This window comes from Sphingopyxis sp. L1A2A (assembly GCF_005502465.1).
Taxonomy (GTDB): Bacteria; Pseudomonadota; Alphaproteobacteria; order Sphingomonadales; family Sphingomonadaceae; genus Sphingopyxis.
This window is the reverse complement of the sequence record NZ_SCOT01000010.1, coordinates 56,814-108,804: the sequence shown is the minus strand read 5'-3', so window position 1 is coordinate 108,804 and position 51,991 is coordinate 56,814. Positions and strand designations below refer to the sequence as shown.

Here is a 51,991-nt window from a genome sequence, read left to right as displayed (position 1 = left end):
AGAACACTCGCTCCCGACGCTCCGATATCCTCGCTCATCACCGCTCCTCGCAAAGAGCGGCTATCAGCACCCCGCAGCAGCTTCCCGCAAGGTGGCCTTCAGGACACGGTTACGCTTCGCACGCACCATGTTCATGAGATCCCAGTACATGGTCTTCGCAAGCGGGGCCTCGATCCCTGCGGGATAATGAAAGGCATAGATCGGCAGTTCCATGGCAACGCCCGTTTCATGATAGGCGCGCCCATATTCGGGCCGAAGATATGCGTAGATCGCCCATCGAATATTGTTCAGATACTCCGCGATCGTGCTCATGTGATACGCGAAGAGGTGGTCGTGGAACCACTCCCAGAACTCTGGAAGCACCGTGTACCCCATCCCTTCGTCGATCGACTTTCCGTGCCGCTCAAGGATTTCCACGATCTTCTTCACATTGCCCTCAAGGCGCGCAAAACTGTGCTTGCCGATGTCGGCGCAGATTTTGATCCAGGTCATTCGCGCGATATCGAGGTCCACCTCAACTTGGATTGAGGGAAGCCAGACGCGCTCAATATGTGTATCCTGCTCGAGCCACGCTGAGAACGCTTCGACGGTCTCCACCAGCTTTCGGGCGTCGCGCCCCAGTTGCGGATTGGCGGCGATCTGGCGCAAGTAGAACAGGAAGCTGAAATCGCTCTGGCGCGATCCCGGCGTCGGCTTCGCCAGGCTAAATGGCAGGTCAGATCGTCCGCGCGATACGAGCGGGGACAAAAAGTCGCCAAGCAAGATGTGGGATATTCGCCGGGTTTCCTCTGTTCGAGGCATCAGCACCAGATCATCGGTCTTAGGGCCGATCGGCATGAAAATGGCGAAATTGACCATCTCGTCGATCATCGACCAGACAGCATTTAGAATAATTGCTTCCTGCTCGACTGGACTGAAGCTCACGACGACTCCCTGTTCGGACTATTGGGGTTTCCATTGCTATGAAAGCGTTGGGAAAGCGAACTTGATTGTAAGGTTGCGGCCGTTAGGGGATAGCGGACTTGATGATGGATCAGCACGAATTGATGGTTGAGGTGCTGCGCCTTGCCGGAGGCCAAGCCGTCGAAGATCACTTGGCATCCGGCTATGGCGGCAAGAAGGCCGACATCGTCTTCAAAGATGCCAATATTGTCGTCGAAGTGAAGTCAATTGCAACCGATCGCGCCGCGAGCCCAGAAGTGGCCGACGCGATCGTGATGATGTTTCAAAAGAACGTCGCGGAAGGCGCGCCTATTATCTTCGGGCAAGTGACGATCGGAATGCACGATTTGCCCGTGCCGATCGCGCACAAAGCGTTGCGGATCATGGGGAAGCGCGTCCAGCGTGAGGCGACAGAGGCTAACAAGCAGATCAAGGCCACCGCGGCTGCGCTCGGCATGGAAAATCCTTACGGCCTTCTCGTAATCATTACGCCGCCTTTCCGATTGGATCGCGAGACGATCGTCTGGCTTTTCGGCGATGCCGTGAAGGGAGGCACCTGCCGGGCCGTCAATGGCCTACTCGTGGTCGAGAGCATGGCGGGGACGGCCGGGGCCGACCCGCTCCAATCCAACTCCTTCATTTCCTTCCACAGCAGGGACGGGCGAGAATGCCCGCTGGTCGTGCGAGAGGCGATTGGGGCCGCGTGGGGTACGGTCACCGGGCAGCGCATGAACCGCGCCGACGCCGATGATTTCAGCGCGCTAGGCGCCCGGTCCTGAGCCGTCGGCCGCGTTTCGGGATGCGCGACGCCTATCGGTGCCTGCTTCTGGCTTAAGTGGTCTCGGGCGAGTTAATCGAGATGGGGTACGACTCCAAAGCTTCGGCGTATGGGTCTGGCGCTAGTATCGGCCAAGGTCGGCCGGAGGTAATGTCGGGGTGTCGGCGTTCTTGCTCGGAGACGCCGATCTTGTCTCGCAACTTGTCTATTTCGTTGAGACAGTGTGCGGCACGGTCAGTCGCGCCGCCGTCCGTTGTGAGGGCAAGGAGTCCACGGCGGAGCTCGTTCGCCGGCAACGGCACCCGGTGGTACGCCCCCTGCCAATGGTCGGACGGGATCGTCAGGGTGGTAGCATTTTCGACCGACTGCCAATCAAGCAAGGCGCGGCTCGACGTCTTCTCGGCGTCGATCAGAAGCTTGATATCCTCGACCGCCGGATTCTCGGCCAGCGCGCGCGCGAGCAGGAGCAACGGGGCGCTGGTGGCCCCGTCCCCCAACAATTCCCGCACATCGATCCGAAGTTCTGGATGCTTTGAAATCAATGCGGCAAGCTCCCGTTGCGCGCGCCAAGCATCACTCGCTGATCTCTTCAGTTTGTCGGCAATCGTCAAATCGATGAGGCGCCGCGCCGAACTCAGCGTTTCCAGCTCAAGAGCGGAGGCGTGCCACTGATGGTCGGCGTAAAATGCAGGGTCATTCTCGGCGAGGGCGAATAGCGCCTCTTCGGCGCCCGGCTCCGGCGTTCGGCCAAGGCATCGCGTCATTTCTTCCAGCATGCGAGGGTTTCGTTGCTGTTCGGGCAAGTTGGCAATGATTTTCGGGATTTCCGAGACCGGGGTCGCGAACGGAAGCAGGCGAAGCCATTCTTTGAGCTCGTAGGAATCGTCTCGCAGGATCCAACTTTCCGTTTTGGCGGCCTCGAAGACATCGGCAATTCCCGTCTCGATAGTCCCGATCTGAATGGTCTCCCCGGATAAGATGAGTGAAAGGAGTAGCCGCGCGCGGGCGCGCCGTGGTGCGGTCGCAAGCAGCCGGTCGATGGTTTCGCGCCGTTCCCCGTGCGGCATAGTCGTGCCGACGGCCGCGAGCGCAAGCGCTAGCTGCTTCTGCTCGTCTTGCTCCAGCCCCCGCGCCGTAAGCGTATCGATCGCATCGAAAATCCTGTCTGCCTCGGCCGCGCTGAATTCGGGCTGCGCTGCTTTCTCCTGACGGCGTCCAACCACGTTTGAGAAGTCCACGCCGCCAAAGAACATCTTGTCGGACTTCGGCAAAGTTGCTCGGGTCCAATGATCGCGGAGGATTTGGGCGGCTAGTTCACCGAAATGAACATTGGTGAGATAGGTGGCGACCAGATCGTCGCATTCGGTCCCTTCGATCGCGCGCAGGGCTCGATAATATTCGGTCAGGAACGGATGTTGGGCCTGCTGTATAGCATCTCTGTCGGCCCGCCCGCTCTGCCGAACTCGCTCGCGAAAACCTGCGTACAGATTAAGATTGTCGTCGAGCAGTCGTTTGAGAATCGGGAGCCGGCGCGCAGAAGGTGCGCGGCCTATCATTTCGGCGATCGAGGCCTTTTGTACGCGCGAGATATTCTCCGTTGCGAGGAGCCTTTCGCCCCATTTCTCGGCCAAATCCCCGATCTTTGCCTGATCGGAACGACTGAAGGGGCGGCCTCGACCTTCTTCGTCAGAGGTGTCGCGAGCAAAAAGATGGCTGAGATCGCCAATGCTCTCGTCGGGAAGATCGTCGGCCTTGCTCAGCATGGCGGCCACAAGGCTCGATCCCGGCGTGTGGGCGATACGGCTTCTGAGCGCCGAGGCATACTTGGTCGCTGCCTCGTCATAGCGACCGTCGACTCGCGATGCCGCCCTTGCCGTAAGATACGCATCGATGAGTTTGCCGACCGAAGCGGGGCCCAGGACCGAAGCGGCAGCTTCTGCTCGATCATCGACCCTGTCCGTGCCGGAAAGGGCGATCCCGAGCAGTTCCTCATCGTCGAATATGTAACCGGCCAGTGCAAGCGCGTCGTCGGCGCGATAGAAGAGGTCACTGCCCGAACGCAGGCGAAGCATCAGCGCGTCTGTAAACGCCTTCGGATAGCGCTGTTGCACGTCATACAGCAAGGCCGACTGAGCCGAGTTTGCCCGGTCGATATCGAGGCGTGCAACCAGGTCGGTCACTTCCTCAACAGCGGCGGGGTCTTCGCCATGTACCAGGTCATAGAGCCGCTCGCGCGGCGACGTGCGCGTCGCGGCACGACGGGCTCTGGCTGCTGTAATCCTCTCGGCGACGGCAGCATCATGAATCTGGCCTACATGAAGGCGATCGACCAATATGTCATAGGTCGCGTCATCCGCGGTTTCGAGAATCTCTAAGACATGGCGGTCTGCACGCCTGTAGTCGAGCGTCGAGACGACCGTGGCCTTCACTTCAGCATCGATATCTTCCTTTGCCAGTTTCGTCGCAAGGTCTAGACCATCCATGCCGCTGTTCGACGCGATCTCACGAAGCACGTTTGCGCGGATAGGTTGTGGAAGCTCCTTGATTTTGGCTTCGGCGTTCGGGCCCAGCACCGCCGGTCGAAAGCGCGATCCGGCCGACAGTGCCGCAAGGTGCACATGGTCGTTTTCGTGGGAGAATAGGGGCCACAAAATGTCTGCAAACTCAGGGCGCCCCGAGGTGATCATGAACCTCACCGCGCGATCGATTTTGCCGGCTGCATGCCATCGGTCGAGATTGGCCTTGATAGAGCAGGAAACGATGTCCCACACCTCGTCCGTCGCGCGATAGATCAGCTCAGCAGCGAGGATCGGATCGACCTCGAATCCGGCCAATATAAGCTTGCCGCAGGCCGCCTTGAGACTTTCGTCGCCGCGAGACATTCGTTCGATGGCGAACAGGACCGCTTCGGTCCAGGGACGAAGGTCCAGAATGTCGCGCTTTAGATGATCTCTGGCGATATCATCCGATCCGGCCTCGACGATCAGCCGCGCGGCCGAGTGCGACGCGAACCATTCCTGGAACTGCTGGTGCTGAAATGTGTAGCCTGAATCGTCGGCCATTCGGACGAGGACATGATGGCTCGCGAGCGCGTTCAATATGTCGTTCGGCTGCGCAATCGCGCTGGAGAGTTGTCCGGCCTCTATCAAATCCCGAGTGACAGCGGCGACGGATTGCCGAGCGGTCGGGGCACTCAGGGAGGTGTTTCCCGAGTCTGTCAAAACGACTGCGAGCCGCTCGAGATATTCTGCTTGGAAGCCGTCGACGACGGCGCGGAGGCTCGGCTTGTGCGCCTCGTCATTCTCCTGCGCTGCAACGAATCGCCTCAGCACCTCTTCCTTTGTCCGCGGAAAAGCGGTGCCCGGCGGAAGGTCGAGCAACGCGGTCAGGTAAAGAGGGACGGCGACCAGATCGCTCACTCCGGGCGTACGCCAGGCCTGGTCGACCAGCCGTTCTCCATCGGCACCCCGAAGGGCACGGGCTATGTTAATTTGCTGCTCGTCGCCGAGCGGCAATATTTCAACCGCTTTGCCGGCGAGCGGAACGTCAAGCGCCTCCTGCCGTGTCGCCACCACCAGGCCGACTTCCGGTAGCTCGAGCTTGAGCCGAGCGATCTGAATTCCGGCCCTCTGCCTTGATAAAGCGTCGAGTTCGTTCCACCCGTCGAGGAGCAGCACAATGCCCGGATTGTCGGCAGCTGTCCGGAAATCTGACTCGGAGACATGGAGAAAAGCCGGTCGCTTCAGGATCGAGCCGAGGATATTCTCGGTCCCCGTCGCCCATTCCCCCAAAGGGAGGACCAAGGGGATGCCGTTGCCGATGTCCGAGACACTGCGCGCAAGGTGGAACAGGGTCGCCGTCTTGCCCATCCCTGGTGGGGCGACGAGGAGCAGGTCGTCGAACGTTGTCACCGCTTCGGCTAGCGCCTTGATCGTGAGCGGCGCTTCGATGCCCTCGATCATCAGCGTCGGCGATATATCCGAACGTGGCCATTTGGCCATTTTCTGCATGCTGTCGAGGTCCGCTTTCGCCGCCGCCTCGAGCCGCCTTCGGATATCATTTGGCGTTGGTGCCATTCGCGGACCGTATGGAATTTTCTCCATGACGCTCCGCCAGCTGTCCTCGTTTGACCGGCGTTTCCATCCGCGAAGCTCATCGACGGTGAATTTGGAATCCTTAGAATCTACTGCTTTGCCGCACACTTGGCAGAGCCAAATCCCATTGTCGGCGGACCGGCGCTCCTCGGTCGTCATCTCGGCGCGGTATCGGGGCCCGCCTTCGGCCGCCGCTTCGATGTGCGATGCGACGCCAACCCGGATTTCGTCGGTACCGTCCGAGGTGGCAGCGCTAGTCAAGTCGCGGCATTCGGGATTGGAGCAATGGCCGCGCGCCTGTCGTTCCAGCGCCTTCTTTGTGGCTGGTGTGAACTCGTCTCTATTGTTGCTCCTAGACATCGCTGCACAGGGCATAGGACGAAACATGCAATCGACAAAGCAGTTCCGGCGGCATATATTTCTGCGTTACTTGTTACTCCGGTTCCGATTGGCCTGCGACTGATCAAGCGTACACGCGAGAGAGGCAGGGCGCGGCAGCTGGTGACCGCACTCTGACCTCGCAGGCTCGGCCAGGGGTCGCGCTGATGTTGGGCCGCGCGGCGCACTCGGCTCGCTTTCCTTGCGGGGCGGCGGCTAGGCACTGGCGCGCATCGCACGCCGCCACGCTGCGGGCTTCCCAAGAGCGCGTTTTTCGGGCCCTACGGGCCGGCGACTTCGATGTGTGGGTGGGGGATGCGGTAAGCCCCGCTCCATCGCTGCAGCGGGGCTTACCTAGATTGCATCCGAAGATACGATCAAATTCTGCCATTTCTTTCGTCTGGACAGGTATGTGAAACGTACCGGTGAGCCCATTGACTCCCGGCATCGATCAACCTTCTCGTAGACCGTGCCGATGGTCGCTTCGTCCCAGACATAGCAGCGGTGCCTCTCTTGCCGGCAGGGCGTGAGGAAGACCGGTTCGGAGGCAGCGACGCACTCGCCGCTTTCATGGCTGATGCTCTGGTGCAACTTGCCGTCGCGCCAATTGCCGCGCGGCTCAGTTGCGAGTCCATGCGATTCGACATAGCTGTCGGCGGCGTACAGGTGGGCGTAGAGAGCACCTGGGCGAGGGGGATGCGATGGAAGAGGATGAGATCAAGGAAAAGGTGTCGGCGGCGCTTGAGGCGCTCTACGTCGAGGAGGGGCAGATTATCGGTTTTGATATCGGTGAGCGGACCATCTCCTCATGCCTCGCGTGGCTCCTGAAGCCGTATTTCCCGGACCATGCGGTGCATGTCGAATATAACCGCCATGGGGTCTATCCGAAGGAGATCGAGCTGCCCGACGCCGAAGGCGAGCTAACCGATAACAAGGTTTTCCCAGACATTATCGTGCACGTCCCGGGTACGGACGATCACAATCTGCTCGCGATCGAGATCAAGAAATCGACGAGCAATCGAAGCGACGAGCGCGACCTGATGAAGCTTGCCAAGCTCAAGCAGGAGATCGGCTATGCGCACGCTCTCTTCATACGACTGAAGATGGGGAACGACGCATCACACGAGGCCTGCATCCTCGACTGGGTGTGATCATTTGTCGCGTCTCTCGCTTTTATCCGTATCTTCGGGAAGCAGGTAAGGGTTCGGATTGCAGAAGAAATAGCCCGCGCTGCCTACGATGATTTATTGTGCCAATCCGTCATGAATAGGTCGACCCAGCGCGTCAGACGGCCAGAATTGTCGTCGGCGGCGACATCTCGCCCGTCAGGCAACATCACCATCTTGAGCTGCAACGTCGTGAGCACGAGATCATCGCCGTCGCGCGCAACCAACGTGGTGTCTACTAGCGACCGGAAAAATTGCTCGGGATCGCGGTCCTCCTTCTGAAGGAATTTGATCAACTCCTGATCCTTGGTGCTGATGTCCACCTTGCAGAGTTGCCGGACCACCACCGCCTGAATTGGGTCGAGCTCGACCGGTTGCCATGGCCGGTGTTCGGGACCCGCAGCCAAGTCTGCCGGGCTCGCGTTCAGAACCTGATATTGCCAGCTCCACCTATCTGATTCGGCAAGCTTCAGAGGCTTTGCGCTGATCAGCAGCGAGAGCTTTTCGACCTCGAGATCGTCACCGAACAGTTCGGGAGCCGGGCTGAGATAAGAAATGCGCGTCCAAAGATGTTCGAGGATAAGCAGGGTCGGGTTCACATGCGAACTGGCCACGATCGGCCACCAGCCGTCCGAGTAGATCGGGGAACAATAAGGATGGCCGCTCAGCTTCACCAACGCGGCACCTTTCGTGACGATCAAGTTTGGAAGCGACGGAGGGCCATGTCCCTGTTGCTGCACGCGCTCCGCGAGGAACTGCTCGAACCCCCGGCGCAGTCCGCCTTCAGTCGCATATCCGCCATAACCGATCATGATCCGAACAGGGGCGATCTGGTCGATCATGATGCTGTGCCAGATCATGTGCTTCGCACGATCCATCCCCATCCAGTCGTCGGGGAGAAGCTCGCCGACACATTCGGCATAACGGCGCATTGACGCGTCCAGACTGAAATCGGCCGGGCCGGTTGCGCCTTTCAGCCAGGAGCTGGTTACCGCGGCAACTCCCTTCAACTGATCATAGGCGTCGGCGAGTTCGCCTCCGAACAGCGTCTTCTTCACCTCGATCACCGCGAGCACATCGCGGACGTTCCACTCGAACATGCCATCCACAAACGGAACGGGCTTTCCGGTGCCGCGGACCAGCATGCAGTCGATTTCGCCGCTGCGTCCCCCAAAGCCATCGACGGCGAACCCCCGCACGATCTGGAGTTCGAGGTGGGAAGGGATCGCTACTTCGAGCAATTTGCGCGTCAGCCCTTCGTACATCGCACCGATTGTCGGCGGATGCGTGATATCGCTCATGTCGAGCTGCTTGGCCTCCGCAGTACGCAATGCTTCAAGAAGGTCGCCTAGTGATCGGATCATGGGAGGATGATGACATATGCCTACCAGTCAGCGCCATATTTATGTCGCGCATTGGTGCCTTCCCGGGAGCCAACGGCGGGCTGCCTAATTCGTCAGCGAAGGCTCCGCAATGTGATCGACCAGCGCGGCCTGTCCATCGCGGCGATGCCATGTTCCCAGTCGTTACGCACCTCTCCGTCCATATGATAGATGGAACGCGCCGCAAGAGCCGCGCTCGTGCGATCAAACCTGATGCCGTTCCGGCGCCGAAAGCGCATGGTGGCATGGGCGCCGAGCGAAATGCCAATGACATGCTCGAATACCGGCCGGTCCTTGTGCCACCCGATCCCGGCGCCTGCACCATATTCGATGAGAAGCGCCTGTTCGAGCGCGCACTCATCGAGGCCGGCGAAGGCTGCGGCGCGAGCACGCACCGGTTCGAGCCATTTTGGCAACGGATCGCCGGGGGCAAATCGGCCGGTCTGGAAATCATAGGTCCAGCCGAATGAGCGCGTCAGCCTCTTTCCTTCCCATTGCTGGAACTGGAACGGCGTCAGGTTGGAGGCTGCAATGTTGGCAATCAGCTCAGCCTCTTCGGCGGGCGTGACGACATCGTCGCGGTAAGCGAGGCCGGGAAGCGAGGGTGTGCCAAAAAGGTCGGCTTGGGGCGCGGGCCGCAGTGCCCGCGCGGCTGCGGCGCGCGTCATAACGGGAGCGTGGCTTGCGCCCGCAGCGGTTCGACGAAGAGCGTGTGGCGCGGCGGCTCCTCGAATAGTATTTCGTTGGGGAGCGTGCCGTCGAGCCAGTGCATGACATTGCGCCGTTCGATGATCACGCCGTGGCGTGACTGATAGGGAATGACGTCGGCGCCGGCGGGGATGGTGAGGATGCGGTACGACAGCGGCCAGTCGGCGAGCGGCGGGTCCCAGACGGCCGCGAGATAGAAGAAATTTCCGCTGTCGAGTGTGACCCGGTAGCGGTGCTCGCCGGTGCCCATGCGGAACTCGGACGCCGGGATCAGGCAGCGGCGCTTGGGGAACGCACGGCCTTCGGAGCGCACGAAACGAAAATTGATGCCGTCCGAGAACCGCGGATCGGAACCCCATACCGCTTTGACCATTTCGACTTCGCCCATATTGTCGGGGTCGCGGCGGACGAGCGCCGCCACGCCGCCGCCCGGGGCATCGGGATCAAAAGGTGTTGGCGCGATGGTCACATGTGGAACATAATAGGAACGAAGATGAGTCGCAAGAGCCAGGGGGCAGAGGCGAATGTGCAATGACTACAGGTTGGAAGTCGATATCGCCTCGATCGCCGAAGATTTCGACGATCTCAAGATCAAGATCGAGATGCCCGAGGGCGCGCCGAACGTGCCAGCGCGCGAAGACGTCCGCATCACCGACATGGGGCCAATCGTGAAGGCGAGCGATGGCTCGGCGATGGGCGAGCTCGTCAACCGGCGCTGGAGCTGGCCGGGACAGGGCGGGAAGCCGGTTTATAATGTCCGCTCGGAGGGCCGCGATCTTGGCACCCAGCGCTGCCTTGTCCTGTGCGACGGTTTCTACGAATTCACCGATCCGACCGACAAGACGCAAAAGCGCCTCGATAAATGGCTGTTCACGATGAAGAATCATCGCTGGTTCTGCATGGCGGGCATATGGCGCGACGCCCATGTCGGCGAAGCCTTCAGCCTGCTTACGATGGACGCGGGGCCGGATATTGCACCCTATCACCATCGCCAGATCATTCCGCTGCCGCGCGATCAATGGGCGGCCTGGCTCGATCCGCGCGTGCCCGCCGCCGATGTCCTCAAATGGCTGCCAACGGGCAGCCTCGAGGCCACCCAGGTCTACGGCAAGCCGCCGGCGCAGGGCGCGCTGGCGCTATGAGCGAAGCACAGGGGCTGGAGCGGTTCGTCGTCGCGCAGGAGCAGATTTACGCCCGCGCGCTTGATGAGATTCGGCGCGGCAAGAAGCGCTCGCATTGGATGTGGTTCATTTTTCCGCAGCTCGCGGGGCTTGGGCGAAGCGCAATGGCGCAGCGCTATGCGATTGCCGATGAAGCCGAGGCACGCGCCTATCTCGCGCATCCGCTTCTTGGCGCGCGCTATGTCGAATGCGTGTCGGCGCTCCAGGATTTGATCGGCAGTGACGCGGTGGCGGTGTTCGGCGATGTCGATGCCGTAAAGCTCAGATCGTCGTTGACGCTGTTCGAAACGGCTGGCGGGGGCGCGCTCCTCGGGGCGGCGCTCGATCGCTGGTTCGGCGGTCGGCGCGACGAGCGGACGGCTGAGCTTCTGGGTCTTGCCGAAAGTAGCTGACTGCCGCTTGCCAGGCCGGAGGGGATTGATGGACTTCAACAATCGCGAGATTGCGACGCTGGTCTGGAGCGGAATTGTGGTAGCGGCGGTGTTCGTCAACGCGCCGGTCCGGTCGGCTTTTCGCGCGATGCTAAGGGCCATGGCGCATCGTGCGCTATTGCTCATTTTCGCGGTTGCTGCGCTCTATGTTGCTGCGTGCGTCGCGTTCCTTGCCTGGTGGGGGATTTGGACCGTCGATAACATCAAGTCGACGGCCGCATGGTTGCTGGCTTTTGTGCCGGCGACGCTTTTCAATGCGAACCGGATCGACGAGGACCGGACCTATTTTGGCCGGACCATTCGGGATACGCTCAGCCTCACCGGGTTGCTGGTGTTTATCGGGGGACTGCAAAGCTTCAGCCTCCCCGTTGAGCTGGTGATCATACCTCTGATGACCTTTCTGGCGCTTATGCATCAGGTCAGCGAACGCGATGTGGCCCATGCCCCGGCCAAGCGCTGTCTTGGCACCTTTCTCGCGATCGTCGGCTTCGCAGTTCTGGCTTACAGCATTTACGCGACATTCCTCGAATGGCCGAAGTTCGACGTGCGGAAGAATGTGAGCGAGCTGCTCGTGCCGATCTTGCTGTCGCTCCTCTTTCTGCCGTTCCTTTACTGCGTGTCGGTCGTCATCGTTTATGACCGGAACTTCGGAAACATTGCCTATGGCTTGCCCGACAAGGGTCTGGCTCGCTTCGCGCGGCAACGGGCTTTTTTTGCCTTCCGGGGAGATCTGGGTCTGCTCAAGCGGTGGCGTCACATCATCATGCATCGCCGACCGACGGATCGATTGGGCGTCGTCCAGGCGATCGCTCAGGCCCAGCGTGAAAAGGAACGCGCGGAACGGCGTCCGGACGTTGACCCCGCGGACGGCTGGTCGCCCTATGTCGCGATGGAGTTTCTGGCGTCCGAAGGTTTCACGTTGCCGGGTTACCTCTGGTATTTCGACCGTTATCGCGCGAGTTTTCTTCACAAATTTGGCGATCGGCCGCTTGCCAATCATGCAACCTATTATGTCGAGGGCGACGAGGCACATGCGACGCTTCTTACGCTCGAACTTTGGATGTGGGGTCCGGACAACAAGGAAGAGGATGAGCCACGCTTCGCGAAGCTGATTGCCATGTTGATGGACAGGGCCGTCGGACCCGATGCCGTCGCGGCCTTTCGCGGCGTGCTGGACGAGAATCACCAAGGTGTCTCGCTCGAGTGGAACGGGTATATTTTCGCGATTGAGAGCGACGAACCCGGGCCGTCCGGCCAATTTTCGGTGAGCTTTACCATCGCTCATCCTGCCGAACCGCGCGATGCCTCTGATGATGAAGCTCAGCGAGATTAGCGATCGATGTTGGCGCGATTGTCGGCCGGCATCAGGCGCCGGATTTGGCTATTTTCGGCGTCAGGATCAATTTGCGGTCCTCGACGCGCCACGACTGAAGTTCCGAGAGGAAATTCATGCCCAGGACGTCGGTGTCGCCAAGCCCGGGCGAGATCACGACTTTGAGCTTTCGCGCCTCAATGCCGCCAATATCGAGCCGGTCGAGCGTTCCTGCGTCGGCGCGAACCGTGCCGTTTGCGGTCTTCATGAGCAAGGGCACGAGCGTCGCATCGGCCTCGACGCCTGCGGCCCGCGCCGTCTCGACCGAAAGAGCGGTGACCGTCGCACCGCTGTCCACAAGCATGCGCCGCTCGGTGCCGTTGAGGCGCACGGTCGCCCAAAAATGCCCGTCGCGGGCCATCGGAATGCGGACCTCCTCGCCCACCACCTCTTGCCGGTCGAGACCGAGGCTTGCAGTGATTCGCGACAGATTGGGATCGAACGGCGCCTGCTGGAGGACCAGGAAGATGCCGAAGGCGAGCAGCGTGAAGGAGAAAAGCGCGCGAAAGACCCGCCCGACATAGGGAATCTTGAACAGCAACATCAGGATCAGGGCCGCGCCGACGGCGTAGATCGCAAGCTGGGTCCAGGGCAGGTCGGTGGTGAGCGGCATATTATTTAGCGCGCTTTTACAGGCGCGAAGGTGACGCGCCAGTGAATGATCCACAGCAAGGGAACGCGGACGGCTTGACGCACGTTCGTTCCGGGTGGAACATATAGGGAACATCTGAGTCGATGAACATCATGACCGCACCGCCTTTTTCACCGCCCCGGCCGAGCGCCGAGGAGCTTCAAGCGCTTCGCGAGACCGTGGCGCGCGTCGCCGCGGCACGCGGACCGGTACTGCCGTTCGGCGTGGGACCGATCGATCATCTGTTGAGCGCCGGCGGGCTCGACGGCGCGGGACTGCATGAGGTCGCGGCTGCCTCGGCAAGCTGGAGCGACGATGCAGCGACAACGCTGTTCGCGGCGGGGATCGCCGCGCGCTTCGCGGCGGCGCCGGGTCTTTCGGTGCTCTGGGCGCTGACACGCTTCGACCTTTATGCCCCGGGACTCGAGCAGGCCGGACTCGGGCCTGGGCGTGTCCTCTATGCGCAAGGCAAGAACGACCGCGAGCTGCTTGCCCTGTGCGAGGACGCGCTGCGCGACGGGTCGCTCGCCTGCGTCGTCGCCGAGGTGAAGGCGGCTGACCAGACGGCGACGCGGCGGCTCCAGCTCGCTGCCTCCGAAGGGGGCACCCCGATGCTGCTCTACCGCCGCTACCGTCGTTACGGCCAATGTCCGCTCACCGACTTGTCGCTGGCCTGCACGCGCTGGCGGATCGGCAGTCTCGCTTCGACCCCGTTGTCGATGCCCGGGGTGGGGCGCGGGCGATGGTCGGTCGAGCTTGTGCGCCAGCGCGGCGGGCCGCCTTTCTCCCTCGAACTGGAGGCGTGCGATGACCAGGGTCGCCTCGCTCTTCCTGCCGCAACTCGCGATCGAGCGTTTGCGACGGGCAGCGCCGATCTCGCGCTCGGGCACGCCGCCTGAACCCGCGCGGCTCGGCCCGCGCCTTCCCGAATCCGTCGACGATAATCCGGGCACCTGCTCGGTGCCGCGGGGCGGCGGCTGGCGTCCGGGTGCGAGTTGGGCGCGGGACACGGGTTCGGCCGCGCCGAACCGCGACCCTGTCGATACCCGTCCGGCACACCAGCGACCGACCATGCGCGAGCTGGGGCGGCGCAGCGAGGCGGCTGCACCTGTCTTTCGGTTATCGCGGGCGGATGATGGATGCGCGCCGCCCGGCGCGTCCATCGCGCCGCCACCGCTGCCGCTGTGGGGCGCTCGCCCGACCATGCTCGTGGCTCGCACGGGCCAGCGCGATGTCGTGACCGCGGCGTGTCCGCTCGCACTCGATCTCGGACTCGCGCCCGGCATGGCCGCGGCGCATGCGCGCGCGCTCGTCACCGATCTCGATGTGTACGACGCTGCGCCCGAGGCGGATCGGGCGTGGCTGGATCGGCTCGCCCTGCATGCGGTGCGCCACTGGACGCCGACCGCCGCCGTGTCGGGGAGCGACGGGTTGTGGCTCGATCTCACCGGCACGACGCACCTCTTCGGCGGTGAGGCGCGCTTCGCCGCGCGGCTTCTATCCTTCGTCCGGCGTCTCGGTTTTACCGCGCGCGTCGCGATCGCCGGCACGCCCGGCGCCGCGCACGCGCTCGCGCGCTTCGGCGGCGCGGCGACCTTGGTCTTGCCGGAAGGGCGGGAGGGGGAGGCGCTCGCCGGGCTGCCGCTTCGCGCGCTCCGGCTCTCGCCGGAGGCGCTCGCGTCGGCGGCGCGCTTCGGAATCGAACGAATCGCTGACCTTTACCCGATGCCGCGCGGCCCGCTCGCGCGGCGCCTCGGGCGCGGCGCGGTCGAGCGACTCGATCAGGCGCGCGGCTTTCTGCCCGAGCCGATAGTGCCCGTCGTCCCTTTCGAAATGCCGTGCGCCGAGCGCCGGCTTCTAGAACCGATCGCCACCGCAGAGGCGATCGAACAGGTAATTTCGGATCTCGTCGCCGATCTCGTCGCGGACCTTCGGGAGCGCGGGCTCGGCCTTCGCGCGGCGGTGCTTCGCTGCGAGCGTGTCGATGCGCGCGAGCAGCTTGTCACGGTCGGCACTGCGCGCGCGACGCGCGACGCGAAGCATCTCGTGCGCCTCTTCAGGCTGCGCATCGACCGGATCGAGCCTGGGCTCGGGATCGAGGCGATGGCCCTTGCCGCGCCGCAGGTCGAACCCCTCGGCGCCGAGGCGATCGGCGCGGGGTTCGATAGCGGACCGCGCGCGCCCGATCTTGCGCCGCTCGTCGATCAGCTCGCGGGGCGCGCTGGAGAGGGCGCGTTGTTCCGCCTCGAGGGCCGCGAAAGCGATGTGCCCGAGCGCGCGATCGGCCGTACCGGCCCGCTCGCCCAGCCTTCCGGCTGGCCGGCATGGGCGCGGCCGATCCGCATGCTCGCGCGGCCCGAAGCCCTGTCGGGCGTCGTCGCGCTGCTTCCCGACCATCCGCCGCGCCGCTTTGCGTGGCGCGGACGGTCCTACCGCGTCGTCGCGGGCGACGGACCCGAGCGCATCCATGGCGAATGGTGGCGAACGACCCGCGAAATGTGGGCGGTGCGCGATTATTTTCGCGTCGAGGCGGAGACTGGCGAGCGTTTCTGGCTGTTCCGCCGCGGCGATGCGATCGAAAACCGCACTGGCGATTTGAGCTGGTATATGCACGGTGTCTTCGGATGACGGTGCCCGTCACGACATACGTCGAACTCCAGGTGACGAGCCATTTCTCTTTCCTGCGAGGCGCTTCGGCTCCCGAGGAATTATTCGCGTCTGCCGCACTGATGGGCCACTCGGCACTCGGCCTCTGCGATCGGGGCAGCGTCGCGGGAATGGTGCGGGGGCTGTCGGGGCAGGAGGCGACCGGCGTGCGCCTGATCCCCGGATCGCGCGTCGATCTTCGCGATGGCCGATCGCTGCTGCTATACCCCAAGGACCGCGCCGCTTGGTCACGGCTGACCCGGCTCTTGTCGCTCGGCAAGGCGCGCGGCGGGAAGGGCAATTGCTGGCTCGACTGGCCCGATGTTGTGGCGTGGGCCGAAGGACTGGTCGCGGTTCTGCTCCCAGATACGGCGGACGAGCGCACCCGCCTCGATCTTGGCGAGCTCCACGAAATCTTCGGCCGCGACGCCTATCTCGCGCTCTCGCTCCGCCGCCGTCCCGGCGACTTCGCGCGGCTGCGCGCGCTCGACACGCTCGCTCGCGGTATCGGCGTGCGCTGCGTCGCGATGGGCGACATCCTCTATCACGCCCCCGAACGGCGGCCGCTGCAGGATGTGCTGACCGCGATCCGCGAGAAGACCACGGTCGACGCGCTCGGCTTCAAGCGCGAGCGTTTCATGGACCGTGCGCTGAAATCCCCTGCGGAAATGGAACGGCGTTTCGAGCTCTTTCCGGACGCGATTCAGGCCACCGCCGACATCGCGGCGCTGTGCCGCTTCGATCTTGGCGAGATCCGCTACCAATATCCCTATGAGGAAGTGATGGCGGGCCGAACGGCCCAGGAAGCGCTCGCGGCGCTCACCGAGGAAGGCGCTGCCAGTATGTTTCCGGGCGGCGTGCCGCCCGCTTACCGGCAGCAGATTGATCATGAGCTGCGATTGATCGGCGAGCTTGGGTACGCCCCCTATTTCCTGACGGTGAACTCGATCGTCGCCGAGAGCCGGCGGCGCGGGATATTGTGCCAAGGGCGCGGGAGCGCCGCGAACAGCTGCGTCTGCTTCCTGCTCGGCGTGACCTCGATCGATCCGATCAAGCATGAATTGCTTTTCGAGCGCTTCGTCTCGGGCGAGCGCAAGGAGCCGCCCGATATCGATGTCGATTTCGAGCATGAACGGCGCGAAGAAATCATCCAGTGGATCTACGAGACCTACGGCCGCCATCGCTCGGCGCTGACCGCGGTGGTCACCCGCTACCGGACGCGTGGCGCCGTTGCCGAGGTCGGCAAGGCGCTCGGCCTGCCGCGCGACCTCACCAAGATGCTCACCGGCCTCGTCTGGGGCTGGTCGGTCGACGGCATCCCCGACGAGCAGATCGCGAGCCTCAATCTCAACGCCGACGATCATCGGCTGCGGCTGACGCTCGATCTCGCGCAGCAGCTCATCGGGACGCCGCGGCATTTGTCGCAGCATCCCGGCGGCTTCGTGCTGACGCAGGAGCGGCTCGACGATCTCGTACCGATCGAGCCCGCGCGCATGGAAGACCGGCAGATCATCGAATGGGACAAGGACGATATCGACGTCCTCAAATTCATGAAGGTCGATGTGCTCGGCCTCGGCATGCTCGGCTGTATGAACCGGGCTTTCAATCTGCTTGCCGAGCATAAGGGGATTTCGGTCGGCATGGCCGACCTGCAGGACGATGATCCGGCGGTCTATGGCATGATCCAGAAGGCCGATACCTTGGGCGTCTTCCAGATCGAAAGCCGCGCCCAGATGTCGATGCTGCCGCGGATCAAGCCCAAATGCTTCTACGATCTGGTGATCGAGGTCGCGATCGTGCGGCCCGGCCCGATCCAGGGTGACATGGTCCATCCCTATCTTCGCCGCCGCGAAGGCAAAGAGAAGCCCGAATATCCCAAGCCCGAGCTTCGCGCGGTGCTCGAGAAGACGCTGGGCGTGCCGCTCTTCCAGGAACAGGCGATGAAGGTCGCGATCGTCGGCGCCGGCTTCACCCCGGCCGAAGCCGATCAGCTTCGCCGCGCAATGGCGACGTTCAAGCTCACCGGCGGTGTCAGCCATTTCTACGACAAGCTCGTCGGCGGAATGATCGAGCGCGGCTATCCGAAGGATTTCGCCGAGCGGACCTTCAAGCAGATCGAGGGCTTCGGGAGCTACGGCTTTCCTGAAAGCCATGCCGCGAGCTTTGCGAAGATCGCTTACGCCTCATGCTGGATGAAGCATCATCATCCCGACGTCTTCTGCGCTGCGTTGCTGAACGCGCAGCCGATGGGATTTTATGCGCCCGCGCAGATCGTCAGCGATGCGCGCAAGCATGGCGTCGAAGTGCGCCCGGTCTCGATCAACGACAGCCATTGGGATTGCACGCTGGAGGAAAGGAAGGGTCCTTATCTCGCGGTTCGTCTCGGCTTCCGCCAGGTGCGCAGCCTCGCCAATGTCCATGGCGCCGCCATCGTCGGCGCGCGCGGCGATATGCCTTTCGATTGCATCGAAGATGTGTGGCGGCGCGCCGGGGTCCCGCGCGCCGCAATCGAACGGATCGCCGAAGCCGATGGCTTCACCTGCCTCGCCGAAGACCGGCGGCAGGGCTTGTGGAAGGTGCGGGGTCTTGGCGAGGCGCCGCTCCCCTTGTTCGCGGCGGCAGACGCTCGCGAGGCCAATTTCTCGCCCGAGGGGCTCGAACCTGCGACTTTGCTTCGGCCAATGTCCGCGGGGCGCGAGGTGGTGGAAGATTATCGCACGCTGCAGCTCTCGCTCCGCGCGCATCCGCTGAGTTTCTTGCGGAATGAGCTTGATACGATGGGTATCGTGCGCTGCGCCGATCTCGGACAGATCCGCGACGGGCGCAACATCGAGGTCGCCGGCGTCATCCTCGTGCGGCAGCGGCCCGGCTCGGCGAAAGGCGTCCTGTTCGTGACGATCGAGGACGAGACCGGCATCGCCAACGGTATCCTCTGGCCTGACCGGTTCGATATCTACCGGCGCCAAGTCATGTCGGCCTCGATGATCGCGATGCGCGGTCGGCTTCAGAAGGAAGGCGAGGTCATTCACATCATCTGCGACCGGATTACCGATCATGACGCGATGTTGCGCTCTATCGCGCAGGGCGATGTCTCGATCGCGCCCGGGCGCGGCGACGGCGCACGGAACGGCGGGGGACCGGATTCGCGCGACGCGCCGCTGCGCATCCGCAGCCATGATTTCCACTAGGATATCGAGTAACGAAGACCGACGGATCGAGGAGGGTCAGGTGTCGCATTTCGAGTTCGACTTCAACGAGGACGGCAGCATCAGCGCCATCCATAAGGATGGAAAGCCATATGAAGGCGGCATCAGCCTTGAGTCTCCTAACTCCATAGCGCGGACCTATTTCGAGATCGCGATCCGCGAGCTGGCCGCGATGAAAGCCGAAAACGACCCGGACTATGACGGCGGGGAAAACCGTCGCCGCGGCCTGCAAGCTTTCCTCATGAGCCTCGTCGGGACCGAGGCTTTTCTTAATGTCTACTTCCATGTCGCCGGATTGCAGACGGGCTCTGAAAAGGTCGTCGACCTCGCAACAAACGACAAGACGATCGAGCACAAGCTCGCGCACCTTCCCAACCTCCTGTGGGGCGCGCCGCTGAACGGCTCGAAGAAACTCTGCGGGAAGGTTCGCGAACTCTACAATCTGCGCTCAAACCTCGTTCATCCGAAATACGCTCCTTCCTCGCTCTACATGCAGGGAATGGTGATTGCGGGGGTCTTCGATAATCAGCAAAAGCTGTTCGAAGACCGCGAATTCTGCCGCGAGGCGCTTCGCTGGTGCCTCCTCATCGTGGCGCGAATAGGCGTCCGCGGCAGTCCTACGGATAGCCGCTTCGTCGAATTCTGGACCGGCATCTCCGACACCAACGACACCCTCTCCGCGGCCTTGGGTGTGCCGCCCGACGATCTCTGAAGCTTGACGCCTGCCGGCTGTCCGGAGCGGCCGTCAGTCTGGTGTGATCCCCTGCTGACCACGCTACCTGCCCGCCGGTGACTTCCCCTCCTGTCGCTTCCTGCGGGTCTCGGTTCGCCTTTGCCGTCAACCCCCTAGGCGGGGGTTCGCCCTCGCGTGCCGCTCGGTGACGGCGGCGCCCGGCCCCTCCTTCTGGCGCCATCGGGGATGGTCCCCGGGCATCCAAGGAGACTTCAAATGGCAAGTATCGCAAATCTCACCGTCAAGGACGACGGCAGCTTCGAGGGCACGCTCGCGACCCTGATGGTCACCGCGCCGATCGCGATCGTCCCGAACGGCCGCAAGACGAAGGACAGCGAGCCCGTCATCAACACCGACCGGCGTACCTATCATGTCGAACTGCGCGCGACCGCCGCATCCTACATGGCGTCGGTCTCCTGGACCTATCCCGCCGACGAGCTCATCGCCTTGCAAGTCGCCGAGGCCGAGGCGGCGCGCGCCGCGCCCGTCGCCGGGGCGATCGACCTGGCGGCGCTCAATTTCCGCTACCGGATTGCGGGCGACAAGGTCGATTGGCGCCCGGTCCGCGCCTTCGACGATACGCGCCAGCTCTTCATCGAGTTTGGCGCAGATATCGCATCGGGCGACATGCCGCCGCTGTTCGTCATCGGCAGCAGCGGCGAAGCCGAACTCGTCAACTACCGGGTGCAGGGGCGCTACATGATCGTCGACCGCCTGTTCGAGCGCGGCGAACTTCGCTTAGGCGCCGGGAAACAGGCGCGGACCGTCCTGATCGAGCGTGCGACGCCGCGTCGCCGGGGCCGGTCATGACCGAGCGGCAGGACCATGCCGTGCCGCCCGCCGAAGAGCCGGGCGACGAAAATCGCGCTGCGCAGCCGCCGGCCATCGACGCCTTTCGCCTACGCGGCGAACCGCCGCGGGTTATGCGCCTGTCGCGCAAGACGCTGGCGAGCATCGGTGCGGCCGGGGGAATCGCGATCGGCGGCGCCCTGCTCTGGGCGCTGCAACCCTCAGCGCCCAAGTCGTCCGATAATCTTTATTCTGCCGACACGGCGAACCGCGCCGAGGTCGTGACGGGCGCGCCCGCCGATTATGGAAAGGTGCCGAAGCTCGGGCCGCCGCTTCCTGGCGACCTCGGGCGGCCGATCGTCGCAGCGCAGCGCGATGGCGAAATCGTCCCGGTGCCGCCGATGGGCAGTTCGCCAGCTGGCGCGCGCTCACCGACCGACGACGCGCGCGACCGGGCGCGGCAGGAGCGCGAAGCCGCCACCACCAGTCGTCTCTTTCTTGGCGGAGGGTCAGCGGGTGCAGGCGTGGCCGAGGCGCTGCGCGGATCGATCGAGCCTGCCGTGGCCGCACCGGCGCCGGTAGCCGGTGAGCGGAGTCCGGACGCGGCGCGCCGAGCCTTTCTCGAAGGCGGCGCCGGCAAACCGAACGAAAGTCCCGAACGCATTGGCGGACCCAGCTCGCCCTACATTCTCCAGAGCGGGAGCGTCATCCCGGCTGCGCTGATCACCGGCATCCGCTCCGATCTTCCCGGGCAGGTCACCGCGCAGGTGACGCAAAATGTCTATGACAGCCCGACCGGCCGAACCTTGCTCATTCCGCAGGGCGCGCGGCTCATCGGCGAATATGACAGCGAGATCGCTGCGGGGCAGAAACGCGTATTGCTGGCGTGGGACAGGTTGATCCTGCCCGGCGGCCGCTCGATCCGGCTCGATCGCCAGCCAGGCGCCGATGCCCGCGGCATGGCGGGGCTCGCCGATCGCACGGACAATCATTGGGGATCGATGTTGCGCGCGGCGCTGATCTCGACCTTGCTCGGCGTCGGTGCCGAGCTTGGTTCGGATGGGGATGACGCGATCGTTCGCGCCCTTCGCGATGGGTCACAGGATACGATCAACCAGTCGGGCCGGCGGCTCGTCGAGCGCCAGATGAATGTGCCTCCGACCATCACAATCCGTCCCGGCTTCGCGCTGCACGTCATCGTGACGCGCGATCTGATCCTCGATCCCGATGGAGGAACCGCGCTATGAGCAAGCTCAGGCTTGGCCCGATCGCTGACGATAAGCCCGTGAAGTTATCGGTCGAACTACCGGGCGCGCTTCACCGCGACCTGCTTGCCTATGCCGAGGTGCATGCGAAGGCCACTGGCCTCGCCGAGCCACTGCCGCCTGAAAAAATCGCGGTGCCGATGATCGAACGCTTCATGGCGACCGATCGGGCCTTCGCGTCCGAGCGACGGCGGCGCTAGGGGGGCATCTCGAGCAATACAGGGGGCTGCGAACCGACGAGCCGAATTTGCATACCGGCGGGCTTGACCCTGTAGCCGCTACAGGGTGTATCTGTGCGTCCGACTCGAGACAGCGCGAGAGGAAAACAGTGCCCGACCATCGCTTCGCCTCCGACGCCGTTCAACCGGCCGACGCCGGATTGGATATCACGCGCTCGGCCGTTGCGGTGGAAATGCGATCCTATCGGCACGCGCGCGATACCCGCGATTGGTCTGCGGCATGGCATCACCTCGAGCGCGCTCACATCATTGCCCAGCCGATATTCCGTCTGCATCTCGCCTCGCATGCCGCGATGCTGACATTCGCCATTTCTCGGCGCGACGTCCGGGAAATCCTCGGCCAGTTGCTGCGCATTGCCCTCGTTCCGCTTGGCGCGCTGACCGGTCGCCTCCCGACCGGCAATACCGGCCGCGCTCGCATCAGCGCCTTTGTACCGATGCCGGTGCCCGAGGATTTGCTGCCCTATCTGCCGCCGGACAGGCCATGACCGGCGACTTGCCTGTATCTCGCCGGGCTGCTAACCGGCGGTCGATGCGAAATCGCGCGATCCAGTTCCTGTTGCTCATAGTGGCGCTTATGGCTTGCCCGGATACGCCGGTCATGGCCTATGACGCCGCGCCGATTGGCATCGACGCGCATCAGCATGTGTTTGCGGAGGTCGCCGAAGACGCGGCCCCCGACGACAGCAGCCCTACGAGTGGTGGCGCCGAACTGGTGCACCATCATCACTGCCCCGCGGGATTGGCCGTCGACGCGTCCGACGCGAACGGCAGCTGGTTGCCGAACCGTGACATCCATCTCGCTCGCACGGCCGCGGCGCTCGCTTCGCGCGCGACCGCCCCCCCCACCGAACCTCCCGCCGCCTGATCACTGCTTCGCGCAGGCTTTCGCCTGCGTCGTCACGCATTGATCAGGAGTATTTATGTCGAAATCATTGGGCACCCTGCTGTTTGCAGGGATGCTGACCATGGCAAGCCAGCCGGCGTTCGCCGAACCTGTCTCGCTGTCCGACGCGCTCGCGCGCGGTCAGGATGTCTCCCCTCGAATTGCCAAAGCGAAAGCCGAACTGAAGGCGGCCGAAGGTCGCGCCATGCAGGCGGGCGTACGGCCGAACCCCACCATATCCGCCGAAGTCGAGAATTTTAGCGGCACCGGACCCTATCGAACCTTTGGCCAGACCGAGACCACAGTCGCGGTGTCGCAGCCGTTCGAGCTCGGCGGCAAGAGGCGCGCCCGCAAAGAGGTCGCGGCGGCTGAGCGTGACTTTGCGCAAATCGCGCTCCGCAAGGCCGAGGCCGACCTCGCATATGACATCATCATGTCGCACGCCGAATTGCGCGCGGCCGAAGATCGCGCGAAGCTCGCCGACAGCGTCTATGCCAGGGCGGTCGAACTCGCGCGGATCGCCGAGACGCTGGTCGACGTCGGGCGCGATCCGCCGCTGACCAAGCTGCGCGCCGACGCGCTGCTCGCCGAGGCGAAGGCCGAAAGCCTGCGCGCAAAATCGGAGCTTTTGTCGGCGCGGCAGGAACTGGCGTTGCGCATCGGCAGCGAGGATCCCGAGCTGTCGGCCATCGCTCAGGATATTCCGACGCCGCCCGCCTTGCCGGCCGATGCCCAGAGCCTCGACGAACGTCTCGCGGCCGCCGAGCGCGATGCGGCTTCGGCGCGGGTGCGTCTCGCCCAGGCCGAGGGCGTTCCCGACATCACGGCGTCGGGCGGTGTCCGAAACTTCCGCGAAAGCAAGGACACCGCGTTCATCGTCGGCGTCTCGATCCCGCTTCCGGTGTTCAACCGCAATCGCGGCAATATCTATGCAGCGCGCGCGAGCGGCGAAGCCGCCGAAGCCCAGCTTGCCCAGACGCGCCTCGATACCCGCTTCTCGCGGCGCGACGCCGAGCTGATGCTCTCGGCCGCCACAGAGCGTGTGACGGCCTTGTCGGGCGCCGGACTGTTTCAGGCGAGTGAAGCTGCCCGGGTTGCCGAGATCGGATACCAGCAGGGCAAGTTCACGCTTATCGAGCTGATCGATGCCCAGGAGGCGCTGACCAGCGCCAATCTCAAACTCATTGAAGCCGAACTCGACCGCGCCCGCGCCTTGGCTGCGCTGGGCCGCGCGAACGCGCAATAGGGGACTCACAACATGCAAATCTTCGAAAACAAGAATCGCCTGATGGCCGCTGTGGCGGTCGGGGCACTCATACTTGGCGGCGGCGGCATCCTGATCGGCCGGTCGATGACCGCACCCGTCGCAGCACCCGCTGAGGCGCCTGCCGAGGAAGAAGAGGAAGGCCATGTCGAAGGCCAGATCCTGATGGACGAGGCGCGCGCCAAGGGCGCCGGCATCGTTACCGAAACGATCCAGGCTGGTGGCCTCGGTTCTGAGATTCTCGCGCAGGGTGTCGTTGCGTCGACCCCCGAAGGCGAGGCTGTGCTCACGGCGCGCGCCGATGGGGCGATTACCCGCATAAACCGCCGCCTCGGCGACGAGGTGCGCGCCGGCGAGGCGGTCGCGGTGATGGAAAGCCGCGACGCGGCGGCGATCGCATCCGAGCGCAGCTCGGCGACGGCGCGCCTTGCGCTTGCGCGCTCGACCTATGCCCGCGAAAAGAAGCTGTTCGATGCGCGGATTACGGCGAAGCAGGATCTCGAGGCCGCCGCGGCGGCGCTCGCAGAGGCCGAGTCCGAAGCACGGCGGTCGCAATCAGCAGCCGCCGCCGCCAAGGTATCGGGCGACGGCCGCACGCTGGCGGTGACGAGCCTGATTTCGGGGCGGGTCACCAAGTCGGACGCGAAACTCGGGTCCTATGTGCTCGCGGGCACCGAATTGTTCCGGGTTTCCGATCCCCGCCGCATCCAGATCAATGCCTCGGTGCTCGCCGCAGATGCGCGGCGGATCAAGCCGGGCGATACCGCGGTCATCGAACTGCTGGGCGGCGAGACCGTGAATGCGGTGGTGCGGTCGGCAACCCCGAGCCTCGACGCGGAAAGCAAGACGGCGACAATTGTCCTCGTCCCCGACGGCATCGGCGGCCTGACGCCCGGCCAGGGGCTGCGTGCGCGGATCAAGCCGCGCGGCGCTGCCGGGTCGAGCTTGATCGCGCTGCCCGAGGAAGCGGTGCAAACCGTGGAAGGCCGCGAGGTCGTTTTCGTCAAGACCGCCAAAGGTTTCCAGGCCATGACGGTGGTTACCGGCAAGCGCGGCGGCGGCCGTATCGAGATTGTCGACGGGGTGAAACCGGGCGCGGTCATCGCGACCAAGGGTGCTTTCCTGCTCAAGGCCGAAATCGGCAAGGGCGAGGCGGAGCATTGAGATGATCGAAAAACTTCTCGACGCGTCGATACGCTTTCGCTGGGGTGTGGTCATCCTCACCCTCATCATATCCGCTTATGGCCTTACCCAGCTCCTGAAGCTGCCGATCGATGCCGTTCCGGACATCACCAACAAGCAGGTCCAGATCAACACCGTCGAGCCCAATCTTGGGCCACTCGACATCGAACGGCTCGTTACCTTTCCAGTCGAAACCGCGATGGCGGGAATCCCCGGTCTGGAAAGTTCGCGCTCGATCTCGCGCAACGGTTTCAGCCAGGTCACAGTGATCTTCGAGGATCATACCGACCTCTATTTTGCACGCCAGCAGGTGGCCGAACGGCTCAACCAAGCGAAGGGCACCCTGCCCGACGGCGCCGAACCGCAAATGGGTCCGGTCTCGACCGGGCTCGGCGAAGTGCTGATGTACACGGTCGATTTCGACCGCACGGCCAAAACGCCCAAGATCGCAGGAAAGCCAGGACCTCAGCCCGACGGTTCCTATATTACGCCAACGGGCGAAGTCTTGACCGACGAGGTGGCCAAGCTCGGTTACCTGCGGACGGTGCAAGACTGGGTGATCCGCCCGCAGCTGCGCTCGGTTTCCGGCGTCGCCGGCATTGACTCGATCGGCGGCTATGAAAAGCAGTTCGTCGTCCAGCCCGATGCGACCAAATTGGCAAGCTATGGCATCAGCTTTTCCGAGCTCGCTGAATCTCTCGAACGCGCCAACATCTCGGTCGGCGCCAACTTCGTCGAACGCGGCGGGGAGGCTTTTCTCGTCCGCGCCGATGGCCGCATCCGCACGCTCGACGAGATCGGTCGCGCCACCGTTGCAAGCCGCGGCGGCGTTCCCGTCATGGTTCGTGACGTCGCGACCGTGCAGATCGGCGGCGAGTTGCGGACCGGCTCGGCATCCGAAAACGGGAAGGAGCTGGTCGTCGGCACGGTGTTGATGCTGGCGAACGGCAACAGCCGGATCGTCGCATCGGCCGCAGCCGAACGCTTGAAAGACGTCACGAAATCCATGCCCGCCGGCATCGTCGTCAAACCCGTGCTCGATCGCTCGCAGCTCGTCGACGCGACGATCGGCACCGTCGAGAAGAACCTCGCCGAAGGCGCCTTGCTCGTGGCGGCGGTGCTGTTCTGGCTGCTCGGCAACTTCCGTGCGGCGGTGATCGCCACGCTTGTCATCCCGATCTCGTTTCTGATCATGGGGACGGGCATGAACATTACCGGCACCTCGGGCAATTTGATGAGCCTTGGCGCGCTCGACTTCGGCCTCATCGTCGACGGCTCGATCATCATCATCGAAAACTGCCTCAGGCGACTGGCCGAGAGGCAACATCATGAAGGGCGATTGCTCTCGCTGAGCGAACGTCTGCACGAGGTGTTCGAAGCCTCGCGCGAAATGGTGAAACCGACGATCTACGGGCAGGCGATCATCTTCCTCGTGTTCGTGCCGTTGCTCACCTTCACCGGGGTCGAGGGCAAGACCTTCTCGCCGATGGCGATCACGGTATTGCTGGCTCTGGCCGGTGCGTTCATTGCATCGCTGACCTTCGTCCCCGCGATGGTCGCACTGCTTCTTCGCGGCAAGGTCGCCGAGAAGGAAGTGCGCGCGGTCGCCTGGGTGAAGACCCGGTATGAGCCCGTGCTCAAACGCGTCATCGCGCGGCCCTGGCCGTGGATCGGTGCTGGCGGCGGGACCTTTGCCGCGGCCATCCTCGTGTTCGGCATGCTCGGCAGCGAGTTCATCCCGGTGCTGGGCGAAGGCAATCTCGCGATGCAGGCGCTTCGTATCCCGTCGACATCCTTGAACAAGTCGCAGGCGATGCAGTTGCAGGTGGAAAAGGCGGTGTCCTCGCTTCCCGAGGTGGCCTTCATCTACTCGAAGACGGGTACGGCGGAGGTTGCCAGCGATCCCATGCCGCCGAATGCTTCCGACACCTTCATCATCTTGAAGCCGCGCGATGCATGGCCCGACGGGGTCAAGACCAAGGATGATGTGATCGAGCGGGTCGAGAAGAAGCTCGAACCGCTCGTCGGCAATGCCTTCGAAATCAGCCAGCCGATCCAGCTCAGGTTCAACGAGCTGATTGCCGGCGTGCGCGGCGACATCGCGATCAAGCTCTACGGCGACGATCTCGACGAAATGGGCCGCGCGGCGCAGCAGGTGGCAGCGATCCTGAACACCGTTCCTGGCGCTGCCGACGTCAAGGTCGAACAGACGGCGGGCTTCCCCGTGCTCGATGTCCAGTTCGATCGCGACGCCATCGCGCGCTACGGGCTGACGTTGCAGGATGTCAGCGACACCGTTGCGGCGGCGCTCGGTGGGCGCGAAGCCGGGATCGTGTTCGAAGGCGATCGGCGATACGATATAGTCGTCCGTCTCGACCGCGCCACGCGTGACGATCTCGACGCGGTAGGGGCGCTTCCTGTGCTTCTTCCCGGCGAGGGCGGATCGCGGGCATCGGTGCCGCTCAGCGAACTGGCCAAGTTCGGCTTCTCCGAAGGGTTGAACCAGGTCAGCCGTGAAAACGGCAAGCGGCGTGTCGTGGTGCAAGCCAATGTCCGCGGCAATGACTTGGGCTCCTTCGTCGCCGAGGCGCAGGAGAAGGTGAATGCGCAGGTCAAGCTTCCTACAGGGAGCTTTATCGAATGGGGCGGGCAGTTCGAGAATCTGCAAGCCGCATCGGCGCGGCTGTCGATCGTCATCCCGATCATCTTCGCGGCGATCTTCGGCATCCTGTTCATGGCATTGGGCGGTGTGCGCCAGGCGATCGCGGTCTATTCCGCAATCCCTCTCGCGCTGGCTGGCGGCGTCTTCTCGCTCCTGCTGACCGGGCTGCCCTTCTCGGTATCGGCGGCCGTGGGCTTCATCGTGCTTTCGGGCGTGACGGTGCTCAATGGGCTGGTCGTGATGTCGAGCATCAACCAGCGCATCGACGAAGGCAAACCTGTCGATGTCGCGATCGGCGAGGGCGTCATGGAACGCGTCCGCGCGGTGCTGATGACGGGCATCGTGCCCGCCATCGGCTTCGTACCGATGGCCCTTGCGACCGGGACCGGCGCCGAAGTGCAGAAGCCGCTGGCGATCGTCGTCATCGGCGGGCTGATCACCTCGACCTTGCTGACCTTGTTCGTCCTGCCCGCGATCAGCCATCTGCTGCTTCGCGGCCGGCACAACAAGCATGTTGCCGGCGACTACACCGACGTCACCGCGCTCGGAGAACGGGTGTTCCTGCCCGGTGACGATACGGGCGGCAAACCGGCATGAGCGAGCATCAAGCTCCTCATGCCACGCAGGACGAAACCGATGGCGGCTCACCGCCGCCATCGGCTTTCCCGGGAGGCAGGGTGATGAAGACCTCCATATCGCTGCTTGGACTCTTGCTTGCGGCCTGTTCATCCGGAAAGCCGAGCACCGACGCGGACAGCGCCGGACATGGCGATATGCAGCATGCGGCCGCGGCCACCTCGACGCCGGCGGCCAAGGCGTTCGAGGCGGCGGCCGACAGGATGCACAAGGATATGGCAGTGGTTTTGACGGGCGACGCCGACACCGACTTCATGCGGTCGATGATTCCGCATCATCAGGGCGCGGTGGCGATGGCCAAGGTCGCGCTGCAATATGGCAAAGACCCGGAGGTGCGCGAACTCGCCCGATCGGTCATAGCTGCGCAGGATAAGGAGGTCGCTGTGATGCAAAGCTGGCTGGATCGTCGGGAAAAGGCGATGCCCCAAAACCCGCCGAAGGCGAACTGATATGACTGCGGCTCCCGATCATGCCGATGGGGCGAACGACGCCAAAGGCGCCGGCGAAAGTGGCCACAGCCATGGCACGGGCGCGAGTTCGGGGCGGCTCGCCATCGCGCTCGGCCTTACCTCCACCTTCCTCATCGCGGAACTAGTAGGGGCCTATTGGTTCGGCAGCCTCGCACTGCTGTCCGATGCGGCGCATATGTTTACCGATGCCGCTGCACTGGCGATCGCCCTCGTGGCGGTGAAGGTCGGCCAGAAGCAAGCCGACAAGCAGCGAACCTATGGCTACCGCCGCTTCGAGATTCTCGCTGCGGCCTTCAACGCCGTGCTGCTGTTCGTGGTGGCCGCCTATATCCTCTATGAAGGAGTGTCGCGCTTCGTCGATCCGCAGCCGGTGGAATCGATGGGCATGCTGGTCGTTGCGACCATCGGCCTTATCGTGAACTTCGTTGCGATGCGCTTGCTCGCCGGCGGCGTCGAGAAAAGCCTGAACATGAAGGGCGCCTATCTCGAAGTGTGGGCGGACATGCTCGGATCGATTGGCGTAATCGGCGCTGCGGTGTTGATCTGGCTCACGGGCAAGACCTGGATCGATCCGGTCGTGGCCATCGCCATCGGCCTTTGGGTGCTGCCGCGCACATGGTCGCTCTTGCGCGACACCACGCACATCCTGCTCCAGGGCGTACCCCGTGGCATCGATCTCGACACCGTGCGCGCGGCGATGGGCTCGGTCGATGGCGTGGCGGGCGTTCACGATCTGCACGTCTGGTCGGTCGCTGGCGACGATGCCAGCCTGACCGCCCATATCGTCCTCACGGCGGGCGCCGATCCCGAGGCGCTGCGCGGCGCGGTCGCCGCGATGCTGGGCACGCAGTTCAATATCCAGCACTCGACAATTCAGACCGAGACCGTCGCATGTGGCGATGAGGACGCGATACATGCTTGACCTGGTTGCCGTAACACAACGGGCCCGCCTTCCCCGAATGAGCCGATGTCAGGTGAAACCGATCGCCATGCTGTCAAAAGCTAGCGCAGTTGCCGGGAGCCTGGGAATTATCAGAAAAGGTCCAGCAAATGGTTGGAATATTGAGGATTGAACAATGACGGAAACGGTCAGGCTCGATATCGAACTCCTGCTCCCGGAAGTGCCCGACGAGGCGGACCGCTGTATCGAACGGCTGTCAGGTGAATTGCAGGGCCGGCCGGGCGTCGAAAAGGCGCATGTCGTAGCCGCGCAGGGCGACGCGCCCGCGCAGCTTTGCATCCATTATGATCCCGACATCGTCCCGCTGGAACGGGTGCGCCAGCTCGCCCGAAGCGCCGGGGCGGCGCTGACCGAGCAATATCAGCATCTTCTCTGGACCGACGTCGAGGGGCTCGGACACACGCGGCGCGCTCGCACGGTGAGCGATCGTTTGCGTCAGCTTCCCGGCATCGTCGAGGCGGAGGCGAGCGCGGCGGGCGTGATCCGCGCCGAGTTCCGCACGAGCGATACTTCACTCGACCAGATTCGTCAGGCGCTCGCCGATATGGGCGTCTACCAGAAGAAGACTGTGGGAGCGGCCGAACCGATGCTAGCGAAGCAGAGGCATTCCGAGAAAGACGACCATAGCGGCCATGATCATGGCGAGCATGGCGAGGGCGATCATGGTCATGCCCATGGCGGCATCTTCGGTGCGAACACCGAGCTCTATGTCGCGCTGCTGTGCGGCGTGGTTCTCGGCATCGGTTTTGCGATCGAGAAACTGACCGCACTGCCCGATTGGGTGCCGCTGGGTTTCTATATCGCCGCATATGGTCTCGGCGGCTGGTTCACGCTCCGCGAGGCGATCGAGAATCTGAAGCTCAAGCGGTTCGAAATCGACACGCTGATGCTCGTTGCCGCTGCCGGCGCCGCCGCGCTCGGTGCCTGGGCCGAGGGCGCTTTGCTGCTCTTCCTGTTCAGCTTCGGCCATGCCCTCGAACATTATGCGATGGGCCGCGCCAAGCGCGCGATCGAGGCGCTGGCCGAACTCGCACCCCAATCCGCGCTCGTTCGCCGCGACGGCGAACCACGCGAGGTGCCGGTCGAGGAGCTGCTTGTCGGCGACATCGTCATCGTGAAGCCCAATGAACGACTTCCCGCCGATGGCTTCGTGATCCTCGGCCGGTCGAGCGTCAACCAGGCTCCGGTGACCGGAGAGAGCGTGCCGGTCGACAAGGAGCCGGTCGCCGATGCGAAAGAAGCCGCGTTGCGCGCCGACGCGCTTGAGGCGAAACACCGCGTGTTCGCCGGCACGATCAACGGCGAAGGCGCCATCGAGATCGCGGTGACCCGGCTTTCGACTGACACGACGCTCGCGAAAGTCGTCAAGATGGTCAACGAGGCCGAGACGCAGAAATCCCCGACCCAGCGCTTTACCGACAAGTTCGAGCGGATATTCGTGCCGAGTGTTCTCGGCCTCGTTTTCCTCCTTCTCTTCGCAGGATTCGTCGTCGACGAGCCGTTCCGCGACAGCTTCTACCGGGCCATGGCCGTCCTCGTTGCGGCAAGCCCCTGCGCGCTCGCGATCGCTACCCCGAGCGCCGTGCTCTCCGGGGTCGCGCGGGCCGCGCGCGGCGGCGTCCTCGTCAAAGGCGGCGGGCCGCTCGAAAATCTCGGCTCGCTGACCGCACTGGCGTTCGACAAGACGGGAACGCTTACCGAAGGACGGCCGCGCATCACCGACACGATCCCGGCGACCGGGGTCACCAAGGAAGAGTTGCTTGCCATTGCAGTCGCGGTCGAGAGCCTGAGCGATCATCCGCTTGCGGCCGCCATCGCACGCGATGGCCGGGAGATTTTTCCCGACGCTGCGCTTCCGGTCGCCACCGATCTGAAGAGCCTGACGGGCCGCGGGGTCGAAGCCAAGGTCGACGGCGAAATCGTCAGCATCGGCAAGGCAGAAATGTTCGGGACCGACGGCATCGCACCGCTATCGGCCGAAATGGCGACGGCCATCGCCGGGCTCCGGGAGAAGGGCCGAACGACGATGGTTGTGCGCAAGGGAGCGCGCGATCTCGGGGCGATCGGCCTCATGGATACGCCGCGCGCCGCGGCGCGCGAGACGATCGCGCGTCTCAGCAAGCTCGGCATTCGTCGCATGATCATGATCTCCGGCGACCATCAGAAGGTTGCTGAATCGATCGCTGCCGAAGTCGGTCTCAGCGAGGCATGGGGTGACCTGATGCCCGAGCAAAAGGTCGATGCCATCAAGAAGCTTCGCGCCGAGATGCCCGTGGCGATGGTGGGCGACGGCGTCAACGACGCCCCCGCCATGGCGAGCGCCACCGTTGGCATCGCAATGGGGGCCGCCGGCTCCGACGTCGCGCTCGAGACCGCCGACATCGCGCTGATGGCGGACGACCTGTCGCATCTGCCTTTCGCAATCGGTCTTAGCCGCCGTACCCGCTCGATCATCCGGCAGAATATGGTCGTCAGCCTCGGCGTCGTCGTTGTGCTGGTTCCGGCGACGATCTTCGGCCTCGGGATCGGTCCGGCGGTCGCGGCGCATGAAGGCTCGACCCTCATTGTCGTCGCCAACGCGCTGCGGCTTCTGGCTTATCGAGAATAACTGGGCCGTGGTGGCTAGCCAATATGGGAGGTGAATGTGTTTGAGATTGCGAAGGAGACGCTGCTGCCGCGGTCGCCGGCGCAGCTTTGGGACGTGCTGGCGAACTTCGACCAATATGAGCGCTGGAATCCCTATGTCCGGCCCAAAGGTCTCGCCGAACGCGGAGCGGAGGTCGAATATTCCTTCCGGATGAATCCGGCCAATCCGCGCTTTTGGCGCGTGACGGCAACCGTGTCCGAATGCGAGCCGGGTGCGCACCTCGCGTTCGACGTTAAGCTCAGCCGGCTGCTGCTCTCGATCGAGGAACATTTCCGAATAGAGCCCGCGCCGGAAGGGGCGCGGTTGGTTCACACCATCAGCTGCAAGGGCCTGATCGCGCGGCTCAGCCTGCCCAAGACGCGCCGAAATTTTGAAGTTCTTCTCAGCGAAACCGACCGCTTCCTGACCCAATATCTCGATCGGCCTCGACCCAAACCGGCAGCGAAAGTCATTCGCGCGAAGAAGGGGCGACGGCCGTGAGCATGATCATCCGCGAAAGGCGCGCGACGGGTCATGCCCCATGGCTTGCCCTTCTCGGGGCGTGGCTTGTTGCGCTGTCGGCAAGCCTCGGGGCGATTTTTATTGGGGAAGTGATGGGGCAGGCCCCCTGTGTTTTGTGCTGGTTCCAGCGAGCTTTTATGTTTCCGTTGGCGATCATCCTGGCCATTGCCGCGTTCCGGTCCGACCGAGGCGTTATCGCTTATGCCGCGCCGCTCGCTGCGATCGGCTGGGTCGTCGCCTTATACCATCTTCTCCTCTATCTCGGCGTCGTGTCTCAAGCGCTACAGCCCTGCGGCGCCGGACCATCGTGCGCCGAGGGCGCCATGTCTCTCTTTGGCAGCCTTCCCATACCGCTGCTGTCGCTCGGCGCCTTCACCGCCATCATCCTTTTCCTCATGTTTTGCTATCGGAACTCGAAATCATGAAAAGACAATCCGCTGTCGTCCTGATGGGCCTGATCGCCGCCGGGGCGTTCGCGGTCGGCGTCACTTTATACAGCGCGTCAGTCGCAGGCGAGCCGGCGCCGATTGTGGCGGCAGCCTTGCCCGCCGAGACCTTTGTCCGGCCTCACTCGCCCGTGATCGGACCCAAGAAGGCGCCCGTCACGATCGTCGAATTCTTCGATCCGTCATGTGAAGCGTGCCGCGCATTCTATCCCGCGGTGAAGCAGATCCTCGCCACCTATCCGAAGGATGTCCGCCTTGTCATGCGTTACCTCCCGCTTCATCCCGGATCGGCGGAAGCGATCGTCATTCTTGAGGCGGCGCGCCAGCAGGGGGTTTTGGAGCCCGTGATGGAGGCGGTTCTCAAGGCCCAGCCGTCATGGCACGATGGCCAGATGGACGGCGCCTGGGCGGCTGCAAAGGCGGCCGGCCTCGATGTCGAGAAAGCGAAGGCGATGCCAACCGATATTGCACGCGCGAATATGGAGGCCGATATCGCCGACGCGAACACGCTCCGCATCAAGGGAACGCCCACCTTCTTCGTCAACGGGAAGCCCTTGGCAGAATTCGGTCCCGAGCCGCTCTACGCACAGGTCCGTGCCGAAGTAGAAGCGAGCAAACGCTAAACTGATCGGAAGGGACATGGCGGTGACGGACGCGCGCAATTGGCCCGGCACTCTCGAGATCGGCGAATTTTCGGCTCGCTGGCGTGGTGCGGTTGGCGATTCGGTGACCCATAGTCATTTCGCCGCACAGGCCGTCTTCGCTGCGCCATCGGCCAGTGTCGAGCATGCGGGCACCGTCGTCGAAACGCCGGCCCTCCTGATCGAACCCAATGTTCCGCATCGCCTTGGCCCCTGCGCCCTGGCGGACCTCTATTTCGTCGAACCGACAAGGCACGCGGTGCTTCCCGAGCTCGTTGCAGCGATTTCGGCCGGGCCCTATCGGCTCGTTTCGCAACCTTCGGGTATCGCCTTCTGGGAGGGCTGGCTGGCGAAGGAAGAGCCGGCGCCGCGCGATCGCCGGCTGATCGATGCCATGTGGCTGCTCGACAGTCAGCTCGAGACTGGTCCTGTTCGTCTCGCAGCGCTCGCCGGCGCCGCAGGCCTTTCGCCCGATCGCTTCCGGCATCTCTTCGTCGAGCAGCTTGGCATCCCGCTTCGCCGTTATATTCTCTGGCGCAGGATGCGCCTTGCGGCACAGCGGCTTGCGGCCGGGGAGAATGTGACAGAGGCGGCGCACGGCGGCGGCTTTTCTGACGCTGCGCATTTTGCGCGAACGATCAAACATATGTTCGGCGTCAATGCGAGCCAGCTGTTCGCGGCCTAGGCCTGGCGTCTCAGCAATTAGCGCGACGTAGCCGCTTCGTTCAAGCCCGTCCGCCGCGTGCGCGCTAGCGTGTCGGCATGACCCAGACCAATGCGCAAGAGCAGGACTATGTCCCGCCGCTCGGACGACACGAACTCACCGACCAATATGATCGGGCGATCGCCCTCATGACACGCGAAAAGCGTTGGCGCTCGGAACTCATACGCCGCGTCCCGCCGACAAGCGATGCGCGGATCGTCGATATTGGTTGCGGAACAGGCACGCTCGCTATCGCCATCAAGCAGGCCTTCCCCGACGCCGAAGTCATCGGGATCGACCCCGACCCTCCGGCGCTCGACCTCGCCCGCGGCAAGGCCGAGGCGGCCGGGGTCGCGGTGCAATGGGAACAGGCGATGGGCGACCGGGCCGATGCTATAGTGGGAAGCTGCGACGTCATCGTCTCGAGCCTCGTCTTCCACCAATGCGCCATCGAAACCAAGCAAGCGATTGCGCACGCCATGTATCGGGCCCTTACCCCGGGCGGCCTGATGCTGGTCGCCGACTATGGCCTGCAGCGAAACCTGCTCATGCGGACATTATTCCGGCAGGTGCAGTTGCTCGATGGCTTCGACATGACCGAGCCCAACGCCAAGGGCTGCATGCCCGGCATCTTCGAAGCGGCGGGGTTCGCCGGCGTGACCGAGGCAAAGGTCATTCAAACCCCGAGCGGGTCGATTTCGATTTATGAAGGGCGCAAGGGCTAAGTTTTGATCAGGCGATCCGCCATCCGATCGGCCGGGTCGTGGCGCAGGCAGGTGTGCCATCTTTGCCCGTTCCACTGACCGTTATTTCGATGATACCGCCCCGTAGCGCACGATCCAGAAGCTCCTGCTCCATGTCATGGATGTCGATCTTCATCCGGCGCGTCCAAGGGGAGGCTTCGTCCCCGGCCGATTGTCCGATGCAGATATAGACAAACCGTCTTTCGGCACCTTCGCGTCGTACATGCTCGCCAAGGAATTTCGGTCCAGGGGCGATGCGGACTGGAAAATCGAACGACAGGGATTCGCCGGCGGCCGAACATTTTGCATCGATCGGTTGATTATCCTTCGTTTGAAGGCTGTGTGTCACGCCAACGACGGGCCGATCGATGACGATCCGCATCGCGATCGTAGCTTCATTTGCGTGCCCCATGCCTGTTTGTAATCCTTTGCCGCCCGGTGAATGCGACAAGCCGTCGCCCGTCAACCCCGTCGTTCCTACCTCATTTCTTCATTCATTGCAGCGGATGCGCGCGCGGTGGCTACGCGGCTTCTGCGTCCCGCGATCCTGCGCCAAGCGCGTCGAGCAGCGGGCATCCCGGCTCCAAACCGGCGTCGCAGGCACGCACCGAATCCGCCAGCACGCGTTCCATTCTCTCAAGGTCCGCGATCCGTTCGCGCACGTCCTTCAGATGCGACGCCGCGAGGTCGCGGACGTCGGCACAGCGGCTCTCGCCGCCATTTGCGAGTCCGAGCAGCGCGCGCACTTCGTCCAAGGTGAAGCCCAGTTCCCGCGCGCGTCGCACGAAGCCGAGGCGAGCAACATCTTCGCGTGCGTAGCTGCGAAAACGGCCCCGACGAGAGGGCGTCGGCAAGAGGCCAATTCGCTCATAATAGCGGATCGTCTCGATGTTGCAGCCGGTGCGGCGCGAGAGTTCGCCGATCTGGATCGCGCCGCTCGCAGCCATCGCAAAAATACCTCTTGAATCTATAGTTACTACAGATGGTAGAGCGCTCCGATGCCCCTCGCAAGGAGTCTCCCATGATCGACCCGCCAAATCAGCCCAAGGGGATCGCTACCGCCACCGTAACTCTGGCGGGTCTCGCCGCCGCGTTCGGCGTAGCTGCCTGTTGCGCGCTGCCTTTTCTCTTCGCGTCGGTCGGCATCGGTGCGGCGTGGCTTGGCGGCGTGGCCATCGTGGCGGCTCCATATCGAACGCCCTTGCTCGTCATCGGCGCCTTGTGCCTCATTGTCGGTGCCATGTTGCTGACGCGGCAGCAGCTAATTGCCGCGCGCTGCGGCCCCGGCGGCCTGTGCACGCCGCGCTGGATGCGCATTCTCACATTTTTTGGCCTGCTTCTCGGCGCGGCGCTGCTTTGGGCGGGTTACACCTATGTCTGACGCGGCGATCCAACTGCTTTCGACCCTGACTTGTCCGAAATGCGGTCACCAGTCGACCGAGACCATGCCGACCAACGCGTGCCAATATTTCTACGATTGCCGCGGCTGCGGTGCGGTTCTCAAGCCCAAGCCTGGCGACTGCTGCGTCTATTGTTCCTACGGCGATATCCCTTGCCCGCCGATTCAGGAGAGCGGCGACAAAACCTGCTGCGGGTGAGACTGTCGATGGCAGCTTGCCGATTGCCAAGCGCCGATTTCCGGTTGATAGCCACGCTCCGATCGGTCAATGCAAATCATTCTCAATAAAGGCAGCTGGCGTGGCGATTTTCTCCAAAAGCGTTTCCTTCGCGTTGATGCGTGCCCTGGGCAGGGGGGCGCTTGCTTTCCTGCTGATGACGCTGGTCGCTCTCCAGCCAGCGCGCGCGAGCGAGCCAGAGGTTCAGACCATTTGGCGGCTGCTTGACTATGTCGCGGTGGATTATCCGGGTGCGGTGTCCGGCGGCAAGGTCGTCAGTCCGGCGGAATATGCCGAGATGACCGAATTCGCAGCGCAGGTCGAAACGCGCTTGAAACGCCTGCCGCAGAAGACCGCCAAGCCAAATTTGGTGGCCCAAGCCGCAACCTTGCGCCAATCGATCGCAGCGAAATCCGCACCGGCGACCATCGAGGTGCAGTCGCGGCAGCTCGCCGGGGCCTTGCTTGCAAGCTATCCCGTTCCGCTCGCGCCGCGCTCGGCTCCCGACCTGGCGCGCGGCGCGAAGCTCTATGCGGAAAACTGCGCCATGTGTCACGGCGCGACCGGCGCCGGAAACGGCCCGGGCGCCGCGGGTCTCGATCCGCCCCCGATCGCCTTCACCGACGCGGCGCGCGCACGCGAACGCAGCCTGTTCGCGCTCTATCAGGTGATTTCGCAGGGGCTCGAGGGGACGTCGATGGCGAGCTTCGAAGCCCTCCCCGACAGCGACCGCTGGGCCCTGTCCTTTTACGTCGGAAGCCTCGCGTTTCCGGAATCGTCGCAATCGCAGGGCCGACAGACGTGGGAAAAGGACGCGCGCGTTCGTGCCGCCATCCCCGATCTTGCGACTCTCGTCGGCAAGACTCCCGCGGATATCGCCCGTGAACTGGGCGACGGCAAGGCCGGGCCGCTGACTTCATATCTGCGCCGCCAGCCCGAAGCCGTCGTTGCGAAACCGGCCGGCTCGCTGATGCTCTCGCGCCAGCGCCTCGACGCGAGCCTGAAAGCCTATGCGGCCGGCGACCGTGGCGCCGCGTCCGACTTGGCACTATCCGCCTATCTCGATGGTTTCGAGCCCGTCGAGCCGGTGCTTGCGGCCCGCGATCCTGACCTCATGGCGAAGATCGAGATGGCGATGGGGAATTTGCGCTCGGCGATAGGAAAGGGTCGCCCGCTTGCGGAGGTGAAGGCGGCGAATGCCGAAGTGGCCCGCCTGTTCGTCGAAGCCGAGGCGGCCCTCGCGCCCGAACAGGCAAGCGCCTCGTCGAGCTTTCTCGGCGCATTCGGAGTCCTGCTACGCGAAGGCCTTGAGGCGCTGCTGATCGTCATCGCCATGATGGCTTTTCTTCGCAAAACCGGGCGAACCGACGTGATGGGCTATGTCCATGGCGGCTGGGTGTCGGCGCTTGCAGCGGGCGCGGCGACCTGGTTCGTCGCCACCTATTTCATCGGAATCAGCGGGGCATCGCGCGAACTCACCGAAGGCTTTGGCTCGCTCTTCGCCGCGATCATCCTGATCTCGGTCGGTATCTGGATGCACGGCAAAAGCAATGCCGAGGCCTGGCAGCGTTATATCAAGGAGAAGATCTCCGCTGCCCTGTCGCGCCGGTCGGCGTGGTTCCTCTTCGGTCTAACCTTCCTCGTTGTCTATCGCGAGGTCTTCGAGACCATCCTCTTTTACGCCGCCATATGGGCGCAGGGAAATGGCGGTGCCATGCTCGCAGGAGCGGCGACGGCGGCCATTCTGCTGGGCTTGATTGCGTGGGCCATGCTGCGCTTCAGCGCGCGCTTGCCGATCACGCAATTCTTCTCATGGAGTGCGGCCCTGATCGCAGTGCTGGCGATCGTCCTGGCCGGCAAGGGCATCGGCGGGCTGCAGGAAGCGGGCCTGCTCGGCGTCACGCCGCTGGCAGAGTTTCCGCGATTCCCGCTACTGGGGGTGTACCCGACGGTTCAGACGCTTCTCGCACAATTGGCGGCCGCGATCGTCCTGGCCGCGGGTTTCTGGTTCAACCGGGCGAGGGCGCCGCACGCGGCCTAGCGGCGCCCCGCAAGAAACCGCGTGATTGCAGGCATGGAAAAGGGCGGGTTTCCGTCCTGCGCTACTGTGCGGTCTGTCCCGGCTTGTGCGAAGAAATCTCACCAAGCGCGTCCCGGATGATATCATAGGCCGAATGGAGGAAGAGCAGCGCGATGACACCGGCGACCAGAAGGTCAGGCCAGGCTTCGCCCGTCACGGCAACGAGACCCGCGGCGACAATAACCGCAACATTGGCGAGGGCATCGTTTCTTGAAAACAGCCAGATCGCGCGCGCGGTCGCATCGCCTTCGTTGCGGAAGCGGCTGAGCACCAGCGCCGCCGAGATGTTGACGAGCAACGCGACCACACCAATGCCGCCCATGAGGTCCGCCTCGGGGGGGATGGCGTGGAAAGACCGCCAGATCGCTGATGCAATAACGCCGAGGCCGAGAAGTGCGAGAAAACAACCCTGGACGAGCGCCGTTCGGCTGCGCGCCACCGCTGTCCAACCGAGCGCGATCAGCCCGATGAGAGTGATCGACCCGTCGCCGATGAAATCGAGCGAGTCGGCCTTGAGTGCCTGCGACCGCGCGAGGAAGCCGCCCGCTAGTTCGATGACGCCGAAGCCGAGGTTGAGGATGACGACGATCCAGAGCGCGCGCCGGTAGGCGGGATCGACGCCCGCGCGCTTTTCGTCGGCTTCGCAGCCACAATCGCTCATGTCGTCCGTCCTTTGCCGTTGCGAGTCGGACAGCTATATGCACCCTCTAGCAACTATAGGGTCAAGCGATGAAAATCGGCGAACTGGCGCGTGCGACCGACACGAAGGTCGAGACCATCCGATATTATGAGGGAGCGGGCCTGCTGGCGCCGCCGGCACGGACGGACGGCAATTATCGCTCCTATGGAACCGACGAGCTGTTGCGGCTGTCCTTCATCCGGCGCGCGCGCGACCTCGGTTTTTCATTGGACGAGGTTCGTGAGCTTCTCGCGCTCGCCGATGACCGCGACCAGCCCTGCGGCGCCGTCGATGCGGTCGCTAGCAGCCATCTCGCGACGATCGAGCGCAAGATCGCCGACCTCTCCCAGATGCGCGACGAACTCGCACGCGTCATCGGCGGTTGCCGTTTGGGAAAGGTCGGCGACTGCAAGATCATTCAGACCCTCGAGCCGTTGCGCGGCGCGTCGCGCAGATGACGCGCTACGCGGAGCCCGGGCCGCAACCGCGATCAGGAAGCGGGTAACGCCTCGATCCGCGTGATGCGCCCCGTGGCGCCGTTCCAGTCGAGTTCGAAAGCGACGCGGTCGCCAACCTTCAGGCCTTTGAGCAAATCTGCCGAGGCCTCGAACCCCATCGACATCGGCGGCCATTTCAGCGCGGTGATTTCGCCATGATCGAGCGTGACGAGACCCTTGGCCTCGTCGATTGCGGTGATCTTTCCTTCGCCCTTGCCATGCTGGACCGCGGAAGCCGGGGCGACCGCCGCAGCATCCTTCGGAGCGCTGGCTTGCTGCTTGTCGGCTTCGGGGCTGCAGGCGGTCGCGGCGATCAGCAGCAAGACGCCGCCGGTCAGAATGCGCATCGATTTCATATTCATTCTCCTTGTTTTCATGTCACGTCTTCGGGGTTTTCAACGGTTGTCGATCAGGCCAGCGCCGGCGCATCAACAGATAGGCGGCGGGGATGATGAACATCGAGAGCAGGGGCGCGGTGATCATCCCGCCGATCATCGGCGCGGCGATCCGGCTCATCACCTCGGAGCCCGTTCCGGTGCCGACGAGGATCGGGAACAGCCCCGCCAATATGACCGCAACGGTCATTGCCTTGGGCCGGACCCGGAGGAGCGCCCCGTCGCGGACCGCGTCCTCGATCGAGCCGTCGCCGCGCGCCGCGAGCGCCTGCTTGAGATAGATGAGCATGACGACGCCGAACTCGGCGGCGACCCCCGCGAGCGCGATGAACCCGACCGCGCTCGCGACCGACTGGTTGTAACCGAGCAGATAAAGCAGCCAAAGCCCGCCGGTGAGCGCGAAGGGTAGCGTCGCCATGATGAGCAGCGCCTCGTCCCAGCGGCGGAAGGTCAGGTAGAGCAGGACGAGGATGATCGCGAGCGTGACCGGCACGACGATCTTCATCCGCTCGGCCGCGCGGACGAGGAATTCGAACTGGCCCGTGTAGGAGATGCTGATGCCCGGCGGCAATTCGACATCGCGCGCGACCGCCTGCTGGATATCGCGCACCAATGTCTGGAGGTCGCGGTCGCGGCCATCGACATAGATCCAGGTCACTGGCCGCGCATTCTCGCTGCGAAGCATCGGAGGGCCGTCGCTGATCCGCACTCTTGCCACGGTGCCGAGGGTGATCTGCTGGCGCGATGGCGTGAGTATGGGAAGAGTCTCCAGCTTGCCGAGGCTGTCGCGGAGCTCGCGCGGATAGCGCACGCTGATCGGATAGCGCGCAAGCCCCTCGACGGTCTGCCCGATCGTCTCGCCGCCGATGACGCCGCCGACGATGGATTGCACATCGGCGACATTGAGACCGTAACGCGCGGCGGCGGCGCGATCGATGTCGACGTCGATATAGCGCCCGCCGGTCAGCCGCTCGGCGAGCGCCGAGGCGACGCCCGGGACCTTGCGGACGACCTCCTCGATCCGCTTCGCGGTGCGGTCGATCTCGGCGACGTCCGATCCCGCGACCTTGATGCCGACCGGGCTCTTGATCCCGGTCGCCAGCATGTCGATGCGGTTGCGGATCGGCGGGATCCAGAAATTGGCGAGGCCGGGGACCTTCACGCGCGCATCCAGCTCGGCGACCAGCTTGTCGGGCGTCATGCCCGGGCGCCATTGATCGCGCGGCTTGAAGCGGATCGTCGTCTCGAACATCTCGAGCGGGGCGGGATCGGTCGCGGTGTCCGCGCGTCCGGCCTTGCCGAAGACGCTCTCGACCTCGGGCACGGTCTTGATGAGTCGGTCGGTCTGCTGGAGCAGGCTCGACGCCTTGGCGGCCGAGATGCCGGGAAGCGCCGAGGGCATGTAGAGGAGATCGCCCTCGTCGAGCTGCGGCATAAATTCGCCACCGAGCTGGGTCAGCGGCCACAGGCTGCTCGCGAAGATCAGTCCCGCGATGGCCAGCGCCCTTCCGGGACGACGGAGAACCCAGTCGAGCGCGGGTCGATAGGCGTGCGTCAGCCAGCGATTGACGGGATTGGCCTGTTCGCTGGGTATCCGTCCGCGGATGAGCCAGCCCATGAGAACCGGGACGAGCGTGATCGACAGGATCGCCGCCGCCGCCATGGCATAGGTCTTGGTGAAGGCGAGCGGCCCGAAGAGTTTCCCTTCCTGACCCTGCAGCGTGAAGATTGGCAGGAAGGAAAAGGTGATGATGAGGAGGCTCAGGAACAGAGCCGGCCCGACCTCGGCGGCGGCGTCGGTGATGACACGCCAACGCTCCTGCCCGGCGAGCTGCTCGCCGGGATGATCCCTTTCCCAATGTTCGATATGCTTGTGGGCATTTTCGATCATCACGACCGCCGCGTCGACCATCGCCCCGACCGCGATCGCGATGCCGCCGAGCGACAGGATGTTGGCGTTGAGACCTTGGAATCGCATGACGATGAAGGCGATCAATATGCCGAGCGGCAGCGTGAGGATCGCAACCAGCGCCGAGCGCGCGTGCCACAGGAACAGTGCGCAGACGACCGCGACGATGATGAATTCCTCGACGAGCTTCGAGGTGAGGTTGTCGACCGCGCGGTCGATCAGGCCCGACCGGTCATAGGTGGTGACGATCTCCACACCTGGCGGCAGGCCGCGCTTCAGCTCGGCGAGCTTGGCGCGCACCCCCTCGATCACCTCGCGGGCATTCTGGCCCTGCCGCATCACGATCACGCCGCCTGAGACTTCGCCTTCGCCATTGAGTTCGGCGATCCCGCGCCGCATGTCGGGGCCGATCTGGACGATCGCGACATCACCGATCGTCACCGGAATGCCGCCCGCTGTGGTGCGGAGCGGCACGGCGCGAAAATCGTCGAGACTTTTGAGGTAGCCGCCGGCGCGAACGATATATTCCGCTTCGGCCATTTCGACCGTCCCGCCGCCGCTCTCCTGATTGGCGCGCTTGAGCGCGTCGGTCACATCCTGCGCGGTGACCCCGAACGCGGCGAGCTTCTGCGGTTCGACGAGGATCTGATATTGCCGCACCATGCCGCCGATGCTCGCGACCTCGGCGACGCCGGGCACCGCCTTGAGCTCGAAGCGCAGGAACCAGTCCTGCAGGCTGCGCAGCTCGGCGAGATCGTGGCGCCCGCTCTTGTCGACAAGCGCATATTCATAGATCCAGCCGACGCCGGTGGCGTCAGGGCCAAGCGACGCCTTCGCCCCTTCGGGAAGGCGGCTCTGCACCTGGCTCAGATATTCGAGTACCCGGCTGCGCGCCCAATAGAGGTCGGTGCCGTCCTCGAAGAGGACATAGACGAAGCTGTCGCCGACGAAGCTGTAGCCGCGCACGACGCGTGCGCCGGGAACCGAAAGCATCGTCGTCGTGATCGGATAGGTGACCTGGTCCTCGACGATGCGCGGCGCCTGGCCGGGATAGGTGGTGCGGATGATGACCTGGACGTCGGAAAGATCGGGGAGGGCGTCGACCGGCGTGGTGCGGACGGCAGCGATCCCGATCAGCGTCAGGATCAGCGCCGCCGCGACGACCAGCCCGCGCGCGGCCACCGATGCGCGAATGATCCGTTCGATCATTTCGCATCCTCCAGCGGCCGGACGGCGATGCCGGTCAGGCTCGCTTCGGAATCGAGGAGGAACTGACCCGAGGCAACGACCTTCTCGCCCGCGACAAGGCCGCGCAATATCTCGGTCTTGCCGCCGCCCTCGCGCCCGGTCTGGACTTCGGCAGGATGATAGCGCCCGTCGCCCGTCTCGAGCATGACGATGCTGCGCGTGCCGGTGCGGATGACCGCTTCGCTCGGCACAAGCAGCGCGGGGCTCGCATCGCCGCCCAGTGCGACGCTCGCGAACATGCCCGGGCGCAGGCGCCCGCCGCGGTTGGCAAGCTCGACGCGCACGGTCAGCGTCCGGCTGTCCGCTGCCGCCGTTGGCAGAATGGCCACGACGCGGCCGCCGAAAGCCTCGCCCGGAAAGGCGGTGAGCTTGGCGGTCGCGCGCTGGCCGACCTGCACCGCGCCCGATTGTGCTTCGGGGAGCGCGGCATTCAGCCAGACCGTTCCGAGGCCCGAGATTTCGGCGAGGGTTTGGCCTTCGGCCAAGGTCACGCCGGCGCGCGCACCCAGCGTTTGGACGACGCCACCGATCGGCGCGCGCACCGTCACCGTGCCGCTGGTGCGTCCGCTGCGATCGACCTGCGCGATTACCGCTTCGGGCATCCCCATCAGGCGAAGGCGCTGCCGGGCGGCAGCGGTGAGGTCGGGTCTGCCGAGCCGTTTGACGCTCAGATATTCGGTCTGCGCGCTGCCCCATTCGGGCAATTGCAGGTCCGCGATCGGCGCACCGGCGCGGATCACGTCGCCCGGCGCGAGCCGGTAGACGCGTTCGACGAAACCGCCCGAGCGCGCCTGGACGATCGCGACGTCACGCTGGTTGAAATCCACCGTGCCATTTACGTCGAAGGTTGCAGCGAGACTGCCCATTTCAGCCGCGACCACCCTTATTCCGAGGCTTTGCCGCGCCGCGGGGTCGACCGATATGCCGGGGGCCGTGGCGCCGCCGCCTTCATCGGCATATTTGGGCTCGAGCTGCATATCCATGAAAGGCGACTTGCCGGGCTTGTCGAACTTCTGGTTCGGAAACATCGGGTCGTAGTAATAGAGGATCTTGCGCGCGTTGCTCGTCGCTCCGGTCGGCGCTTCGCCCTGGCCGCGCTGCCCGATCCAATAGCCGCCGCCGCCCGCAATCAGCACAGCCGCCAAAATCCCGGTGCGCCACCGCGCCGCTGAAGTTGCATCGGTCATTGCCCCGTCTCCCCATAGATATAATTGATCCGGATCGCGTCGCGCGCCACCTCGGCTTCGCGCGCCAGCGCATCGACTTCGGCTTCCGCCAACGCGAGCGTCGACAGCAGCGCGGCTCCGAGATCGAGTTTTCCGGCGGCGTAACTCGCGAGGTCGAGTTCGGCGCGCTTCTTCGCGAGCGGCACCAGCCGCGACCGCGCATTGCCCAGCTGCTCGTGATGCATGCGATGATCGGCCAGATCAGCGTCGAGTGCCGCCGCGATGTCGCGCTTGGCCGCCTCGCGGTCGAGACGCGCGCGCGTCGCTTCGCTGGCGCGGGCCGCGATCTTGGGGTCCTGCCGCTTCTTCGAGAAGAAGGGGAGGTCGATGGTGACGCCGAGCGTGACAAGATCGCCATAATTGGGCTCGCGCCGCCCATAGGCCGCATTGACGCTCCAGTCGGGCCGCTTGTCGGCACGGGCGAGGCCGGTCTCGGCATCGGCCGCGAGGGCGCGGGCGTCGAGCGCGCGGAGCCGCGGCAAGCTGTCGATGCGCGCGCGCAGAAGCGATGCATCGACCATGGGCGGCGGCGGGTCACCCGCGGTATCAGCGGCCCGGTCGCCGGTGTAGCGCCCAAGCTGCGCGCGGGCGCGGGCGATCTCGGCGGCGAGGGTGCTGCGGCGGTCGCTGACCGCGGCGCGCAGCTGTTCGGGTTCGAGCGCCTGCGCCGGACGCGCCGCGCCGCTCGCAAGGCGCGCGGTGACTGTTGCTTGCAAATCTTCAAGACCGGCATCGAGCAGGTCGAGTTCTTTCAGGCGCTTCTTCGCATAGAAGAGGTCGACCCAGGCGAGCGCGGTCGCCAGCCGGACGTCCTGCGCGGTGACCGCTTCATCGGCCCGCGCAATCCCGATGTCGGCTTGCGCGCGCGTTGCGCGCGCCCGGCGCTTGGCGGGATTGGGAAAGTCCTGACTGATGCCGATGACCTGCATCGTGAAATCGTCGCGATTGAATCGCCCCGCGTCGGGACCGGTGACCGGGAAATCCTTGATCGCAAGGTCGAGTTTCGGATCGGGCAGCCGGTCGGCCGCGATCGCCGAAGACTCGGCCGCGTCGATCCCCGCTTCGCGTCCCCGCAGTTCCGGCGCCTGCGTCTCCGCCAGGCGGACCGCGGCGTCGAGCGTCATCGGCTCGGCATGGAGCGCGGACGATATCGGGATCAGCATCGCTGCTGCTAGGAATATGCGCATATGTCCCCCTCGAGAGATGATGAGCTTATGCCCCCCGGCCCGCAGGCCGGGGGACGGGACCGTCAGCCCTTGGCGGGTGATGAATGCAGTCCGTGCATGGCCTTCATGCAGTCGGCCGCGTCGGCCTTCATCATGTCGCAGTCGCAATTGGCCATCTGTGCGGTCTTGTCTTTGACCCAGACGCGCTCGCGCGGCGCGATGCCCGACTTGTTCGGGCCAGGAACCTGACGGAACTGCCATTCATAATGGCCGCCTGCCGCCTCCTGGGCGAAGGACGGGGCCGTGGTGATAGCCGCAAGCGCTGCGGCCGTCGCAAATATCATCTTCATGGTGAATATCCTCGGTTGAAATGCAGGAGGATGGGCGGCGAAACCAGTCGCCGCGCATCGCGCGTTTCAGCCGGGGAATAGAGGCGGTTCGGGCTCGGGACCGAGGGTGCGACCAAAAAGTCGCGTGATCGGGAGCTGGTCGACCGGTCCCGCTCGGTGGTCGAACGTCGCGATCGACGCCGCCGGCGTGGCCACCGCAAGCGGCAGGGCGCAGCCCATCTTCGCGATGCAGTCGAGTGTCAGGCCCTGACACGGTTTGTCGGGGTCGGATTTGTCGACCCTCATCATTTCCGCGCATTCGTCGCTCATGGCGGGCGCCGCGATCACGGTGTCGGCCATGGCAATGGCAGGCGCCGACGCGAACGCGACTTCCTGAGCGAGAAGGCCCAGCATGGCTCCGAACAGGAGCAGGAAGGAAAGCCAGCGTTTCACGGGTCGATGCATGATCCTAGTCGAAAGCCGCGTCAATTCGAAATTGGGGAGGCGGAGCTGCACTGCAATTCGCCGGCAGCCCCGCCCCGGTTACACCCGAACCGGCCTACCGCTGCCCCATCACCATGGCGGCGGGCGCGAGCAGCATCCACACGGCCATCGCGATCATCATCAGATTCTCGGTCAGCGATATGAAGCCGAGCGGAACGTTGCTGTCGCCGCCGACGCACGCGCATTTGAGCTCGCGCTTGTCGATATAGACCGCCTTGAACACCGAAACGGCGCCGATGGTCCCGATGAAGAGCGCGACCGGGATCGAAATCCAGCTGAGCGCGCCCGAAATCATCAAGATGCCGGCAAGGGCCTCGGCGAAGGGATAGATGGTGGCATAGGGAACCCAGCGCTTTGCGAGAAGGTCATAGTTCAGAAACATGCTCGAGAAGCTCTCGATGTCGCGCAGCTTCAGAAAGGCCAGCAGCGCCATGCTGAAGCCGATGAACCACTCGGCGGCGCGGACGGTAAACGGCGTGCCCGCCACAGCCTGGCTCGCTGCCAGCGCCATCAGGGCGGTGATCGAAAATAGCGCGATGATCGGCGTGTAGGTGAGCGCCTTGGGATCTCGAACCTTTAGACCCAAATGGCGCCGCAAATCGTCGTGACCGCCGATGCGCTCGCCTTCGATGAAAGTCTGCGGCGTCGTCGCGACGCCATGCTTCGCCTTAAAGGCATCGGTTTCCTCGCGCGTCCTCAGCCAGACGTCTTCGACCTCATAGCCCCGGCTGCGCAAGAGATGTAGGGCCTTCAAGCCATAGGGACAGATATGATGCTCCATCACCATGCGGTAGATCGTCGCGCGAGGCCGTCCGACCGCCTGTGCGCCGGGCGCGGATTGCCTGCTTCGAGCGTCTTGGAGCTGGGTATTCATGATTCTACCTTTCTTGATTCCCTTATGCTCCCTCTCATATAGGTTGCGTACCATAGTACGGAGTCAAGGCCTTGCGTGACATGACCATCGGACAGCTTGCAAAACGCGCGAGCGTGAATGTCGAGACCATTCGCTTCTACCAGCGCAAGGGCCTCCTTCCGGTTCCCGGCCGGCGTGAAGGAGGCGGCATGCAAGGAAGCGTGCGCCGCTATGATGAGGCCGTGTTCGGGCGCCTGCGTTTCATCAAGTCGGCGCAGGCGGCAGGATTTACGCTCGCCGAGATCGGCGAACTGCTCGAGCTCGATTCCTCCACCGATCGGACCCGCGCGCGCGCGCTTGCCGACGCGCGCATCACCGCCATCGAGAAAACGATTGCCGAACTCGATGCGGCGCGGCGCGCGCTTGTCGGCCTGTCGCGCCAATGCGCCGCCGCCGATACGGTCCACTGCCCGATCATTTCGGCCTTCGAGCAGGTCTAATCGGTTCGGGCTGAGCTGCACCGCTTTCAGGACCCCTTACGCCTTGGGCTTGCGCGAGGAGCTGTGCAGGCTGAGGATCCGCCACTTGCCGTCGGTCCATTTGAGGACGCTCGTCGCCACACCATCGCGTTTGACCATTTCGCCGTTCAAGAGCACGATCGTGTAGGAATAGGTCTCGGTCGCGATGGCCACATCGCCTTCGCCCCGCACCGACAGCTTGTAGTTCTGAAAGGCGAAGGACTTGAACGCTTTCAGTTCAGGCGCGAGGTGATGGTCGCGATAATGGACGAAATTTCCCTCGACGCCGCCGGACTCGAAAATCTGGGCGTCGGGCGCGAACAGTGCTTCGACGCCCGCCAGGTCGCGGCTCTCGATCGCCTGCTTATATTGCGCCAGCGTCGCGCTCGCGGCCTGATAGTCCGGGGCTGCCGCCGCGTGCGCGGGAACGGCCAGGACCAACGCGAGCCCGATCGCCGCCTGCTTGAAACCTCTCATCATTCTTCTCCCATTTGCGTGCCGGCCGACGTCCAAGGCCGCGACGACGCTTCACTCAGATTTTCACGAATCGCAGCCGCAGCGAATTGGCGATGACGCTGACCGAGGAGAGCGCCATCGCGGCAGCGGCGATGATCGGCGATAGAAGAAGTCCGAACAGCGGGTAGAGCGCGCCCGCTGCGATCGGGATGCCCGCAACATTATAGGCGAAGGCAAAGAAGAGATTCTGCCGGATATTCGACATCGTCGCATGGCTGAGGTGCCGCGCCCGAACGATGCCGAGAAGATCGCCGCGCAGCAACGTGACGCCCGCGCTTTCGATCGCGACGTCGGTTCCCGAGCCCATCGCAATGCCGACATCGGCGGCGGCGAGCGCGGGCGCGTCGTTGACCCCGTCCCCCGCCATGGCGACGATCCGGCCTTCTGCGCGGAGCCGCTGGACGACGGCGCTCTTCTGGTCCGGCAGGACATCGGCCTCGACATCGGCAATACCGAGGCGCCGCGCGATCGCCTCGGCGGTGACGCGATTGTCGCCGGTCAGCATGATGACCCTTATGCCCGCGGCGCGCAGGGCAGAGAGGGCTTCGCTTGTCGTTGCCTTGACGGGATCGGCAATCGCGATGACGCCGGCCGCTTGGCCGTTGACGGCGATATAGATCGCGGTCGCGCCCTCGGCGCGAAGACGGTCGGCCGCCGCGGCAAGCCCGGCGAGGTCAACGTCATATTCTTCAAGAAAGGCAGCATTGCCGAGGACAATCGCCTTCTCTTCGACCGAGCCGACGATCCCTTTGCCCACCGGCTGATCGACCCCTGAAGGCTCGACGAGCGCGAGACCCCGCTCCTCGGCCGCCTTGACGATCGCGAGCGCAAGAGGATGCTCGCTGCTGCGCTCGAGGCTGGCTGCGATCGCGAGCAGGTCATTTTCGTCGAACCCATCTGCGACTTCGATGGCAACGACCGAGGGCTTGCCCTCGGTAAGGGTCCCCGTCTTGTCGACGACGAGCGTATCGACCTTTTCCATTCGTTCGAGCGCTTCGGCATTCTTGATCAGCACCCCGGCTTCGGCGCCGCGTCCGACGCCAACCATGATCGACATTGGCGTTGCGAGGCCGAGCGCACAGGGACAGGCGATGATCAGCACCGAGACGGCCGCAATCAGGCCATAGGCCATCGCGGGCGCCGGTCCGAGAAGCGACCAGACGATAAACGCAGCAACAGCAACGGCGATGACGCCGGGAACGAACCAGCCAGAAACGGTGTCGGCGAGGCGCTGGATCGGCGCCCGGCTGCGCTGCGCGTCGGCAACCATTTGCACGATGCGGGCGAGCATCGTGTCGCGGCCGACCTTCTCGCTGCGCATCAGCAGCCCGCCCGTCTGATTGATCGTTCCCCCGATCAGCGCGGCGCCGGCCTCCTTTGTGACGGGCATCGATTCGCCCGTGACCAGCGACTCATCGACCGTGCCGCGGCCTTCGACCACGATGCCGTCGACCGGGACCTTCTCGCCCGGACGGATGCGCAGCACATCACCGACCGCGACATCCTCAAGTGCGACTTCCTCGTCGCTCCCGTCGCCGCGCACCCGCCTCGCAAGCTTGGGCGTCAAGTCGAGAAGTGCGCGGATTGCGCCGCTTGTCGTCTCGCGCGCCCTGAGCTCGAGCACCTGTCCCAGCAGGACAAGCACCGTGATAACGGCTGCCGCTTCGAAATAGACCGCGACCGAACCGTCGGCGGCGCGAAACGCACCGGGGAATATCCCGGGCAGGAGGGCCGCGACCATGCTGTAGGCCCAGGCTACGCCCGTCCCCATCGCAATGAGGGTGAACATGTTGAGGCTCTTGTTTCGGACCGAGAGCCATGCCCGCTCGAAGAAGGGCCAGCCCGCCCACAGAACGACGGGCGTCGCCAGCAACATCTGAATCCAGTTGCTCGTCGAGCGGTCTACATATTGATGAAGGCCGGTCAGATGGCCGCCCATCTCGAGCGCGAGCACCGGAAGGGCGAGCAGGAGCCCGATCCAGAAACGACGTCGCATGTCGCGATATTCTTCGCTCGGCCCCGCGACCGCTTCGGGCATGACGCGTTCGAGCGCCATGCCGCAGATCGGGCAGCTTCCGGGGCCGGAGCGCCGGATCTCCGGGTGCATCGGGCAGGTCCAGATCGCGCCCTCGGGGGCAATCGCCGGTGCCGCTTCCCGCGTTGCCGCGTAGCGCTCGGGGTCGGCCTCGAATTTGGCAAGGCAGCCCGCACTGCAGAAATAATGGTCCAAGCCCGCGTGGGTCGCGCGATGCGACGTTGTTGCGGGATTCACCGTCATGCCGCAAACCGGATCGACCGTTGCGTTATCCTCGACCGCCGCGTGATGATCTTCCTGCATGGCTTCGTCTCCTGTCGCTCATTCGTGCCGGACCCGGGCAACGGGCACCGCGGATTTGCCCGACGGTGAACCGCGCGGATCGCGGCGGAAGAATCGGGCCGCTACCTCTGATACGCAGCCAGAAGGCCAGGCCCTCGCGCTTTTGCTCATACGCCTCAGGCCATGGGTTTGCGCGCAGACATGATCGAAATTGCGCCCGTCAACGTCTTCAACGCCGGCTCCTCGCATAAAGTCTCAAATCCCGCTTCGCCGATGAGCGCCGGTAGACAGCCATCGGCCGTCCAGCTGCTGGATCGTCAGCCGGAACAGGATCCGCATCAGGCGGCTGCGCTGCTCGCCATAATCCGCGATATAAAGTTGCCCGCCAGGTGCGAGGCAAAGCCAGGCCTCGCGGAGCAGGCGGGCCTTTTCGGCGAGGCCGACCTGATGAAGAA

General features: G+C 64.1%; 49 protein-coding genes (1 of these 49 running past the window's edge). 30 read left to right on the top strand and 19 right to left on the bottom strand.

The annotated features are described in order from the left end of the window. Positions 1–63 precede the first annotated feature (63 nt). A complete protein-coding gene (locus FFS68_RS08740; protein ID WP_137752795.1) occupies positions 64–924 on the bottom strand; it encodes a hypothetical protein in 861 nt (286 codons plus the stop codon). A gap of 101 nt (positions 925–1,025) precedes the next feature. Here FFS68_RS08740 and FFS68_RS08735 point away from each other — a divergent pair, with 101 nt between their 5' ends. After that, positions 1,026–1,721 carry a hypothetical protein gene (locus FFS68_RS08735; RefSeq protein ID WP_137752794.1) on the top strand — a complete coding sequence of 232 codons (696 nt, stop codon included), beginning with the start codon at positions 1,026–1,028 and terminating at the stop codon, positions 1,719–1,721. Between the two features lie 52 nt (positions 1,722–1,773). On the opposite strand, the gene FFS68_RS08730 is transcribed toward FFS68_RS08735, so the two are convergent. Continuing rightward, positions 1,774–5,973 (bottom strand): hypothetical protein, encoded by a 4,200-nt coding sequence (locus FFS68_RS08730; protein ID WP_212742331.1) that lies wholly within the window; start codon positions 5,971–5,973, stop codon positions 1,774–1,776. Between the two features lie 920 nt (positions 5,974–6,893). Between FFS68_RS08730 and FFS68_RS08725 the strand changes: the two genes are divergently transcribed. Further along, positions 6,894–7,343: a hypothetical protein gene (locus tag FFS68_RS08725; protein WP_212742330.1), complete on the top strand. Its 450-nt coding sequence runs from the start codon at positions 6,894–6,896 to the stop codon at positions 7,341–7,343. An 83-nt stretch (positions 7,344–7,426) separates the two neighbouring features. On the opposite strand, the gene FFS68_RS08720 is transcribed toward FFS68_RS08725, so the two are convergent. The 3 genes from FFS68_RS08720 to FFS68_RS08710 all read right to left on the bottom strand — a co-directional run bounded on the left by FFS68_RS08720 (position 7,427) and on the right by FFS68_RS08710 (position 9,869). Beyond that, positions 7,427–8,659 (bottom strand): DUF6602 domain-containing protein, encoded by a 1,233-nt coding sequence (locus FFS68_RS08720; protein ID WP_137752792.1) that lies wholly within the window; start codon positions 8,657–8,659, stop codon positions 7,427–7,429. Positions 8,660–8,814: 155 nt separating this feature from the next. After that, positions 8,815–9,408: an alpha-ketoglutarate-dependent dioxygenase AlkB gene (locus FFS68_RS08715; protein ID WP_137752791.1), complete on the bottom strand. Its 594-nt coding sequence runs from the start codon at positions 9,406–9,408 to the stop codon at positions 8,815–8,817. Further along, positions 9,405–9,869 carry an SOS response-associated peptidase family protein gene (locus FFS68_RS08710; protein WP_249340089.1) on the bottom strand — a complete coding sequence of 155 codons (465 nt, stop codon included), beginning with the start codon at positions 9,867–9,869 and terminating at the stop codon, positions 9,405–9,407. Before FFS68_RS08710 ends, FFS68_RS08715 begins: the two co-directional genes overlap by 4 nt. Before the next feature lie 103 nt (positions 9,870–9,972). On the opposite strand from FFS68_RS08710, the gene FFS68_RS08705 reads away from it, so the two are divergent. The 3 genes from FFS68_RS08705 to FFS68_RS08695 are packed head-to-tail and all read left to right on the top strand — an operon-like array spanning position 9,973 to position 12,393. Continuing rightward, on the top strand, positions 9,973–10,590 hold the full coding sequence (locus FFS68_RS08705) for an SOS response-associated peptidase (protein WP_137752790.1): 618 nt from the start codon (positions 9,973–9,975) through the stop codon (positions 10,588–10,590). Further along, positions 10,587–11,021 (top strand): DUF1810 domain-containing protein, encoded by a 435-nt coding sequence (locus FFS68_RS08700; protein WP_137752789.1) that lies wholly within the window; start codon positions 10,587–10,589, stop codon positions 11,019–11,021. The genes FFS68_RS08705 and FFS68_RS08700 overlap by 4 nt, the downstream gene beginning before the upstream one ends. A 28-nt stretch (positions 11,022–11,049) precedes the next feature. Next, positions 11,050–12,393 (top strand): hypothetical protein, encoded by a 1,344-nt coding sequence (locus tag FFS68_RS08695; protein WP_137752788.1) that lies wholly within the window; start codon positions 11,050–11,052, stop codon positions 12,391–12,393. A gap of 31 nt (positions 12,394–12,424) precedes the next feature. On the opposite strand, the gene FFS68_RS08690 is transcribed toward FFS68_RS08695, so the two are convergent. Then, positions 12,425–13,045 (bottom strand): TIGR02281 family clan AA aspartic protease, encoded by a 621-nt coding sequence (locus FFS68_RS08690; protein WP_137752787.1) that lies wholly within the window; start codon positions 13,043–13,045, stop codon positions 12,425–12,427. A gap of 122 nt (positions 13,046–13,167) precedes the next feature. On the opposite strand from FFS68_RS08690, the gene FFS68_RS08685 reads away from it, so the two are divergent. The 20 genes from FFS68_RS08685 (at position 13,168) to FFS68_RS08590 (ending at position 35,665) form a co-directional block, all read left to right on the top strand. Further along, on the top strand, positions 13,168–13,962 hold the full coding sequence (locus FFS68_RS08685) for a protein ImuA (RefSeq protein ID WP_171003786.1): 795 nt from the start codon (positions 13,168–13,170) through the stop codon (positions 13,960–13,962). Beyond that, positions 13,871–15,691 (top strand): DUF6504 family protein, encoded by a 1,821-nt coding sequence (locus FFS68_RS08680; protein WP_137752786.1) that lies wholly within the window; start codon positions 13,871–13,873, stop codon positions 15,689–15,691. Before FFS68_RS08685 ends, FFS68_RS08680 begins: the two co-directional genes overlap by 92 nt. Further along, positions 15,688–18,897: an error-prone DNA polymerase gene (locus tag FFS68_RS08675; RefSeq protein WP_137752785.1), complete on the top strand. Its 3,210-nt coding sequence runs from the start codon at positions 15,688–15,690 to the stop codon at positions 18,895–18,897. The genes FFS68_RS08680 and FFS68_RS08675 overlap by 4 nt, the downstream gene beginning before the upstream one ends. Positions 18,898–18,937: 40 nt before the next feature. Further along, complete coding sequence (locus FFS68_RS08670; protein ID WP_137752784.1) at positions 18,938–19,627, top strand: hypothetical protein; 690 nt, start codon at positions 18,938–18,940, stop codon at positions 19,625–19,627. 303 nt (positions 19,628–19,930) lie between these two features. Continuing rightward, complete coding sequence (locus tag FFS68_RS08665) at positions 19,931–20,458, top strand: TrbG/VirB9 family P-type conjugative transfer protein (RefSeq protein ID WP_283214598.1); 528 nt, start codon at positions 19,931–19,933, stop codon at positions 20,456–20,458. Then, positions 20,455–21,684 carry a TrbI/VirB10 family protein gene (locus tag FFS68_RS08660; protein WP_137752782.1) on the top strand — a complete coding sequence of 410 codons (1,230 nt, stop codon included), beginning with the start codon at positions 20,455–20,457 and terminating at the stop codon, positions 21,682–21,684. Before FFS68_RS08665 ends, FFS68_RS08660 begins: the two co-directional genes overlap by 4 nt. Further along, positions 21,681–21,902: a DUF2274 domain-containing protein gene (locus FFS68_RS08655; protein ID WP_137752781.1), complete on the top strand. Its 222-nt coding sequence runs from the start codon at positions 21,681–21,683 to the stop codon at positions 21,900–21,902. Before FFS68_RS08660 ends, FFS68_RS08655 begins: the two co-directional genes overlap by 4 nt. 128 nt (positions 21,903–22,030) lie before the next feature. Further along, positions 22,031–22,429, top strand: coding sequence for a DUF3703 domain-containing protein (locus FFS68_RS08650; RefSeq protein ID WP_249340088.1), 399 nt, complete (start codon positions 22,031–22,033; stop codon positions 22,427–22,429). After that, positions 22,426–22,809 carry a hypothetical protein gene (locus tag FFS68_RS08645; protein ID WP_137752780.1) on the top strand — a complete coding sequence of 128 codons (384 nt, stop codon included), beginning with the start codon at positions 22,426–22,428 and terminating at the stop codon, positions 22,807–22,809. The genes FFS68_RS08650 and FFS68_RS08645 overlap by 4 nt, the downstream gene beginning before the upstream one ends. A 55-nt stretch (positions 22,810–22,864) precedes the next feature. Beyond that, complete coding sequence (locus FFS68_RS08640) at positions 22,865–24,073, top strand: TolC family protein (RefSeq protein ID WP_137752779.1); 1,209 nt, start codon at positions 22,865–22,867, stop codon at positions 24,071–24,073. 12 nt (positions 24,074–24,085) lie between these two features. Further along, positions 24,086–25,255: an efflux RND transporter periplasmic adaptor subunit gene (locus FFS68_RS08635; RefSeq protein ID WP_137752778.1), complete on the top strand. Its 1,170-nt coding sequence runs from the start codon at positions 24,086–24,088 to the stop codon at positions 25,253–25,255. 1 nt (position 25,256) lies between these two features. Beyond that, positions 25,257–28,532, top strand: a complete 3,276-nt coding sequence (locus tag FFS68_RS08630) for a CusA/CzcA family heavy metal efflux RND transporter (protein ID WP_137752777.1) — start codon at positions 25,257–25,259, stop codon at positions 28,530–28,532. After that, positions 28,529–29,020 carry a DUF305 domain-containing protein gene (locus FFS68_RS08625; RefSeq protein WP_137752776.1) on the top strand — a complete coding sequence of 164 codons (492 nt, stop codon included), beginning with the start codon at positions 28,529–28,531 and terminating at the stop codon, positions 29,018–29,020. Before FFS68_RS08630 ends, FFS68_RS08625 begins: the two co-directional genes overlap by 4 nt. Position 29,021: 1 nt before the next feature. Further along, positions 29,022–29,963, top strand: coding sequence for a cation diffusion facilitator family transporter (locus tag FFS68_RS08620; protein WP_137752775.1), 942 nt, complete (start codon positions 29,022–29,024; stop codon positions 29,961–29,963). 154 nt (positions 29,964–30,117) lie between these two features. Next, positions 30,118–32,610: a heavy metal translocating P-type ATPase gene (locus FFS68_RS08615; protein WP_137752774.1), complete on the top strand. Its 2,493-nt coding sequence runs from the start codon at positions 30,118–30,120 to the stop codon at positions 32,608–32,610. A 36-nt stretch (positions 32,611–32,646) separates the two neighbouring features. Beyond that, positions 32,647–33,129 carry an SRPBCC family protein gene (locus FFS68_RS08610; RefSeq protein WP_171003785.1) on the top strand — a complete coding sequence of 161 codons (483 nt, stop codon included), beginning with the start codon at positions 32,647–32,649 and terminating at the stop codon, positions 33,127–33,129. A gap of 2 nt (positions 33,130–33,131) precedes the next feature. Continuing rightward, a complete protein-coding gene (locus tag FFS68_RS08605; RefSeq protein WP_137752808.1) occupies positions 33,132–33,575 on the top strand; it encodes a disulfide bond formation protein B in 444 nt (147 codons plus the stop codon). Between the two features lie 23 nt (positions 33,576–33,598). Beyond that, positions 33,599–34,219, top strand: a complete 621-nt coding sequence (locus FFS68_RS08600) for a thioredoxin domain-containing protein (RefSeq protein ID WP_249340087.1) — start codon at positions 33,599–33,601, stop codon at positions 34,217–34,219. A gap of 16 nt (positions 34,220–34,235) precedes the next feature. Then, a complete protein-coding gene (locus FFS68_RS08595; protein ID WP_137752771.1) occupies positions 34,236–34,922 on the top strand; it encodes a helix-turn-helix transcriptional regulator in 687 nt (228 codons plus the stop codon). A gap of 77 nt (positions 34,923–34,999) precedes the next feature. Further along, positions 35,000–35,665, top strand: a complete 666-nt coding sequence (locus tag FFS68_RS08590) for a class I SAM-dependent methyltransferase (RefSeq protein ID WP_137752770.1) — start codon at positions 35,000–35,002, stop codon at positions 35,663–35,665. Between the two features lie 7 nt (positions 35,666–35,672). Here FFS68_RS08590 and FFS68_RS08585 read toward each other — a convergent pair whose 3' ends face one another. Together FFS68_RS08585 and FFS68_RS08580 are read right to left on the bottom strand one after the other, a co-directional pair. Further along, positions 35,673–36,149: a DUF5990 family protein gene (locus tag FFS68_RS08585; RefSeq protein ID WP_349290374.1), complete on the bottom strand. Its 477-nt coding sequence runs from the start codon at positions 36,147–36,149 to the stop codon at positions 35,673–35,675. 55 nt (positions 36,150–36,204) lie between these two features. Continuing rightward, positions 36,205–36,630, bottom strand: a complete 426-nt coding sequence (locus FFS68_RS08580) for a helix-turn-helix domain-containing protein (protein WP_088440043.1) — start codon at positions 36,628–36,630, stop codon at positions 36,205–36,207. Positions 36,631–36,704: 74 nt separating this feature from the next. Between FFS68_RS08580 and FFS68_RS08575 the strand changes: the two genes are divergently transcribed. From FFS68_RS08575 to FFS68_RS08565, 3 genes are all read left to right on the top strand, one after another. Beyond that, a complete protein-coding gene (locus tag FFS68_RS08575) occupies positions 36,705–37,064 on the top strand; it encodes a mercuric reductase (RefSeq protein WP_088440042.1) in 360 nt (119 codons plus the stop codon). Further along, positions 37,057–37,281, top strand: coding sequence for a GDCCVxC domain-containing (seleno)protein (locus FFS68_RS18195; protein ID WP_137752769.1), 225 nt, complete (start codon positions 37,057–37,059; stop codon positions 37,279–37,281). The genes FFS68_RS08575 and FFS68_RS18195 overlap by 8 nt, the downstream gene beginning before the upstream one ends. A 136-nt stretch (positions 37,282–37,417) precedes the next feature. Then, positions 37,418–39,340 (top strand): cytochrome c/FTR1 family iron permease, encoded by a 1,923-nt coding sequence (locus FFS68_RS08565; RefSeq protein ID WP_137752806.1) that lies wholly within the window; start codon positions 37,418–37,420, stop codon positions 39,338–39,340. 61 nt (positions 39,341–39,401) lie between these two features. Here FFS68_RS08565 and FFS68_RS08560 read toward each other — a convergent pair whose 3' ends face one another. Further along, positions 39,402–40,040: a cation transporter gene (locus tag FFS68_RS08560; protein ID WP_137752768.1), complete on the bottom strand. Its 639-nt coding sequence runs from the start codon at positions 40,038–40,040 to the stop codon at positions 39,402–39,404. Between the two features lie 68 nt (positions 40,041–40,108). Here FFS68_RS08560 and FFS68_RS08555 point away from each other — a divergent pair, with 68 nt between their 5' ends. After that, the gene (locus FFS68_RS08555) at positions 40,109–40,516 is read left to right on the top strand and encodes a helix-turn-helix domain-containing protein (protein ID WP_137752767.1); all 408 of its coding nucleotides are present in this window, start codon (positions 40,109–40,111) and stop codon (positions 40,514–40,516) included. A 32-nt stretch (positions 40,517–40,548) separates the two neighbouring features. Here the strand turns inward: FFS68_RS08555 and FFS68_RS08550 are convergent, their stop codons facing one another. The 7 genes from FFS68_RS08550 to FFS68_RS08520 all read right to left on the bottom strand — a co-directional run bounded on the left by FFS68_RS08550 (position 40,549) and on the right by FFS68_RS08520 (position 48,119). Continuing rightward, positions 40,549–40,911, bottom strand: a complete 363-nt coding sequence (locus FFS68_RS08550; RefSeq protein ID WP_249340086.1) for a copper-binding protein — start codon at positions 40,909–40,911, stop codon at positions 40,549–40,551. A gap of 22 nt (positions 40,912–40,933) precedes the next feature. After that, on the bottom strand, positions 40,934–44,068 hold the full coding sequence (locus FFS68_RS08545) for an efflux RND transporter permease subunit (RefSeq protein ID WP_137752765.1): 3,135 nt from the start codon (positions 44,066–44,068) through the stop codon (positions 40,934–40,936). Next, complete coding sequence (locus tag FFS68_RS08540; RefSeq protein WP_137752764.1) at positions 44,065–45,294, bottom strand: efflux RND transporter periplasmic adaptor subunit; 1,230 nt, start codon at positions 45,292–45,294, stop codon at positions 44,065–44,067. Before FFS68_RS08540 ends, FFS68_RS08545 begins: the two co-directional genes overlap by 4 nt. Beyond that, positions 45,291–46,520, bottom strand: a complete 1,230-nt coding sequence (locus FFS68_RS08535; RefSeq protein ID WP_137752763.1) for a TolC family protein — start codon at positions 46,518–46,520, stop codon at positions 45,291–45,293. Before FFS68_RS08535 ends, FFS68_RS08540 begins: the two co-directional genes overlap by 4 nt. A 62-nt stretch (positions 46,521–46,582) precedes the next feature. Continuing rightward, the gene (locus FFS68_RS08530) at positions 46,583–46,849 is read right to left on the bottom strand and encodes a hypothetical protein (protein WP_137752762.1); all 267 of its coding nucleotides are present in this window, start codon (positions 46,847–46,849) and stop codon (positions 46,583–46,585) included. Between the two features lie 66 nt (positions 46,850–46,915). Next, the gene (locus FFS68_RS08525) at positions 46,916–47,281 is read right to left on the bottom strand and encodes a hypothetical protein (protein WP_137752761.1); all 366 of its coding nucleotides are present in this window, start codon (positions 47,279–47,281) and stop codon (positions 46,916–46,918) included. A 106-nt stretch (positions 47,282–47,387) separates the two neighbouring features. Then, a complete protein-coding gene (locus tag FFS68_RS08520; protein ID WP_137752760.1) occupies positions 47,388–48,119 on the bottom strand; it encodes a MauE/DoxX family redox-associated membrane protein in 732 nt (243 codons plus the stop codon). Positions 48,120–48,286: 167 nt separating this feature from the next. Between FFS68_RS08520 and FFS68_RS08515 the strand changes: the two genes are divergently transcribed. Then, on the top strand, positions 48,287–48,685 hold the full coding sequence (locus tag FFS68_RS08515) for a MerR family DNA-binding protein (protein WP_137752805.1): 399 nt from the start codon (positions 48,287–48,289) through the stop codon (positions 48,683–48,685). Between the two features lie 36 nt (positions 48,686–48,721). Here the strand turns inward: FFS68_RS08515 and FFS68_RS08510 are convergent, their stop codons facing one another. The 3 genes from FFS68_RS08510 to FFS68_RS08500 all read right to left on the bottom strand — a co-directional run. Then, entirely contained in the window at positions 48,722–49,183 is a 462-nt protein-coding gene (locus FFS68_RS08510) for a nuclear transport factor 2 family protein (RefSeq protein ID WP_249340085.1), read from the bottom strand. Positions 49,184–49,235: 52 nt separating this feature from the next. Next, positions 49,236–51,557, bottom strand: a complete 2,322-nt coding sequence (locus FFS68_RS08505; RefSeq protein ID WP_137752758.1) for a heavy metal translocating P-type ATPase — start codon at positions 51,555–51,557, stop codon at positions 49,236–49,238. 234 nt (positions 51,558–51,791) lie between these two features. Continuing rightward, positions 51,792–51,991: the 3' portion of a class I SAM-dependent methyltransferase gene (locus tag FFS68_RS08500; RefSeq protein WP_249340084.1), read on the bottom strand. The gene runs 244 nt beyond the window's last position; the window shows 200 of its 444 coding nt (coding positions 245–444); its start codon lies off the right edge, out of view; it ends in the stop codon at positions 51,792–51,794.

Coding starts and splice junctions, on each gene's coding strand:
- FFS68_RS08640 (WP_137752779.1), top strand. CDS start 22,865: ATGTCGAAATCATTGGGCACCCTGCTGTTTGCAGGGATGCTGACCATG.
- FFS68_RS08700 (WP_137752789.1), top strand. CDS start 10,587: ATGAGCGAAGCACAGGGGCTGGAGCGGTTCGTCGTCGCGCAGGAGCAG.
- FFS68_RS08630 (WP_137752777.1), top strand. CDS start 25,257: ATGATCGAAAAACTTCTCGACGCGTCGATACGCTTTCGCTGGGGTGTG.
- FFS68_RS08540 (WP_137752764.1), bottom strand. CDS start 45,294: ATGACCGATGCAACTTCAGCGGCGCGGTGGCGCACCGGGATTTTGGCG.
- FFS68_RS08520 (WP_137752760.1), bottom strand. CDS start 48,119: ATGGTGATGGAGCATCATATCTGTCCCTATGGCTTGAAGGCCCTACAT.
- FFS68_RS08680 (WP_137752786.1), top strand. CDS start 13,871: ATGACCAGGGTCGCCTCGCTCTTCCTGCCGCAACTCGCGATCGAGCGT.
- FFS68_RS08575 (WP_088440042.1), top strand. CDS start 36,705: ATGATCGACCCGCCAAATCAGCCCAAGGGGATCGCTACCGCCACCGTA.
- FFS68_RS08550 (WP_249340086.1), bottom strand. CDS start 40,911: ATGAAATCGATGCGCATTCTGACCGGCGGCGTCTTGCTGCTGATCGCC.
- FFS68_RS08565 (WP_137752806.1), top strand. CDS start 37,418: ATGCGTGCCCTGGGCAGGGGGGCGCTTGCTTTCCTGCTGATGACGCTG.
- FFS68_RS08735 (WP_137752794.1), top strand. CDS start 1,026: ATGATGGATCAGCACGAATTGATGGTTGAGGTGCTGCGCCTTGCCGGA.
- FFS68_RS08655 (WP_137752781.1), top strand. CDS start 21,681: ATGAGCAAGCTCAGGCTTGGCCCGATCGCTGACGATAAGCCCGTGAAG.
- FFS68_RS08555 (WP_137752767.1), top strand. CDS start 40,109: ATGAAAATCGGCGAACTGGCGCGTGCGACCGACACGAAGGTCGAGACC.
- FFS68_RS08595 (WP_137752771.1), top strand. CDS start 34,236: ATGGCGGTGACGGACGCGCGCAATTGGCCCGGCACTCTCGAGATCGGC.
- FFS68_RS08660 (WP_137752782.1), top strand. CDS start 20,455: ATGACCGAGCGGCAGGACCATGCCGTGCCGCCCGCCGAAGAGCCGGGC.
- FFS68_RS08725 (WP_212742330.1), top strand. CDS start 6,894: ATGGAAGAGGATGAGATCAAGGAAAAGGTGTCGGCGGCGCTTGAGGCG.
- FFS68_RS08690 (WP_137752787.1), bottom strand. CDS start 13,045: ATGCCGCTCACCACCGACCTGCCCTGGACCCAGCTTGCGATCTACGCC.
- FFS68_RS08675 (WP_137752785.1), top strand. CDS start 15,688: ATGACGGTGCCCGTCACGACATACGTCGAACTCCAGGTGACGAGCCAT.
- FFS68_RS08535 (WP_137752763.1), bottom strand. CDS start 46,520: ATGCGCATATTCCTAGCAGCAGCGATGCTGATCCCGATATCGTCCGCG.
- FFS68_RS08695 (WP_137752788.1), top strand. CDS start 11,050: ATGGACTTCAACAATCGCGAGATTGCGACGCTGGTCTGGAGCGGAATT.
- FFS68_RS08685 (WP_171003786.1), top strand. CDS start 13,168: ATGAACATCATGACCGCACCGCCTTTTTCACCGCCCCGGCCGAGCGCC.
- FFS68_RS08720 (WP_137752792.1), bottom strand. CDS start 8,659: ATGAGCGATATCACGCATCCGCCGACAATCGGTGCGATGTACGAAGGG.
- FFS68_RS08515 (WP_137752805.1), top strand. CDS start 48,287: ATGACCATCGGACAGCTTGCAAAACGCGCGAGCGTGAATGTCGAGACC.
- FFS68_RS08510 (WP_249340085.1), bottom strand. CDS start 49,183: ATGATGAGAGGTTTCAAGCAGGCGGCGATCGGGCTCGCGTTGGTCCTG.
- FFS68_RS08645 (WP_137752780.1), top strand. CDS start 22,426: ATGACCGGCGACTTGCCTGTATCTCGCCGGGCTGCTAACCGGCGGTCG.
- FFS68_RS08530 (WP_137752762.1), bottom strand. CDS start 46,849: ATGAAGATGATATTTGCGACGGCCGCAGCGCTTGCGGCTATCACCACG.
- FFS68_RS08505 (WP_137752758.1), bottom strand. CDS start 51,557: ATGCAGGAAGATCATCACGCGGCGGTCGAGGATAACGCAACGGTCGAT.
- FFS68_RS08580 (WP_088440043.1), bottom strand. CDS start 36,630: ATGGCTGCGAGCGGCGCGATCCAGATCGGCGAACTCTCGCGCCGCACC.
- FFS68_RS08705 (WP_137752790.1), top strand. CDS start 9,973: ATGTGCAATGACTACAGGTTGGAAGTCGATATCGCCTCGATCGCCGAA.
- FFS68_RS08665 (WP_283214598.1), top strand. CDS start 19,931: ATGGTCACCGCGCCGATCGCGATCGTCCCGAACGGCCGCAAGACGAAG.
- FFS68_RS08545 (WP_137752765.1), bottom strand. CDS start 44,068: ATGATCGAACGGATCATTCGCGCATCGGTGGCCGCGCGCGGGCTGGTC.
- FFS68_RS08715 (WP_137752791.1), bottom strand. CDS start 9,408: ATGACGCGCGCCGCAGCCGCGCGGGCACTGCGGCCCGCGCCCCAAGCC.
- FFS68_RS18195 (WP_137752769.1), top strand. CDS start 37,057: ATGTCTGACGCGGCGATCCAACTGCTTTCGACCCTGACTTGTCCGAAA.
- FFS68_RS08635 (WP_137752778.1), top strand. CDS start 24,086: ATGCAAATCTTCGAAAACAAGAATCGCCTGATGGCCGCTGTGGCGGTC.
- FFS68_RS08615 (WP_137752774.1), top strand. CDS start 30,118: ATGACGGAAACGGTCAGGCTCGATATCGAACTCCTGCTCCCGGAAGTG.
- FFS68_RS08625 (WP_137752776.1), top strand. CDS start 28,529: ATGAGCGAGCATCAAGCTCCTCATGCCACGCAGGACGAAACCGATGGC.
- FFS68_RS08605 (WP_137752808.1), top strand. CDS start 33,132: ATGATCATCCGCGAAAGGCGCGCGACGGGTCATGCCCCATGGCTTGCC.
- FFS68_RS08590 (WP_137752770.1), top strand. CDS start 35,000: ATGACCCAGACCAATGCGCAAGAGCAGGACTATGTCCCGCCGCTCGGA.
- FFS68_RS08600 (WP_249340087.1), top strand. CDS start 33,599: ATGGGCCTGATCGCCGCCGGGGCGTTCGCGGTCGGCGTCACTTTATAC.
- FFS68_RS08730 (WP_212742331.1), bottom strand. CDS start 5,973: ATGACGACCGAGGAGCGCCGGTCCGCCGACAATGGGATTTGGCTCTGC.
- FFS68_RS08620 (WP_137752775.1), top strand. CDS start 29,022: ATGACTGCGGCTCCCGATCATGCCGATGGGGCGAACGACGCCAAAGGC.
- FFS68_RS08560 (WP_137752768.1), bottom strand. CDS start 40,040: ATGAGCGATTGTGGCTGCGAAGCCGACGAAAAGCGCGCGGGCGTCGAT.